The following is a 56936-nucleotide window of genomic DNA, read 5'->3' as shown; positions in this document are numbered from 1 at the left end:
AATGCAACATACGTCATATCTTTTGTTTTCATCGTAAACCTCCGCTATGTATGATAAAACATGACTATCGTATCTTATTAAACTTAAATTAGTCAACTTAATTTTTGTATAAGTTTACATTTTTGTTTTCTCAAACCTGCATTTACGGTACACTAAAAATAAAAGAAAAAGGGAGTTTAAGCAGTAATGAAACGAATCGAAGAACTAATTTTTTATCAGTGTCAACAAACGCCTGACAAACTGGCACTATCGGATTCTGTTAATAAACTAAGCTACGGTCAAGTGTGGGATCGTGTATGCAAAGCCGAAAATCAGCTGAAAGAAAAAGGGATGGAAAAAGGAGAGCTTGTTGCGTTAAGTATGCCAAACAATGCAGAAGCTGTTGTGTCATTTTTAGCGATTTTAAAAGCCGGTGGAATTGTGATGCTTTTACATAATGAGCTAACAGAGGCTGAAGTGGATACCTATTTTTCTATTCAACCCCCGAATTGGCTATGGAAAACGTCTTCTTTAACTAACATAACAAAAGAAAAACCAATCCTGCCTGTACGGCAAGTGAATGCACTGTCCGATCTATTTTTATTTGGATTTACCTCGGGGTCAACAGGGAGGCCTAAAGGATTTGTAAAATCGCATTATTCTTGGTCTTCATCATTTCAAGAGTGGTCAGATATATTTTCTTTAGAGCAACACGACAAAGTGCTTGTTCCTTTACATATCTCGTATTCTGCCCAGCTTTATCCAGTTTTGCATGGGCTTTGCAGCGGCATGCAAGCTATCATGCTAGAATCGTTTACACCTTCGGCTGTTTTTAACAAGGAAGCTAGCTGTATGTCTATTACACCCGCATTAATTTCTCCGTTGCTTCGTTATGTACAAAGCAGACCAAAAGAAAAACGACTTCTGCCAAACACCCTAATCTCAGTAGGCAATAAATTATCGCCTTCCGTTCGAAAGAAATTTTCACAAGCATTTCCTGATGCCTCTTTGTATGAATATTACGGATCTTCTGAAATGGGATTTGTTACGGTACTTTCATCAGATACAGCTGAAACGTTGCCTCATACAGTAGGCTATCCTGTTGACAGTGTAGACGTTTTAATCCTGAACGAACGTGGAAAAGAAGTAGAAAAAGGAGACAAAGGAACACTGTTTGTGAAAACAACTCAAGCATTTGAAGGGTTTGTTAAGGACAGCGAAGAAACGAACCGCTCATTTTTTAACGGATATGTTACATCGCATGATATTGCGGTTCAGCTTCCAGACGGAAGCATTACCATCGTAGGAAGAGATAAAAATGTGATTAAAAGCAGCGGAAGCTTAGTATATGCTGAAGAAATTGAAGAGCTGCTATTACAAATACCGGGCGTTAGCGAAGCAGCTGTCTTTAGCATAGTAGATGCTGAACGTTCAGAAGTTGTAGGTGCAGCAATTGTTTTAGAGAACATTTCTCTTTCTGAAGTAAGACAAGCGCTGACACAACGAGTATCTGCTTATAAAATCCCGCGCGTATGGAGAGTTTTAACGTCCTTTCCGCGAATGAAAAATGGTAAAATTGACAAAGCAACGATATACAGCTACTTTACAGAGAAAGAAGGGAAGACATATGATTTCATTTGAACCCGTCACAGCTGACACGATGTATATTCTGTCAGAGATTATCAATTCAAACGAAGCATACAATGCGTTGGAAAACGGCAAGAAAGAGCGGAGTGAAGAAGAGCTTTTTAAAGAATATATGAATGAAAAAACGGACAGTTATTTTATAAAAGCCGACGATACATACGTAGGGGTTATTGATTACATGAAACAAAATCCTAACGATGATCATCCGTGGATTGGAGCTTTTATTATTCATAGCGCCTATCACAATTTCAGTTTCGGAACGCAGGCGTATCTAGCGTTTGAAGAGAAGCTAAAGGAAGAGGGGCTTTCCGTTCTACGTCTTGGGGTTCTGTCTCAAAATCCTAGAGCTAAGCTGTTTTGGGAGCGCCTTGGTTTTACACAGTATTCCACTAAGCCGCTGCATCATAATCAAGTTAACTGCTTGGAAAAAGAACTGTAAGAAAATCCGTGGATTATATCCGCGGATTTTTTACTGTACTGGAATGCAAATGGAAGAGGTCCGTATTTTCACGTGGTAGATGGGTTAAATCCTTATAAAAAAGGTAGATATGATTAAAGAAGCATCCATTACCCAGAAAATCGTTCAGGATACAAAAAGCGAGGGAAGAACAATAGATAACTATTTAAGAAAAGAAAAAATAGCTGAATTAAAGAGAAAAAACTACTTAAAAAGAGCTGAAGAAGATTTCAAAAAATGCATTCCAGATATTTCATCGTTTGAGATAAATAACGAAAAAGTTTACCTGGACAAACTAGAGTTTATTTATTCGTCAGAGCTTAAACTTAAGGCATTCTTCAAACATGATGAACAAAGAATAAAAGTTGAATTAGAAGAATTTCAAAACAAAATAAAGGGTTATCTCAATCAAAAAGTTGTAATTTACAATGGTAGAAAACATGAACAACTGCCTAATTTAATAATTAAATTAAAAGATTTTTATGAAAACTTAGAAAGTGTATTATATTATACAGAAGCTAATAATTCTGAAGCTTATTTCTGGTTCATACTTACAAATGTTGATGAGAAATTTGGCATTTTCATCAGTGAAGATGAGTATGGAATGGACTCAATTTTCTATTGGGGAATTGAATAAAGAAGATTAAATTACAATGTTTAATAAAAACTGCACCTTCGATTATTTTAAATCTAGGTGCAGTTTTTTTGCACTTATTGGTTTCCACATGATTAAGGGTGTAAAACACCGTATGTAAATAAAGCTCTTTCAATATAAAGAAATAATGAGAGAAGATACTATTAATTAAATAAGGTGTGTTTTTTTAGATATGACTATAATCAATTATTTTTCATCTCAAGCTGGCCACATTTCTTTTTCAAAACTTATATTAAAAGTTTGATGTAGAATCCTACTATTTTTAAGCTATTCGTTCTAACACACTATCAAGATTCGATTTGAATCCATCATTTTTTTCTAATAAGAACGTTCGCAAAGTTTTATGTGTTTTAGAGAACGTTCGTATATTATTTCAAAACTTAAACGAACCGTGAAAATGATAGATTTTCTATATAAATCAAAAGTTCAAAAAAGTATACGTTTACGAACTTTTATTTTTTTAATACGAAAAACATGGTAAATTAATTCGGATAATAATATACCGAAATTAACAATAAATCATAAAAGTCATCCAGAATATCCCTTATGTTAAGTTTGGTGTTATATAATTGGAATATATGAAAATATATGGAACTTTTATATATGTGAATCGTATAAGCATATAGGAGGGGATTTGGATGTTTGGTTTATTTGGAAAAAAGAAAATTGTCATTGATTTTGAAGAGAGATACTACAACCTAACTGATTTAAAAAAAGCTGTCGTAAAACATTTTCAATACAAAGGAACGATCTGTGAAGTTATTGATACTCATACCTTATTAGTTGATCATCAGAAATATACGTTATCTGAAAAGACGATAAGCATGGGTGGTGTTCCTTTACAACGAGTCATTTTAAAAGAAGCATAGATAGCTAGATGTTTCTACATAATGTATTTGTCATTAAATCTATTGGAGGTGTAAATCTTACTTAGGTAAGATAACTAATTGGACATAATTAACTTGTTATTGGTAGCAGTATTAATTGGATTGACTGGTTTCTTTGTAGCCACAGAATTTGCGATTGTTAAAGTACGAAGCTCTAAGATTGATCAACTTGTAGCTGAAGGTAAAAAGGGTGCTGTGTCTGCGAAAAAGGTCATTACGCACTTAGACGAATATTTATCTGCTTGTCAACTAGGTATTACAGTAACAGCGATGGGGCTAGGTGTTCTTGGTGAACCTACGGTAGAAAGGTTGCTAAGTCCCATTTTTATGAAATTTGATTTAAATGAGTCCATTACACACCTTTTATCGTTTGGTATCGCCTTTATTGTGATGACTTATCTTCATGTTGTGGTAGGTGAATTAGCACCTAAGACATTTTCAATACAGAAAGCAGAAGCTGTCACGTTGTTATTTTCAGCGCCCATCATCTGGTTTTATAAAATCATGTATCCGTTTATCTGGATTTTAAATGGTTCTGCACGAATACTGGTTGGAATGTTTGGATTAAAACCTGCTTCAGAGCACGAATTGGCCCATTCAGAAGAGGAACTTCGTCTCCTGTTAGCTGAGAGCTATAAGAGTGGTGCTATTAATCAGAGTGAGCTAAAGTACGTAAACAATATTTTTGAATTTGATGAACGCCTGGCGAAAGAAATCATGATTCCACGAACTGAGATGATAACAATCTCTGAACATGACACAATTGGTGCATTTTTAGAAATGGCTACATTGGAGCAGTATACTCGTTACCCAGTAACAACCGATGGAGATAAAGATCAAATCATAGGGATGGTAAATATAAAAGAAATCTTAAGCGATGTTGCATTTGATGACACCTTACGAAACCAACTCATTAGCTGTTACATTAAACCCGTGATTCAAGTCATTGAATCGTACTCTATCAATAAGCTATTAAGAAAGATGCAAAAGGAACGTATCCACATAGCAATCTTACTTGATGAATATGGAGGGACAGCTGGTTTAGTAACCGTTGAAGATATTTTAGAAGAAATCGTAGGAGAAATCCATGACGAATTTGATTCTGATGAAGTGCTCGATAGGCAAAAAATTGGTGAATATCACTATGTTTTTAATGGGAAAGTATTAGTAAGAGACGTAAATACACTAATGGGAACGAACATTGAAACTAATGAGGTCGATACGATAGGTGGATGGATCTTATCTCAGAAAATAGACGTTAAGTTAAATGAAGTCCTTGTGTATAATGATTTTGAGTTTATTGTGAGAGAAGTTGATGGGCGAAATATTCAAACCATCGAGGTAGCAAATAAACAGCATTCTTTGAGCTTAGCTAAATAGTAAATAAAAAGCAACCTCATATCCCATGGCATTGGAAAGAGGTTGCTTTTTGTCATTCATACTCGTTGAAGAATGCATAGCACCGCAAGTGAATAATATCATATATTTACCATAAGTTCTATATTTTTCTTTTTTAAATATGAATAAAGTGTGCACTTTTTATACATCCTCCCACTTAGGTATCGAGTAAATGCCGTCATATCAAGGATGTATAAAAAGCTGCATAATCCATAAATATGAAAAGCGAACGAGCCCTTGTGTACCAAGAACTCGTTTTTTTGCTAGGTTCCGTTAAGAGTGTTTATGTAAACTAGCAATGCATATCATATACAACAATTCTTTAATCCATTTTCTTATAAAATAGTAATTAATAGTATTTTGAGGAAGGGAGCTAATTAATGTGACTGTGAATGTTATTTTCAACCCATTTTTTGCTTTAATGATTCTCGTTACCGGGGTGTGGATGGGAAGTACAGTTAATGAGTTGTTCGGATTGATAGCTATTTTAGGAGGTTTGTTATTAGGATTCTCTAACTTATTTAAAAACGGGATAACAATTAATAAAAAGGCAAAGGTTTTACTTTTTGCATCTTTTGTTTTCTTATTAAGCTTATTTTCATTAACTTATTTAGTTGCATCAGCGTTTATTTTTAATTTCTAAAAACCAATGAACAATAAAAAAGCTTTGATTATTCAAAATCAAAGCTTTTTTGGTACCTAGAAATTACATTATGCATTTTAATTTGTTTGTATTTTTACTTTTAAATGGAATAAAAGGTAAAAATTATGATTTAATAGATATTGGAAATGTTTATTAAAAACGAACGGGGATTATTTAAATGCATAATATAAAATTCAATTATTTAACCGACTTATGTTCAAGGTATCAACAAGACAAATTTTTCATTGGAGAAATTCCTCTCTCTATTTTATCCAAGGCAAATAAAAGGTTTAACATTTCAAATAATGAAGAAATGATTGCTTTTCTCGACTGTACGATATTTGGATCAGGGAAAATCGGTGTGTGTTTTACCGATAAGGGGTTAAGGTGGAAAAATCTAAGTGGTGAATTAGGCAATATTGAATGGACTGAATTTGGTAAAGTAAATCAGATTACAGTTCAAAATAATGTTGAAGTTCATTTTGACAATAGAAAAGCATGCTTAATAGGTGGAGGAAATACGTATCCAACCCCATTATTTATAGAACTTTTGACAAGTATAAGAGATTTCTTGAACGAATATTCGTACGAATTACTTGTAAAACCGCACAATGTATCTTCTTCTGTAACGTATAATGACTTAATGAATATAAGTACATTATTTGAGAAATATGAAGAAGCTTTTGAGCCTAATAATGGTCTGTTGGTAAATCAGCATATTCCTTCAGATTTGAAAAAGAAAATAATAAAGTATTTTAATTTACAAACTAATAAAGAGATTGTTGCTTTTTTATGTACGTTTCCTTTAAAGAAGACAGACGGTATTATTATTGGTGAAAATGGAATTTATTTTAGAGAAACATTCGTCTCTCTTTATTATCCCTGGTATGTATTCCGAACGTTGCCTTTATATTTATCAGAAGATGAGCTTAATATTGGGAAAGATAATATTTTTCATCTTACTCATGCCAAAATGGAAGGTACAGAGATTCTACTTTTTCTAAAAAAACTTCAGGAGTATGCTAATTCTGTTTATGAGAATGTTCCTGATGTAGTTGACCTCGACGCTGCTAACGCTAAAATTTAAAAGTTACGCTATATATTAATTAAAACCCACTTCGTAATAAGATGAGAATCTGAAGTGGGTTTTTGACGCTTCCTAGAATTTACATTATGTTAACTTGTTTTGTATATGATATTCATGTTGTAAAAGAGCATTTATGCTATTGTTTTCTATAAAGGGGGATTTGCATGAATGTTGAATTAACAAGGTTTAGAGTCAAAGAAGGAAAATCTGAAATTGTCGATGAATGGCTAAAGTTTCTCAATGATAATATGAAAGATGTACTACTAACACTTGAGGAAGAAAAGATGTACGTAGAGACTATATTCAGAGAGCAACTAAATGGCGATGAATATCTATACTGGTATTCGATTCAAGGCGAGAATGGGCGAGATGTTGAAGCTTCTAGTCACTGGATAGATAAAAAACATATAGAGTATTGGAAAGAATGTATCGATGAAAGATTTAAACCTGTTGATTTAAAAACAGAGGTAGTCATGATTCCCAATAATATAAGAAAAAGCCTTATGTAGTTAGTAAGGCTTTTTTGCTACCTATAATCTGGATTATGGTAACTAGAAATGAATATAGTATATAACGTAAATTAATCCATTTTCTGATAAAATAGTAATTAATAGTAATGTTATTGCATGATGGAGGAGTGGATTAGTATGTCTGATAAAGAGAAAAAGGAATCAGAAATTGAAAAGCCTAGCCTAGATAGAGCAGGGATGAGGTCTTATATGGGGAACCCAGAGAAATTCGAGTTCTCGCTTTATGGAATTTTAATGGCTTGTGTGCCTTTAATAATAGTCGGAATTTTCATTTGGTATAACTGGTAAAGAGCTTGGATCAATTGATCCAAGCTCTTTTTTGCTACCGGTAAGGTATATTATGGTAACTATCTTTTCATGTAGTGTTGAGCTCTTTATTAATAACGTTTAGATAATATAATCCAAGATGTCCACATTGTAATAACCATTAGTGAGATTAATACTGAAGCGATCTCAAGTGAAGTAAAAGCAATGATTCCAATCTTTATTAACGCTATAGCTATGAAAAGATAGATCATTAAAGCAAAAAATGAGTAATATAACCCTTTTTGTCTAATAAGATTCATTCTTTCATCTTTCTTTTGAAAGTGAGGAAATAAGTAACTTAAAGCAAAACACATATATGTAAATGCGCCCCATATCAACGCTTCAATATAAGATGCTGAGTTTGTAATTGCTGAAACTAATTTGAATCCAAAAATGAATGTAAACATAATCCCGATGAGAAAATATCCTTTTTTTAAAGCCATGTTATATTACCTCCTAAAAGTTCTATCCTTCTTCAGTGTCCAGAATAAAGATTGCTTCTACTGGAGTTTTAAAGATTTTTCCTATTTGTAAAGCTAAAGGAAGTGAGGGGTTATATCTTCCTTTTTCAATTGATATGATGGTCTGTCTCGATACACCTAGCTTTTCAGCTAGTTTATCTTGAGAATAACCATATTTCTGTCTATGTTCTGCCAAATGGTTTTTCACTCACATAAATCCTCCTCTGTTTTATTATTTAACCTTATTCTATAGTAAAGCGACCTTTACGTAAAGTGTACTTTACGTAAAGGTCGCTTTACTATCCATCTTCTGTTTTGTGCCGATAATACGTTTTATGTTAACAGTTATAAAATCAAAAAAGGGGTACCGTTGCCAAACGAATTGTCGAACTTCATCAAGGAGAAATATGGGCAGAAAGTGAGAAAGAAAAGATAACGATGTATGTTGCGTTGCCTTTTCCTCATGATAAAGAAGAGAAAGAGATTATTTATGAAGATTTATGAACTAATTAGATTAGCAGTAGAAATTATGTTTACACTAATTTCTGATGATGTTCTCATGCTAATTTTTTATGAAAAAACACCTTCAAGTGATTACCAGGTAATCACTCGAAGGTGTTTTCTATTATTTTATTAAAACCGTTGTATTAGCCGGAATTACAAGCTGATTTTTAACCTTTTTTGCACCTTTTTCACTAGAGAAAATCAATTTACCTTTCTCTGCTACAGATACTTTTACAGGTTGATTTGAAATATTATGATACACGCTAATCGATTTGCCTTTATACGTGCGGCTATAGGCAACGACTTCTTTACTGTCTACTGAAATGGATTGAAGCGTTCCTTTTACTAACTCTTCGTGCTGCTGGCGCACGCGAATCATTTCACGGTAATGATTTAACAAGGAATCCTTTTGTTTTGTTTGTGCTTCTACAGACACACCATTGCCGCCTTTGTTATATACAGGTGTTTCCCAGCTAGTTTGTCCAATTCCGTTGCCTTCGTACCAGCGGAACGGTTCACGGATTAATTCATCAGGCTTTTCACCGGTCATGCCAATTTCTTCACCGTAATAAATATACGGATTTCCAGGAAGCGTAAGTAAGATAGAAGCAGCTGATTTTGCTTTATTCACATCTCCGCTTAGCTCACTCATGACGCGGTTTTGATCATGGTTGGTTAAGAAAATGCCGTCAATTTTATTTGAATTGTATGATTTAAAAAGCTCATCCGTTGCCGCTGCTGCAGTGGCAATTCCTTGATCATTTCCTGCTTTTACAGAGTTGACAATTTTCCCTGCTAAATCAAAGTTAAATAAAGAATCAAGCGATTGATAGTAAGGGGCTACTACTTCCGGCTGATCCCATACTTCACCCGTTAGATATACGTTAGGGTTTTCTTTTTTCATTGCATCTCTAAACTCATTCCACCACAGGAGATTTTTCTTAGCGCCTTCAGGTGTTTGACCTTTAAAGATATGGAGGGCAGCATCTAAGCGGAACCCGTCAACGCCTTGCTTTAGCCAAAACTTTCCGACGTTAATCATTTCTTTTCTTACTTCAGGGTTATCGTAATTTAAGTCAGGCATTCCTTCCCAGAACGTTCCGTAAAAATACTCTCCGTTTGGAGCTTTATGCCATACTTGTTGTCCCCAAGATCCTTTTTCATTCAAGTCGGTATTTTTATCAGCCCAAATATAGTAATCTCTGTACTTGCTGTTTTTATCTTTCAACGCAGCTTGAAACCAAGGGTGTTCACTGCTCGTATGATTCACAACAAGGTCCATAATGACTTTTACGTCTCGTTTATCTGCTTCTTTCATCAGCTTGCGAAAATCTTGCAGATTTCCGTACTGCGGATCAATATTATAATAGTCCGTTACATCATATTTATGATAGCTAGGAGAAGGGTTGACCGGCATCATCCAAATCCCGTTTACTTGAAGATCATTCTTTGTATGAGAATTTCCGTCATTTAAATAGTCCAACTTTTGTGTAAGGCCTTTTAAATCACCATGTCCATCTTTATTTGCATCGTAAAAAGAGTTTACATACACCTCATAAAAGACACCGTTTTTATCTGCTGTTGGAGCTTTACCTTTATGTACGGTTTCGGCGTGAACACCTGTTGATAAGCTAGCAGCCAGCGGCAGTGTTAGAGCTAAAGCTGCCCATTTTTTCCCTTTCATCGTTTCATCCCCTTTTTTTGCAATCGTTTGCATAAATTGACTACAATTGAAATATAGCACCTATTTGAAAACGATTACAACGAAAATTTTATTTTGATTATTTAGAACTAGTAATTATTCTGACAACCTAGTTATTTACTGTGTCCAATGGCATTAAGCGGCTGCGTTATATTAAGGCTATAGATAGAAAACATCAATAAAATAAGGTATTATTATCCAAGTAAAAATAATGACTATGTCAAATATTCTGACAATGTTGTTGTTCAATTCATCATCTCGTGCTAAAATCCAAATATAACTGAAAAACGGTACTAAGATTCCGAAAAACGGAACTTGAAGTATTGATGCAGATAATAAAGCTTGCATTTTCCTTACTATCTGCAAATGGTTACGCTTACATTAAAGGGTTTAAGGGGGAAGAACGCATTGAGTAAAGTAGATTTAAACTGTGATTTAGGGGAAAGCTTTGGTGCTTATCGCATTGGCAATGATGAAGCAATCTTAGAGCATGTGACGTCTGTAAACGTAGCTTGTGGATTTCACGCAGGGGATCCGAGCGTCATGCGAAAAACGGTGAAATTGGCTGCTGAAAAAAAAGTGCAAATTGGTGCTCATCCTGGTTTGCAGGATCTTATAGGTTTTGGACGCAGAAACATGAATATTTCACCTCAGGAAGCCTACGATATCGTGGTTTATCAAATTGGGGCATTAAACGGCTTTTTGCAAGCGGAAGGGTTATCAATGCAGCATGTAAAACCTCACGGTGCACTATATAACATGGCTGCTAAAAATAAAGCCTTGTCTGAAGCAATAGCAAAAGCTGTTTATAACGTAAATCCTGAGCTGATTTTGTTTGGATTATCTGGAAGTGAGCTGATTCAAGCAGGTAACAGAATTGGTTTAAAAACGGCTAACGAAGTATTTGCAGACCGTACCTATCAGTTAGACGGTTCTCTCACTGCTCGCACAGAACCAAATGCTTTAATTGAAGATGATGACGAAGCTGTTTCTCAAGTTATTACAATGGTGAAAGAAGGGAAAGTCAAATCTCAGCAAGGTAAGGATGTAGAATTGCAGGCAGATACGATTTGCATCCATGGAGACGGGGCCCACGCACTTGAATTTGCTCGTCATGTCAACAGTTCTTTACGAGCATCAGAAGTGGTAGTTAAGGCTATTTCACAATAAAAACTACATACAATCAGGAGGAAGATGATATTGGAGCCAATAAAGAAATCAACACCTCAGCAAAAGCTTTCAGCTGCGCCTAAAGTAAACTGGACGTTAATGCTTGGAGCCGCTTTTTTAATGGCCACATCGGCTATTGGGCCAGGCTTTTTAACTCAAACTACCGTATTTACACAAAATTTAGCCGCAAGCTTCGGATTCGTTATTTTAATTTCAATTATTCTTGATATCTTTGCTCAAACCAACGTATGGAGAATTATTGCCGTTTCTGAAAAGCGCGGACAAGAAATCGCCAACATGGTATTTCCTGGATTAGGGTACGTGCTCGCTATTTTAATTGTTATTGGAGGACTTGCATTTAATATTGGAAATATTGCCGGTGCCGGGCTTGGATTAAATGCGATTACGGGTATTTCTCCAACAGCCGGAGCTGCAATTAGTGCAGTTATTGCTGTGCTAATCTTCGTTGTAAAAGAAGCTGGAAAAGCAATGGATCGCTTCACGCAAATTGCAGGTTTTGTCATGATTGGGCTAATGCTATATGTAGCGGCTACCACTTCACCTCCCGTGGGAGAAGCTGTGGTGAAAACTTTTGCTCCTGATAAAATTGACATTATAGCGATTGTTACGCTTGTTGGAGGAACCGTGGGTGGTTACATTACCTTTGCAGGTGGACATCGCCTTTTAGACGCTGGTGTAAAAGGCATCGATTCTTTACCTCAAGTGACCAAAAGTTCTGTAACAGGAATTCTTATCACTTCCGTTATGCGAATCGCTTTGTTTTTAGCAGTACTTGGCGTCGTATCTAAAGGATTACAAATTGACCCAGCCAATCCTCCGGCATCCGTGTTTCAGCTCGCAGCAGGGAACGTTGGCTATAAAATCTTTGGGATTGTCATGTGGTCTGCCGCTATTACGTCTGTAGTGGGAGCTGCTTATACATCTGTTTCATTTATTCAAACGTTTAGTGAAAAACTTAATAAAAACTCAAACTGGATTATTATTGGATTTATTATTATTTCGACTCTGTCGTTTGTCTTAATTGGAAAACCTGTAAAAGTTCTTCTTTTAGTTGGAGCAATCAATGGATTAATTTTGCCAATTGCTCTAGGAACATTACTGATCGCTGCGTACAAAAAAAGCATCGTTGGTGAGTATAAACATCCTTTATGGCTTACCATTTCTGGTGTACTTGTCGTTATTGTAATGGCTTTAATGGGCGGCTATACGTTAATGGATCAACTTCCTCAATTATTTAAATAAAACAAAGTGCCCGCACGTGAGTTGCGTGCGGGCACTGATGGGAGATAGAAATATGATAACCCTTTCACAGCTAACTCCAGCTGAACTTCGTCAACAAATCCGTAACAATCAGCTTATTCAACCAACAGCAGGCATGGCAAACGGCTATGCTCAAGCTAATTTAGCTATTTTACCAAAGCAACAAGCCTTTGACTTTCTATTGTTCTGTCAGCGTAACCCTAAATCTTGTCCGCTTTTAGATGTAACAGACGCTGGATCTCCGGTGCCAAAGTTTGCAGCTCCGTCTGGAGATATTCGTACAGACCTTCCCAAGTATCGAATCTATGAAAATGGGGAACTAGTAAAAGAAGTAACTGATATCACAGACTATTGGACAGAAGATATGGTAGCTTTTCTTATCGGATGTAGCTTTACATTTGAACACGCGCTTTTAAACAACGACATACCTGTTCGTCACATTGAAGAAAATTGTAATGTTCCTATGTATAAAACAAATATTTCATGCGCTGAAGCAGGAATATTTCACGGCTCAACGGTGGTTAGTATGCGTCCAATTCCCCAGCAAGACGTGGTGCGGGCAGCCCAAGTAACTTCACGTTTCCCGGCTGTGCACGGGGGGCCTGTTCACATTGGAGATCCGGCTGCAATAGGGATCCAAGACCTGCACTCTCCGGATTTTGGTGATGCTGTTTCCATTAAGGCAGGTGAGGTGCCCGTGTTTTGGGCTTGTGGTGTAACTCCTCAAGCAGTAGCGATGGAAACAAAACCTTCTATTATGATTACACATGCTCCGGGGCATATGTTTATCACAGATATTCGAGATGAAAAACTAGGTGTTTTATAAAAGAAAGAGGTGTAGATATGAATCAAACCGTAACAAAAGCGTCAGCTGTTATTTCTCCGCTTGGGGACTCAGCGCTTGTTATAACGTTTGGAGATAGCATTCAGTATGACATTCATAAACAAATTAAAACGTGCAAGGATTCTATAGAATTAAATCCGTTCCCTGGGTTTATCGAATGCGTGCCAGCATTTACAAATCTTACAATTTTCTATAACCCTCTTGAAGTTGTAGCAGCCGTGAAAAAGAAGGAGAAAAAAGAATTTGTGTCTCCTTTTGAAGCAGTGTCTTCTATCCTTCAAAGTAAATTAGAGAACGAACAGACAGAAAAAGAGTTAGACCATCGTACGGTTTCCATTCCAGTTTGCTACGGAGGCGAGTATGGACCTGACCTTGAATATGTGGCTCGTCACCATAACTTAACAACTGAAGAGGTAATTAGTATTCATTCTGAAGGTGAATACTTAGCGTACATGATTGGATTTGCTCCTGGATTTCCGTTTCTTGGAGGATTATCTGAAAAAATTGCTACGCCTCGTCGGTCGTCTCCTCGCACGTCTATTCCTGCCGGTTCGGTTGGTATTGCAGGAATGCAAACAGGAGTGTACCCTATTTCCACCCCCGGAGGATGGCAGTTAATTGGTCAAACGCCTATTAAGCTGTTTTTGCCGGAGCAAAATCCGCCAAGTTTGCTTCAAGCAGGAGATATTGTGAAATTCAAACCCATCTCTAAAGAAGAGTATCAAGAAATGCAGGCAAAGGAGGGTGAAAAATGAGTATAAGAGTTAGTAAAGCCGGATTATTAACGAGCATTCAAGATTTAGGAAGAAGAGGATTTCAGCAGCACGGTGTGATTGTAAGCGGAGCAATGGATTCTTATTCTCTTCGAATTGCTAATTTACTAGTTGGTAACGACGAAAAAGAAGCGGGACTTGAAGTTACGCTAATGGGGCCTACCCTTGAAATAGAAAGTGATTGTCTAGTAGCGATTACCGGAGGAGACTTAACTCCTTCCGTCAACGGAAAGCCAGTTCCGATGTGGAAACCTTTATTTATTCCAAAAGGAAGCACTTTAGCATTTGGTCCTTGTAGAACCGGTTGTCGTTCCTATCTATCTGTAGCTGGAGGATTTTCTATTGATGAAGTGTTAAATAGTAAAAGCACGTATTTGAGAGGTGAAATTGGTGGCTATAAAGGAAGAGCATTACAAACAGAGGACGTTTTACCTCTATCTGTTCCAGCTGCTTCAAAGCCTGCTTTTCTTTCCAATGAACTGATAAACGGAGTATATACTTCTTCATGGTCCGTAAATTATAAAGAATTTGTTCATTTTACAAAGAAACCAAGTGTCCGTGTTATGAATGGCAGTCAATTTGATTTATTTACAGCTGAAAGCAAAAGTCATTTTATGAAAGAGCCCTTTAAAGTATCAAATCAATCAGATCGAATGGGCTATCGAATGGACGGACCTTCTCTTCAGCTTCAAGAAAAAAAAGAGCTATTATCTGAAGCCGTCTCACAAGGTTCTGTTCAAGTCCCGCCAGATGGAAATCCCATTATCCTGTTAGCAGACCGTCAAACTACAGGAGGATATCCTAAAATCGCTCAAGTCATCACAGCAGATTTACCGCTTTTAGCTCAAGTAAAACCTGGAGAATCCATTTACTTTTCTCACATTTCGCTTCATGAAGCAGAAAAAATTTATTTAGTAAAAGAACAGATGCTTCAAGAATTGAAGATTGCTATTAACCTTGCGTCAACTAAATAAAAAAATGGGAGTGACAAGAAATGATAAACGTACGTGAATTGCAAGAAGTTGTTTCATTAATGAATGAATCTGGTATTCAAAAGCTCCATATTGAACATGAAGGAACAAAAGTTGTTATTGATAAAGCGGGGATTCCTTTAGAAGACATAGCTGTTACAAAAGTAAAAACGGAAGAAGTAAAAGCCGCTGCCGCTGAGCAAGTGCCTCAAGACTCTATGTCTGTAAACGCCGCAGAGAACAATGAAAAGCAAATTTTATCACCAATGGTCGGAACGTTTTACGCAAAGCCAGAAGCAGACGCGGATCCGTTTGTCCAATTAGGACAAACCATTGAACGTAAAGATGTTGTATGTGTAATTGAAGCGATGAAGCTGTTTAACGAAGTAGATGCAGGAATGGAAGGAGAAGTGCTTGAAATTCTTGTGAAAGACGGAGATGTTGTTGAGTTTGGCCAGCCTCTATTCACCGTAAAATCATACTAAAGTATACATACTGTCAGGAGGAGTCATTATGTTCAAAAAGGTATTAATCGCAAATCGCGGCGAGATTGCAGTTCGTATCATTCGGGCTTGTAAAGAGATGGGAATTGCAACCGTGGCCGTGTATTCAGAAGCAGACAGAGACGCACTTCACGTGAAGCTAGCAGATGAGTCATTTTGTATTGGAAAAACGTCTTCTAAAGAAAGTTACTTAAATATTCGTAATCTGCTTACCGTAGCACAAGTAACCAAGGCAGACGCTGTTCATCCCGGCTACGGATTTTTAGCTGAAAATGCTGATTTTGCTGAGATGTGTGAATCCTATGACGTTACCTTTATTGGTCCAAAAGCAGAAGCCATCCGCAAAATGGGAGCAAAAGCTGTAGCAAGAGAAACAATGAAACAAGCCGGCGTGCCTATTGTACCTGGCACGGAGGGACTGATTGAAGATAGCAGCTCAGCTATTCCAGTAGCAAGAGAAATAGGCTATCCAATCATCGTAAAAGCTACAGCGGGCGGCGGTGGAAAAGGAATGAGGCTTGCTCATAGCGAAGAGGAGCTAGAAAAAGCGATTCGTCAAGCTCAGCATGAAGCGGAAACAGCCTTTGGAAACGGCGGCGTATATCTTGAAAAGTATTTAGAAGAACCAAAACACATCGAAATTCAAATTATTGCTGATGAAGAAGGTAATGTAGTTCATTTAGGTGAACGAGATTGTTCGATTCAGCGACGTCATCAAAAGTTGGTAGAAGAAGCTCCGTCTCCTGCGGTAGATGAAAACCTTCGTGCTAAAATGGGCAAAGCGGCGGTCTCGGCAGCTAAAGCAGTTGATTATACAGGTGTGGGAACGGTGGAGTTTCTGTTAGATAAACACGGACATTTTTACTTTATGGAAATGAACACACGGATTCAAGTTGAACACCCTGTTACAGAACTTGTAACAAACATTGACTTAATTAAAGAACAAATTTCCGTAGCAGCGGGCTACCCGCTATCATTTTCTCAGCGGGATATTCAGTTAAAAGGATGGGCAATTGAATGTCGAATCAATGCAGAAAATCCGGCTAAAAACTTTATGCCTTCTCCTGGAAAAGTCGAGATGTATTTACCTCCCGGCGGCTACGGCGTTCGTGTAGACAGCGCGGTTTACCCAGGCTATGAAATTTCTCCATTTTATGATTCAATGGTGGCGAAATTAATCGTAACAGGGAAAGACCGAAATGAAGCGATTCAACGAATGAAACGTGCGCTCGAAGAATTTATCATTATAGGTATTCACACAACCATTCCTTTTCATTTAGAATTACTGAATCATCCTTCTTTTAAGGAAGGGGATTTTACAACCAAATTTCTAGAAAGTAACCCTATTTCAATTAAAGAACTAGAAACGGTGTAAGAAAGGAAAGTGCTCTTATAAGGGAGTGCTTTCCTTTTTTTCTTCATGTATAATAAAAAGAACATATAATTAGCTAGTAAGCTATACGTCTATCAAATACATGTATTCGCACAAATAAGGGAGAAGGTTTTATGCAAGCTAATAATAAAACAGTCGTTAAATCCATGCAGATTCTCACGCTTTTTATCAAGCACCCTAAGCTTACCTTCACAGAAATGATGGAATATTCAGGCGTTCCAAAAACTTCTTTGCACCGGATGGTTGGTTCGCTTGAAGAGATGGGATTTTTAACAAAAGATGAGCAAGGATACTATTCGCTAGGACTTTTATTCTTGCAATTTGGTCAGCTAGTGGCTAATCGCTTAGATATTAGACATATCGCAAAGCCTGTAATGGAAACGCTCCGAGACGAAGTAGAAGAAGCGGTTAATTTAATTGTACGAGATGGGAATGAAGCCATGTATATTGAAAAAGTAGATACGCTTCACCCAGTGCGTCTTTATACATCAATTGGAAGGCGTTCGCCTCTTTATGCAGGAGCTTGTTCACGCATTATTTTGGCGCATTTACCCGAAAAAGAACAAGAGGCATATATTAGTCAAACGGAGCTAGCTCCAATAGGTATTGGAACCATTACAGATAAAGAGAAGTTAAGAAATTTATTAAAAGAAGCAAAAGAAAAAGGGTATACCATTAGCACCTCTGAATTAGAAAACTATACAACATCCGTGAGCGCGCCGATTGTAAATCATCAAAATGAAGTGGTTGCAGGCATTAGCGTAGCGGGAATTGAAGCGAGATTTCAAGGAGACAGACTGCCGTTCATTATTCAAAAAGTAACAGAAGCGGCGAGCGTGATTTCTGAAAAACTCGGTTATCAAGGATCATTAAAGTAGCATACATAGAAAAATGGAGGTAGACCATTGAAACGATTAGAAGGAAAAACAGTCGCACTCGTAGGTCAGCGTAAAGTAGAAGAAATCAGCAAAATTGTTGAAAACCTTGGCGGGACCCCGCTTGTACGGCCTGCTCAAGGAACCATCTTTTTAGATGACACACACTTAGAGGCAGATATTAAAGAACTGGTAAAAGGAAATTATGATTGGTTTATTTTTACGACAGGAGTCGGGACAGAAATTCTGTATAAAACAGCAGATAAGCTAGGACTAGCTGACGAATTCCTCTCTTCTTTACAAGCAGCCAATATTGCTGCTCGCGGGTATAAAACCGTAAACATGTTAAAAAAGCTTGGCGTTACTCCAACCGTTCGAGATGATGATGGAAGTACAGCGGGACTAGTCAGAGCACTTCATTCGTTCTCTTTTGAAGAAAAGCATGTAGCGCTTCAGCTTCACGGAGATCCTGCACCAAAATTGATTGATTTTCTATCGAATCAAAAAGCCCAATTTAAAGAGATTTTACCGTATCAGCATATTCCGCCAAAAGCAGAAGTCATGGAACAGCTTATAAACGAATTAATAAGCGGAAAAATTGATGCTGTTAATTTCACAAGCGCTCCACAGGCCAGATTTTTGTTTTCATTTGCAAGAGAACACGGACAAGCTGATCACATTCGAGAACTCTTTAACAGCTCTGTAGTAGCTGTATCCGTAGGAAAAGTAACCGCTGCTGCTTTAAAAGAAGAAGGGGTAGATCGTATTGTTATTCCCGATCAAGAGCGAATGGGAAGCGCAATTGTAGCTTTAGAACATTATTATCAGCAGCGTGATTAAAAAAAACCTTCTCGCTATGAGGCGAGAAGGTTTTTTTTATGGCTTCATCCAAGCGTTGTCGAATATTGTTTGAAAATTGCCTATTGCCCTCTTTTTGAACTTCTTCAAACATCGAATAGAAATAAATTCATTGTTATTCCAGAAAATCATTTTCAAATATTGTAAAAATGGTAGATAAAGGGTAAAAATAGACGAATATGTTAAAGAGTTGTTACGTTTCTTTTAGAAATATCTTAAATCTAAACAGCTTAAACAATGATAATTATCTACTTCATAACGCTAAAAACATTGCTGCTTGAAGCTTAATAGATGTTTCACTTGCATGGGGAAATAAAGGTATATTTTTGCAGGCAAGAAGTGAATGTATACACAAGCTTTAAATGTTACATGACTGAAATACAATTGTAATATTGTTATTCTTTTTTTGAACGCTTATCGTGGTATAATTTTCGTAGATTTTCATTAGCATATTTAGCTATTTATCGACAAATACAGTGAACTTTACATAAATTTTCAGACTTTTATACATATTGATACATAATTAGAAATTACTAGTTTAACAGAGCGAGAAAGCGGAGGAATTCATATTGAAAAAGAAAATGCTTTTACTTAATACAACGGTTTTATTAGGTCTAGGAGGAGTTTTATCAACCCCAGCATATGCCTCTACCATTCAGGATATGGAATCACAAAAATCTCAAATTCAAAATCAGCGCCAAGATGTGCAATCTAACATCAAAGCAGCTTCTGATGAATTAACACGCCTTCAAGCAGAACAAGATCAAATGAAAGCACAGCTTGAGCGATTAACATTGGCAGAAGAAGAAAATAATAAAAAAGCCGAAAAAACAGAAGCGGATATTAAAGAAACGTCTAAACAAGTAGAGCAGCTTGAAAAAGAAATTAAGCTGCTTCAAGAAAAACTTGAAAAGCGAAATGATATTTTAAAGGATCGTGCACGTTCCATGCAAGAAAGCGGCGGTAACGTAGAGTATTTACAAGTTTTACTTGGTTCTTCAAGTTTTGGTGATTTTGTAGACCGCGCGCTAGCTGTTTCGACGATTGTAGATGCAGACCGCGGTATTTTAACAGAAACTAAAAATATGCAAGACGAACTAAAAACAAAACAAGCAGATGTTAAATCTAAGTTAGCTAGCTTAGAAGATATGAAGGCAGAACTGGATGAAATGACTGTCCAGCTAGCAGCTCAAAAGAAACAAAAAGATGCGTTAGCAAAAGAACTAAAAGATAAAGAAGCAAAAAATGAAGAACTAAAAGCTTCTCTACAATCAAAAGACAGCTCTCTTGCGAATGAACAGTCTACGCTTGAACAAAATATTAAAGATCAAAAAGCGGCGGAAGAAGCAGCAAGAAAAGCAGCTGAACAAGCGGCTAAAGAGGCAGCTAAGAAAGCAGCCGAACAAGCTCAAAAAGCAGCGGCGGCACCAGCTGAAAAAGCCGATTCATCTTCTGCTAAGGCAGAAGCACCAAAAGCAAGCAGCAATGATGTGGCACCTACAAGCGCTCCGGCTCCAAAAGCTAGCAATGTTGTAACGGTAGGAAACCGCTGGATTGGAAACTCTGCTTACGTATTTGGCGGAGGACGCAGCCAGTCTGATATTAACCACGGTTTATTTGACTGCTCGTCATTTGTACACTGGGCATATTCTCAAGTTGGTGTTAACCTTGGGCCTCTTGGATCTGTAAGTACAGAAACGTTAAAGCATGCTGGAACGCAAGTGTCTTCTAGTCAAATGCAGCCTGGAGATCTTGTTTTCTTCGATACATATAAAAAAGACGGACACGTTGGTATTTATGTAGGCGGAGGCAAGTTCATCGGTGCTCAAAGCTCAACAGGTGTTGCAATTGCAAACATGAGCAGCGGCTACTGGAAACAAAAATTCAACGGACGCGTAGTTCGTATTTAATAGGGTATAGTAAAGAGAAAACATCCAAATTGGATGTTTTCTTTTTACATTGTAAGGAGCGTATGCCTATGAACTCTATTTTTGATCATATACAGCCCAACTTAGATATTTTATTTGTCGGTTTTAATCCAAGCATCCGTTCCGGTGAAACGGGTCATCATTTTGCTAATCCAACCAATCGTTTCTGGACAATTCTTCACAAAGCAGGTTTGACAAATCGTAAATATCATCCAGAAGAAGATCACTCGCTGTTACAGCTAGGATACGGTTTAACAAATATTGTAGAGCGGCCTACAAAGGCAGCTGATGAGATTACAAAAGAAGAATATGCAGAAGGCAGAGAAATCTTAAAGAAAAAAATCGCTACATACACGCCTAAAATCGTTTGTTTTGTTGGAAAAGGCGTTTATCAGCAGTACAGCGGACGCAAGCAAGTAAAGTGGGGCAAACAAGAGGAATCGATGGTATCAGGAATAATGGATTTTGTTGCCCCGTCTTCAAGCGGACTCGTTCGGATGAAAGTAGATGAAGTAGTGGCTATTTACGCAGAGCTTCCGAAGCTGCTGCGTACATTAAAATAGAGAAAGCCCTAGGGCTTTCTCTATTTTGCAAATGTAATATCAATTTGAATAATTTCTGATCGGCTTCCGATTCGAAGCGGAGGACCCCAAAAGCCAAATCCTGAAGAGACAATGGTATGCAGTTGATTAGTTTGCTTGTAGCCCCAATCAATTTCAAATAACCGCTTTGTGATCAAATGATTAGGTGCCATTTGTCCTCTGTGAGTATGACCGCATAGAAGTAAATCTACGCCCGCTTGTTCCGCTTCTTTTAAAGAAAGGGGCTGATGATCCATCGCGATGACCGGAAGAGAACGATTCGTTTCACTGGCTAAATCGAAAAAGCTGTCTCGGTTTTTATCCGTCTTATCTTTTCTTCCGATTAAGTACAAGCTATCACCTATGTTTAAGACTTCATCCATTAAAATAGGAATGTTCATTTCTTTCATTCTTTCCACAAACTGAGGAATCTTCCCGCCGTAATACTCATGGTTTCCCAAAATTCCATATGTGCCTAAAGGCGCTTTGAGCTGCTTCATCATATAATCCATTTCTTTTTTAAAGAATACGTGGGGGTCATCGTCAATAATATCTCCAGGAAGTAAAATAAGATCTGGCTGTATCTTTTGTACATGAGTAATTAACCTCTGCAAATGTTTTTTGCCGGACAATGTGCCAAAGTGCATATCGGATGCTACGGCAATGCGGAGGTTTTTTCGATTCGTCTTTTTAGCAACTGATATCGTATATTTCCTTACCACAGGGCTGTAAGCATTATACGTACCGTAGGCGAAAATGAATAAAAAAGCGGCAATTATAAAAAGTCCGATTGAATCGATAGCTGTAGAAAGCGAAGCACCTAGAAAAGCGAGAATATATACGGCTAGATTGCCTATAGGAAGCAAAAGAACCGAATATTGAATAAATCCTAACCAGTACGATCCCACAATTTTAAATATGCTCACTTGTTGAAACGCACGACTGATGATAAAGGAATAAGCAAAAAAGACAACGATCACCGTAAGAATCCATTTGTTTTCCACTTCAAACATTGTGTGAAGCCACATCCAAGCGTTCCATCCGATGTACAGAACGAATAAATTATATAAAATAACAACTAAAATAGATCTTACTAACACACTTACTTTCATACGCTAACCTCTTTTCTTTCATCCGTAATTCCACTATAGCTCATTTTTATTGCTTCAACAAAATTTTATCTCTTCTTCTCATCAATAAAATTTTTGCTTGTCACACAAACGAAAAAACACACCTATAAAACAAGGTGTGTTTTTTGTATTAATGATGGTGATGCGCGTGGTGAAGGCTGCTAATCACAAATTCAGGCTCTGGAACGTGGAAATATTGAATCCATACGCCTTCTAAAAATTTCTCGCGTTTATCTAAAACGATATCGATATCTTTATCTGTTTTTACGATTTCATCATGTTCAGTCGGCGTATCGAATTTCCAATCATAATGCGCGTGATCACCGTGGTCGATAGTTACATATACACGAATCATTTTTCCTTGACCTTCTGGGCTAGCCAATGCATTTTTTAACACTTTTGCTGCGTTTCGATTAATTTTTACTTCCATTTCGAAAACTCCATTCTGTAACTTAGTATGTAAAGTATTTTCGCAAACTTAAACGAAAAAGAGAAATTTTTTGCCTGACGCTCCGTATAGAGTTGCTTCATTCCAACGTAATACGATACACTACACCATAATGAATAAACGAAAAAGGAGGGTATGATGAATGAAGATTGTTGTTTTGGGCGACACTCATATTCCAAAGAGAGCGAAACATTTTCCAAAAAAACTCCTAGCTGAACTGAAAACAGCTGATGCGATTATTCATACCGGAGATTTTCAAACGGTAGATGTATACAATGAACTGCGCGTTTTTGCTCCTGTACACGGTGTGAGTGGAAATGTAGACAGTGAAGAGCTTCAGCAAGTACTTCCAACTTCATTACTTCTTCCGTTTGATGATGTTACGATTGGCGTAACACACGGTCATGGAAAAGAAAAGACGACTGAAAAACGTGCACTTTTGGCATTTGAACATCAACAAGTGGACGCAGTAATTTTCGGTCATTCTCATATTCCTGTTCATAAACAAATTGGTGATATTACAATGTTTAATCCAGGTTCCGCTACTGACAAGCGGCGTCAGAAACAATTTTCGTTTGGACTGCTGTACATACAAAAAAACACGCTTCATTTTGAACATGTTTTTTATGATTCTAAAGACTAAAACAAGAGGGGAACTCTTGTTTTAGTCCGTTTACGTCGTGTGGTCTAAATGAGCAATATATTCGTGAAGCTTATTTTCTTCGTAATCGTTCAAGTCGTGCATCGGAATAACCTGCTGAGTTTGAGGATCCGTTCCTCTTACTTCTGCAATTTTTACTCCTTCTTTATAGATATTAAAAATATCTTTTTCTTCTCCGCGCTGAACCTTTTCTGTTTCAAACATTGAAAAAGACTTGCTGTTTTTACTTTCTTCCATTAAATTCACCTACTTTTTTTATCGTACTCTTATCTTTTCACTCCCATTGTTAATTATGTATACATTCGATGACTAAAGGAATATGAAGTCTTGCCGATAGAAAGGAAGTGCACGATCACTTTTAACTACAGAGAGAGAGGCTACATAGCATGGAGAGAGTAAGAAAAAAAAGGTCCCTTAATAACTTTAAGACAAAGCTGGTGCTAGCATTTGCAGCGATCTTATTAGTGCCATCTGTTACGATAGGTGTATCAGCTTACATAACAGCGAAACATGAAATTGAAAACCAAATTATTAACACAGCACAGCAAAATGTACAGTCCATTAATTCAGTAATTGACGATACCATTGGACCAAAAATTCATGATGTAGAGTTTTTTGCATCAGTGGTAAGCAACGAGCGCTACAATGAAAAAGATATGGCTACTTTAAGCAAAGATTTTAACTTATATGCTTCGCTTCATCCAGAAGCCATTAGCATTTTTACAGGAAATCAGCAGGGAAAGTTTATTCAATCGCCTAAAAAAGTGATGCAAGCAGGCTATGATCCTAGAAAACGAGATTGGTACAAGCTAGCCATGCAAAACAAAGGGAAAACAGTTGTCACTGAACCTTATCCCTCAGCCTCTACAGGTCAAACCGTTATTACTGTAGCAAAAACAACGGCGGATGGCACAGGGGTTATTGCTTTAAATTTAGATATAAGCCGCATCAATAAAGCTGTCAGCAAAGTAAAAATCGGAGAAAAAGGATATCCATTTCTTTTAGATGGAGAAAGAAAATATATTGTTCATCCTACGGAAAAAGCAGGTACAAAAGCGACAGATTCTCTTTTTGAAAAGCTTTATGCAAAGAGCTCCGGATCTTTTGAATATACCTTTAACGGGGATGAAAAAAAGATGGTCTTTACGACAAATAAAACAACGAGTTGGAAAGTTGCAGGTACGATGTATTCATCAGAAGTAAGTGAAGCAGCACAGCCTATCTTTTACAAAACGCTCTTTATTATCGTAGCTTGTCTGATAATCGGGAGTCTTACTATTTTAGTGGTGCTGCAATCGATTATTAAACCGCTCAAACAGCTTAAGAATCAGGCTCTGAGCGTTAGTGAAGGAGATCTAACAACAGCGATTACCGTCAATTCAAAGGATGAAATCGGCGAGTTAGGGTATGCTTTTAGTCAGATGCAAAACAATCTTCGCACATTAATTCAAAATGTTGAAATGAGTGCAGAACAAGTGGCTGCTTCTTCAGAAGAGCTAACGGCCAGCTCACAGCAAACGAGCGCTGCGACTGAACAAGTATCAGTTGCGGTTCAAGAAGTGGCTTCTAGCGCGGAAAAACAAACGGCTGTTATTGACCAAAATGCAGCTTCTTTAGATGAGATTGTACAAGGAGTTTATACAATTGCCAAGCGTACAGAAACTGTTTCTCAGCTATCAAATCACACAACGTCTGAAGCCATAGAAGGCGGAAAAGCCGTGAGAGAAACGGTCGAACAAATGGAATCCATTTCTCAATCCGTCGAGCTGTCTAATACAACAATTCGTACTTTGTTTCAACGTTCAAAAGAAGTTGGAACTATTTTAGAAGTAATCAGCGGCATTGCTGCTCAAACAAATTTACTAGCCTTAAATGCTGCAATCGAAGCGGCACGAGCTGGGGAACATGGAAAAGGGTTTTCTGTTGTAGCAGCGGAAGTGAGAAAGCTGGCAGAACAATCACAAGTGTCCGCATCTCAAATTTCTGAGCTTATTCAAGCTATTCAACAAGATACTCAGGAGTCTGTACATACAATGGAGCAAGTAACAAATAAAGTGGAAGAAGGACGAACAATTTCACAAACGGCTATTCAAAAGTTTGAACAAATTCTAAGCAGTATGAATGAAACGGCTCCGCAAGTAGAAGAAGTTGCTGCGACTGCTCAGCAAATTTCAGCAGCCGTTGAAGAAGTAGCGCGCACAGCGGGTGAAATGGCGATCCTTGCTAAAGGAAATGCAGCTACATCTGAAGAAGTGGCTGCATCTACTGAAGAACAGCTCGCTTCAATGGAAGAAATCGCTGTTTCTGCACAATCTTTGTCTCAAATGGCAGAACAATTAACAGCGCTCATCAGCAAATTTAATTTGTAAACTTTCGTCAAATCGTCATAGACCTCTTTTATATTGGAAAAAGTAGAACATACACACATGAAAGAGGTGACAGTATCTGATGGAGCAAACAAAAATGACCTTTGAGCCAGCTTCAATTAACGACGATATGTATGCGAAGCTTAAACAGTTAGAAGAGCAGTTTCAACAAACGTTGGGAAAAAGAGTGGCTTTAGTTGCATACGAAGCTGAAAAATAAAGAAACAAAAAAAGAAAAGACCTGGTGTCTTTTCTTTTTTTTATTTCAATAAGGTTAACATACATTAAATTACAAGTTTTTTTCATATGCTTTCTCAAAATAACACTAATATAGTGTAAAATTACACTATATTAGTGTTATTTCACTTTTTATATGGTATAATTTCACAGAAGTAAAGAAAGGAGCTTACAGTTTAGAATGAGGAAAAACGTGTTGTTAGGAACTTTTTTATCTTTTTATCTAGTAGGTTCATATGCCTCCTATCATATTTATAAACAGCAGCAAACCCGTCCTGTAACGGAGGATGTTGCACAGCTTCTTCCTACAAAAGTTAAAGAAATAAAGCATGGGACCACTGAAAAGCAGCTTAAAAATTGGGTGAAAACTGCTTCACAGCATCATGAAAAAATAGCGATTTCAGGGATGCAGCACAGCCAAGGAGGGCAGACGTACTATCCTAATGCTATTTTACTTGATATGAAGCAGTACAATAAAATTATAGATTACAAGCCTCGTCAAAAAGAAATTACAGTTCAAAGCGGGACAACATGGAATGACATTCAGCAATATATACATAAAGACGGTCTTGCTCTTCAGGTTATGCAGTCACAAAATATTTTTACCGTTGGAGGTTCTATTAGCGTGAACGTACACGGCAGAGATATTCGATACGGCTCTTTAATGGATACGGTCAAATCTATGCGTCTCCTGCAGGCGGACGGATCTATTATCGAAATTAGCCGGACAAAACACCCTGAGCTGTTTTCTTTAGTAAACGGAGGCTACGGGTTATTTGGGGTCATTTTAGATGTTACGCTTCGTTTAACGGACGATGAATGGTACGAAGATGAAATTATTCGCTTAAATTATAGACAGTATACAGCTTATTTTAAAAACTACGTACAGCATAACCCTGACGTTCGTATGCATATGGCGCGTATTTCTGTTTCTCCTAATCAATTGCTAACAGATATGTACGTTACAAACTATCGCTTATCTTCTCAGAACACTTCTACTGTAAACGAACCGCTCAAAACAGAAAAAATAGTGGCGCTTCCTAAATTTATGCTAGGGCTGTCTCGGTATAGCGACTGGGGCAAAGATATGCTGTGGGAAACACAAAAGGCTTATTTCTTAAAACAAAATGGAAGGCTTGAAACAAGAAATAATGTTATGCGTTCTGAAAGTGATTTTATGGAATATGAAAGTGCTAGCCGGACGGAAATTTTACAAGAATACTTTGTTCCAGTTGATGAATTTGCTTCTTACATCGATGATTTACGTCAAGTGTTAGCAACTGAGGAATTAAATTTATTGAACATTACTGTTCGCTATGTAGAAAAAGACAATAAAGCAGTCATGTCTTATGCAAAAGGCGATATGTTTGCTCTCGTTTTACTTATTAACCAAAAAAAGGATCACCAAGGCATCTCTGATACACAAAGAGTTGTCCGGAAAATGGTGGATGTGACGCTGCAGCATCAGGGAAGCTATTATTTGCCTTACTACGGCTACCCAAGCAAGAAGCAGTTAGAAGAGGCTTACCCTCATACAACCGCCTTTTTTAATTTGAAAAGAAAATATGATCGGAACGAAACGTTTGTTAATTTATTTTATAAGGAGTATGGAAAATGACGTACAAACAACTCTTACATTCACAAAGCCTTATGATTACCGCAAGCAGTATTGTGTTTCCTTTTTACCTTTTACTGCTTCGGAATCTTGGCGATAGCTATTCACAATTTGGCTTAGCTTACGGAATTTTTGCTTTAACCGCAGCTTTGAGTCATCCGTTGATCGGTTCATGGAGTGACAGAGTAGGAGAAAAGCGCTTGCTTCTTTTATATACGTTTGGGATGGCCGTTGTTATGCTTGTGATTCCCGTTTTAACAACGATCACGCAGGTGTATATCATTCAAATTATAATGGGTCTGCTTGGAGCTCTTCAAAAAACAGCAGAAAAAATAGCGTTATCTAGGCAGACAGATCGTGCTCACACAGGAAAACAAGTAGGACACTATCATTTATGGACCTCTATATGGGCAGCCTTGGCCGTTATTGCAACAGGGTATATCATTGATTTTCTGACAATCGGAAGCCTTTTTTACATCACTTCGTTTATGTACGTAGCAGCAGGGGTATTAATATGGCAAAAACCAAAAACAATCGAGCTTGAACGCCACCATTCGCTGTAAAGCATATATGGACAGGTCACCTGAATTTTTTAGTTCGTACAGTAAGATACTATAAAAAATTTATGTTCTCCCGATATAAGTACTGAAAGGAGAAACGTTTATGCAAGGTATAAGTATATCAGGGCAAGATGCATGGTCTTCTATTATAGTATCGTTCGCTATTTTCATCATTATATGGGGTCTGATTCCAGGCTTGACTATAAAGTATGTATGTAAAAGTCAAACACTAGGTATAGCAAGTTTTTTTGTTGGTATTGCCTATGGGGTTAAAGCAGGTCATTTCCTTATTTAAATACGAATTGGTGTAAGTAAGGAAGCTTGGACCACTATTAGCTAAGTGGTAATGCCTTTTGTTTCCTGTTATTTTTTTAGAGCAATTCTCCATAATAACAGTTAAAGAGGTGAATCCGATGACCGATAACAACGTTGGGTTTGGAGTTAGCGGAGGCGAAGAGACTAGAAAAAAATCTACTGTTTCTAGTGAAGCTCCTATATCTAGTGATGTACAACAAAACCAAAAACAAGATAACTACGAAAAGCTTAGCCATCAACTAAATTCATTATCTGATGATGAATTTAGAGCAGATCGTGATGAAGATTAAGGGTTACCTATCAAAAAAGACTATTTAAATTAAATAAAGTATTATGAAAGTAAACTAAGTGGATTCCATGACTTTAACGTGATAGCATTAACTACTGGTACAAACATACCACTTGACTATTTTGACATGCTATTTTGTCAAAGTTCTTAGTTATTTCTTTGATAACTGAGAATTCATTTGTAACCTTTGAGTAGAGATATAAAGGTAATCCTTCACTTTAATAAGTGGAGGATTTTTTTTATCATTTCGTAATGATTTTGCGATTGTTTGGATTAACGGGGATAAAACAGATACATTGTATACAATGTAAACGTCGTCATGTATAATGTAACTTATTCTTAGTTGAAAACTTGAATGAGCAGGATAGACATAGTCGAGATAAGCGGAGGCATACACCAGTGTCTAAGAAAATACATGATTTTAATGATATTATCCGAAAGCTGCGCAAAAAACTTTTTGGAAAAGGTCCAGAACGAATTCATACTGTATTTGTTCAAAATATGGCTATTTCAACTTTGTACGGCAACTTAACGCCAGCTGAAAAATTTATCGCGAGAACAACCGAAGGTAAAGAGACGGTACATATGGCAAGAACAAAGCTTATTCAAAACCTTTATGCTTCATCTCCTCCAGAGGGGCTTGAAGACTTGTTAGGAGCTAAGCTGGAGTACTTATTTTCTGATATCAAAGTGGAAGAAGATATTGCTGTTTCTGTGTTTGTGTTTGAAACTAATATTCAGTAGAACAACGCAAAATACATAATTTAATTAAATGAAAGAGAAGTAGGATCTGCTTGTTTTTTATTTGATTTTATTATAAATAATGATGACTGATATACTGTAAAGAAAGTGCAGGATTATTAGGCAGCATTCAAAAACCTTGTGTAAAAGGTGTTTTTGAGTGCTGCCTTTTTTAGTTAAGGAGGAGTTTTATGGCATTTCACAAGCCCGATAAAATGTTAAACATCGCTTTAGAAGCGGGGGTTTCAAAGACGAAGTTATCCCTTTCTTCTATTCTTATGCTTGGGTTTCTAGGAGGCGCGTTTATTGCGCTTGGTTTTTTACTAGATGTGCGCGTCATTGGTAATTTACCAGCTGAATGGGGAAGTTTATCAAATCTTTTAGGAGGGGCCGTCTTTCCTGTAGGTCTTATGCTGGTCGTACTTGGGGGAGCAGAGCTCATTACGGGGAATATGATGTCTGTCTCCATTGCCCTGTATGCAAGAAAAGTTTCGCTTCGCCACTTGCTTCATAACTGGTTTTGGGTCACGCTTGCTAACTTTTTAGGAGCCGTATTTATTGCGTATTTCTTTGGACATATTGTCGGCTTAACAGAAACGGGGCCTTTTTTAGATAAAACGGTAGCAATTGCTCAAGCTAAAATTGATGACTCATTTTTTAAAACGCTTATTTCTGCTGTGGGCTGTAACTGGCTTGTATGTTTAGCTATTTGGCTTTCATACGGCGCTGATGACGTTACGGGTAAAATTCTTGGTATTTGGTTTCCGATTATGGCTTTTGTTGCGATTGGCTTTCAGCACGTTGTAGCGAATATGTTTATTATTCCCGCCGCTATTTTTGCAGGTCACTTTACATGGATTGATTTTATTGCAAATATTATCCCTACCTTTATTGGAAATATGATAGGAGGAGCTGTATTTGTAGGCCTTATTTATTTTTCTTCTTATCAACAGAAACAAAAAGAACAATTAAAAAAAGCTTCTTAAGCGGTTTTATCAGTCGTCATTAATAAAAGCAGTCTCTTAGTAAAGAGGCTGCTTTTTTGATAGCAAAAGGTGAAAAAATGTATTTTTAACAATTTATGTATGATAACATATAAAACAATTAGAATATGGTGCCATGAACATTTGAATTCGCACTATTATTTTCATAATAATATTATAGTTAACTAGATGTTGATTAATACATTCGGAAGGTAGAGAAAGAACTATTGAATATCTAGTATTACTTACTGGTTTATATGATCCGTATGCAAATCATATTTAATAACGTATTAAAGGAGAGTGAAGAAATTGAAGTTCGTGTTTGCTGTTTTATTGATTATATTTGGCAGCATTTTAGTTGGATTGACTAGTAACAGTCTAGGCGCGACAAGTAATAACATCATGCATTTAGCTGGAATTGGGTGCCTTATAGCAGCTATTTTCATAGCCAAAGGCAAAAAAGATACTAAACGCCGTACAAAAAGGGAATGCGATGTTTAATCACGCATTCTTTTTTGATGTGAGCAGTTCTAGGCCTTTGTCGTCCACTTTTTCTTACGATTATTATAAAATAGAAAGTAACAGCTATACATACAGCAGTAAGGTGGTATTTAACAATGAAACAATCTAACAAAACCATCGGCATCGTAGCGCATGTCGATGCAGGAAAGACAACGTTTTCCGAACAGCTTCTTTATCATACCAAAAGTATTAAACAGCGAGGAAGAGTTGACCACAAAGACTCCTTTCTTGATACCCATGCGATTGAAAAAGAACGAGGAATTACGGTATTTGCCGACCAAGGAACTTTTTCATATAACGGTTCTACTTACTATTTAATTGATACGCCGGGCCACGTCGATTTCTCACCTGAAATGGAACGTTCTATTCAAGTGATGGACTATGCGATTGTTATCTTAAGCGCAGTCGAGGGAGTGGAAGGGCATACAGAAACGGTTTGGCAGCTGCTTCAAAAACATCGTGTGCCCGTATTCTTTTTCATCAATAAAATCGATCGTGTAGGAGCAGATCCTGAACGTGTTATAAATGATATTAAACATAACTTAACCCCTGATGTTTTTGACATAACTTCAGAGCTTATAGACGGCTCGTTAAGTGAGGAACTTATTGAATTTACAGCTGAAAAAGATGAAGAACTTCTAAATGCATTTATGGAAGGCAAGAATGATCAAGCTTATTGGAAAGCGGCTATACAAAAGCTTATTCAAGCCAATCAGATTTTCCCGTGTGCTTGTGGCTCAGCTTTGCAAGACATCGGTATTGAAAGTTTTTTAGAAAAGCTCGATTTGCTAACAGAAACTCACTACTCGCAGGAAGAAGCATTTTCAGGGCGTGTATATAAAATTCGGCACGATGAAAACGGCATGCGCATCACGTTTATCAAAGCTCTAAGCGGGACACTGCAAGTGCGTGATGAAGTGGCTTATGAAAAAAACGGAGAGCTATACGAAGAAAAAATCACTCAAATTCGTGCTTATAACGGAAGCACATTCAAAAACGTAAATGAAGGTTCAGCCGGCGAACTTTTTGCAGTTACAGGATTGACTTCCGCATCCGTTGGAGACGGTCTTGGAACGTTAAAAGAAATCCGCTCCTATGAACTTTTGCCTACGTTAAAATCAAAAGTTGTTTTTGAGCCTTCTGTTCATCCAAAAGAAGGAATTAAACTTTTTCAACTATTAGATGCCGAAGATCCTTCTTTACATATGACGTGGGAAGAAAGGACTCAAGAGCTTCATATTCATGTGATGGGAGCTATTCAGCTTGAAGTTCTCGAAAAACTGATAAAGGAACGTTTTAATATAAACGTACAGTTTGAAGAACCAGAAATTTTGTACAAAGAATCCATTGAAAATACAGTGATGGGCTACGGACATTTTGAACCGTTGAAACACTATGCAGAAGTTCATTTGAAAATAGAAGCAGCGGAACGAAACAGCGGAATTACCTTTGAAAATGCTTGTCACACCGATGATTTATCTGTTGGGTATCAAAATCTAGTCCGTCAGCATATATTTGAAAAGCCGCATCACGGTTTGCTGACAGGTTCGCCTATTACTGATCTAAAAGTAACGTTATGTACTGGACGAGCTCACAACAAGCATACAAGCGGAGGTGATTTTAGAGAAGCAACGTACCGTGCACTGCGACAAGGATTAGAAAAAGCCAAAAATATTGTGCTAGAACCGTATTATGATTTCAAAATTAAAGTAGATATTGATCAAATGGGGCGGGTATTAGCTGATGTTCAAAGCGCACACGGCCGTTTTGATTCTCCTCAAACAACCGAAAACAAAGCGATTATTACAGGAAAAGTTCCTGTTGCTACTTTTATGAACTACGGTTCGACGTTAGCATCTTTTACGCACGGAAAAGGGTCGATGTCTCTATTATTCGGAGGGTATGAACACTGTCATAATGAAGAAGAAGTTATTGAACGAATCCGCTACAATAAAGATGCGGATTCAGAATACAGCTCATCGTCCGTCTTTTGCGCAAAAGGACAAGGCTATACGGTTTCTTGGAAAGAAGCAGAGGAAAAAATGCACTGTTTATAACAAGCACTGTAGCAATCGCTACAGTGCTTTCTTCAGCTGTTTTCTCCATACCTTTACAATAAAAACCACATTATAGTATAGTTTACTTATATTTCTATAAATGAGGTGATAGAAGCATGGATACTACTGTTAAAACAACTAAAAGCGGGATAATAGGTGGAATTCTCGGAGGAATTTCACTTTTATATGTCATTATTAATACTTTATTGATCCTTAACTTTTTTACAGGACTTATTGCGGCTGAAAAACTTCAAGGACTGCCTATTGTAGCTCCTATCTTTTTAGTTCCGCTCATGATTGTTCCTGCAATTATTGGTTTCTTTATAAAAAAAGACAAGCTCTGTCTATGGGCGATTATTTTAAATATCATCTTGTTTCTTGTACCAATTGGCTACCATGTCATCGGTACGTTAGTATTCGGTCCTTAATCAAAAAACGAACAAACTTCAATATAAAGTTTGTTCGTTTTTTTATATCACATAACCACTATTGAGCCGGAGCAGTAGCTGTACTGCTGTTTTCGTCTTTCACCATCATCCTTACGCCTTGTACAACCGCAATTCCTTCCCATTTATCAAGATCAGGTTCAAGAAATTCTAAAGCAAACGTGTGAGGACGTAATGACAGAAACGAAGAAAGTGTGCGGACTTGAATGACAGGGACACCGGAACACAAAACGTCGAATTTGCGATCTGTTATATTCCCCGTAATTTCGTATGTATCGCCATCGTTTCTGATATAAAGATACTTCTTTTTAAAAAAAGTGAATTTCCGCTGAATCACGCCAACTTCATTTCCGTGGTGATCTGAAATGATCAGCTTTGGCATAAGGGCAAACATTTTAGATTTACCTGTAAATACAATCTCTTCGTCCTTTAAAATCTCAAATTTATTAGCAATAGATAACTTATATGCGACATTTCCGATAACGTCTTGTGATTCATTATAAATAGGAGATTCGCCTAACTCGAAAAACTTATCTTGCAAGATAATCCCTTGTTTCTCCATTTAAAAAACCTCCTTTTACAATATATTACCATATTTTACACCTTTTGAGTTTGGTAAGACCATTTTCATGGGTATTATTAAATAAAGTTCGTCCTTACGTGCTACAGATAATGAAAAGAATGAAAATAGTCTTCAAAGCTCATAATGTGTAAAGGAGACCCTGCTTCTTATAGCACCAGGTAAACGTAAAGTAATTTTTAGATATTCAAAGTGCACCATACATAAGGAGATGATATTTTATGCCTCAATGGCATCCGCATCGTGAACAAAAAAATTTACCTGATGAATTTCCTGTTAATCCGCTTTTTTCTCGACAAGGAGAAGTGACAATTCCAAGGCTGCGTATTGGTGATCAAGGTATGCTTCCCGAAACAGCTTATCAAATCATTCATGATGAAATTGCTTTAGACGGAAATGCCCGCTTAAATTTAGCTACGTTTGTTACTACTTGGATGGAGCCTGATGCAAAGCGGTTGTACGGCGAGTCTTTTGATAAAAATATGGTTGATAAAGACGAGTATCCGCAGACAGCAGCTATTGAAGAGAGATGTGTACGTATTTTAGCGGACCTTTGGAATTCACCTAATCCTGATACAACGATGGGTGTTTCTACTACAGGTTCATCTGAAGCTTGTATGCTTGGTGGACTGGCGTTAAAAAGACGGTGGCAGAAACTGCGTAAAAGTAAAGGGCTATCAACAGACCGGCCGAACATTGTATTTAGTTCATCCGTTCAAGTGGTGTGGGAGAAGTTCGCAAACTATTGGGACGTAGAGCCTCGTTATGTGAACATTAATGCAGATCATCCTTATTTAGATCCAGAAGGCGTCATTAGTGCGGTTGACGAAAATACAATTGGTGTCGTACCGATTCTTGGAGTGACGTATACAGGAGTTTACGAACCAATTGCTGCTATTGCAAAAGCATTGGATGAGTTACAGGAAAAGACAGGATTAGATATTCCTATCCACGTAGACGCTGCTTCTGGAGGTTTTATCGCTCCGTTTCTTCAACCAGACCTTATCTGGGATTTCCGCTTGCCGCGAGTAAAGTCCATTAACGTATCGGGACACAAGTACGGTTTAGTCTACCCTGGTTTAGGGTGGGTGATTTGGAGAGAAAAAGAGGACTTGCCTGAAGATCTTATTTTCCGCGTTTCTTATTTAGGGGGCAACATGCCAACATTTGCGCTTAACTTCTCTAGACCAGGAGCACAAGTCCTTTTACAGTACTACAATTTCTTACGTTTAGGTAAAGAGGGCTATTATGCCGTGCAAAAAACCTCCCAAGAAAACGCGCTGTTTCTCAGCAAAGAAATTGGAGAAATGGAAGCATTCGAAATTATCGCCGATGGTTCAGATATCCCGGTTCTTGCTTGGAAACTAAAAGAAGGATACACGCCAAACTGGACTCTTTATGACTTGTCTAGACAATTACGCACGTATGGATGGCAAGTGCCTGCTTATCCACTCCCAGCAGACATGGAAGAAATCACAATCATGCGCATTGTTGTTAGAAATGGATTTTCAAGAGACCTTGCTCATTTATTTATGGTTAATTTCAAACAAGCCGTTGAATTTCTTAACTCATTGGATAGACCTGTTCTTAAAGACACGAAATACGACAATGGATTTCATCATTAACATCGATTACAAAAACACAAAGCCGTGTTATGAAAAATACATGGCTTTGTGTTTTTTATGCATAAAAAGATAATCTTTTCAAAAAAATACCATAAATTAAACAAGAAAATATTCTTATATTTTCTTAATTTTGGTATAATAACCCCTAAGGTTTTATAGTCCTTTAGAATTATATAAAACCTAAAAAAAGATAAAAAAAGGGGATAATAGTCTATGAAAATGTTGAAACTTGCTTTTGGTATTCCACTGTTAGCTATATTGCTAGCAGCCTGTAGCGAGGAGTCCAGTGAGACTGTATCGCAAAAAGAAGAGCCTACAGAGAAATCAACAGCGGTTCATACGAAAGAAAATGGCAATAAAACGGCTGTAAAAGAATCATCGCCGAATACATTACAAACAAAAGCATCAACCATTAAAAAAGCAGTTAATTCTAAAGAAGCTGATCGCGATTACTTATTAAACGTAATGAATGGTTATCAGTATATCCAAGTAGGTGACAATCAGTATATTTACTACGGGATTAATCAAGAGCAAAATGTTTTTTGTATGATGGAAGTTAATTTTGACGCCAGTGGTGATTATGTAGAAAACATCAATTTTGTTGATAATGCTTCAGAAGAACAAATTGCTTTGCTTCAAAACCAAATCCAAGAACAACAAAAGCAATTATCAGACCTTGAACAGCAACAAATGGAAAAAGAATTAGATGATTACTACGCGCAGCTAGAAGATGACCGACAAAAAGAAGAAGAGGCGCAGGCCAAGGCTGATGCAGAAGCTGAAGCTCAGGCAGAAGCAGATCGCAAAGCGGAAGAAGAACGTTTAGCAGAAGAAGAGAAGAAACAGCAGGAGGAAGAGGAAGCTCAGGCAAAAGCGGATGAGGAAGAAGCTGATGCTGAAGCTTCTTTAGAAGATGAGGTGCAAACAGAATCGGAATCAGAGCAAGAAGAAGATACAGAAGCCCTTGAGGAAGAGGAACCAGCCGAACAAACAGTTTCCCAAGAGCAAGCTATCCAGCTAGTTCGTGACCAACAAGGCATATCTGAAGATTCACCTTTCTTTGTAGCATATGATCACCTTGACGACTCAGGAAACTATATTATCCATGTTTATGAAAATGTTGTGGATAATGAAGAAACAGGAGAAGAACATACAGCTACACAAGGTTGGTATCAAGTAAGTCCTAGTGATGGGTCCATTACTGATGTTACGCTAGATGGTTACTAAATAAAAAGTCTTTATTAAAAGAAGCGTTCCTAACTAAAAGGGAGTTGCTTCTTTTTTAAGGTATAATTTTATAGAATATATTTCTAAATTATGCAAAAAAGGAGAAATCAGATGAAAAAACGTTATATATTCGCACTACTTGCTCTCTTTCTACTCACGACCGCTTGCCAAAATCCCTCTCCACCTGTGGATAAAACGAGCGGACTAAGTAAAAAAGAGGCTCGCGAGTTAGGAAATCACCTTGAACTTGTGAAAGTGGATGTATCGATTGTTACGGATAAACGTTTAGTTGGTTCAACCATTATCACAGAAGGAAAAGACAAAGGAAAAGAGCTCGTGCCTACTAGTTTATATTACGAAATCGACTTAAAAAACACAGGTAAAAAACGCGTTGGGAAAGAACATCCGGACAAAGGAATTGAAATGGAAATTCAGCCTCATATACCATTAAAAAATGCACTAGAAGAGAGCGTTGGCTTCAATGTATTTAATCCTGATGATAATCAAGATAGGTCTGGACTGGGATATGGTTTTTCTTCTCCTAGCATTCTCGAATATAATGAACAAGGAAATTTTACTTTGAATTATGATTTAGGGTTTAAAGGTTCAACTAATAAAGAGCAAGCTTCTCCTTTGAAAGCATCTGACCAACAGTTAAAAAAGCTAGAACTACAACTTTTAGATGGAGTTTTAGTTGTCAAGCAAGAAAAACAGGTGTTAGCCAAATTTGATATGAAAACTAAAAAGAGAATTGAAAAATAATAAACAAGGGTAACATGGTAAAAGCCTACTTAACTAAGTAGGCTTTTTTAGAACCACATTTTTTTACATACGTTTTTACGATGAATGTCATATATTTGGCTGATGCCGTGTTTATCAAATTTATCAAGTAGCTTATCAGTTCCACGCTTCATTTTATAGTTCATTTCACTTTCGTAAAGAGGAAGTACATTATAGAACTCAACATCTTTTCCTTCACGGATATGAACTCTCCAGGCTTCTTCTTCAGTTAGTGGAGGGAGTAAAAGAGAAGCACAAAGCTTTGTGTTAGAGCTAAATGGTTTGATTGGGTTGTCATTTTGAATCGTGTGACCAAACCCTACCCATGTATCCAATTCATGCGGGAAGCGAGCTAAAAACTTTAAATTTTCAATTGGCCAATATATTTCTTCTTGCTTAAATCCTTCTTCTGAAAGGTCCCATTCAGGTGGTAAAAAACAAAGGAGTTCAGTATAGCGACCACCTTCGACTTCTGGCGGAGTGTTCATTGCCTTATCACTCATTCCTTGAGTAATGAGCGTATGGTAAGGACGTTCTTCACTAGGTGCAATATGATAGACATCTACATGTACAAGATGAGACATAATTTCATGATAGACCATGTAAATAGGTCCAAAATAACGTTCAATATGAGCTTCCATAATCTCTCTTGCTTCTTCGTCTATATCGACATTTGGATCAAAATCCTTACCTGAACCTTTATGAGTGAACAAAACATCCCCTGATTCTGTGTATTCATATTTATCTTCATTGTTTGACATGCTTTTAATTCCTTTCTATCTAGTAATTAGATAAATCAGCTATTTTAAAAGGTAAATTATCTATTTAGGTGATAACTTATGATAGACTTATATTACCATAATCACCCAAATAAAGTTAGTTAGGCTTATTTAGTTAAAGCAGGCGGGGGAGTGAAAGCAGAGATTAATTAAAACCATTAGGGATATTTTATTGCATAAAAACATACCAAGAAAACGAGGAGATTAGCAATGGAACTTGATCTAACTGCAAATTCGAAGAGACGCTACGCAAATTTTGTTAAAAGAGTTTCAGAAAGCACTGTGGTCTGGGGGTTAAAAAGTGAAGATGGCTGGTGCGTATGTGAATCGAATGAATATGAAGAGACAGTCGTTATGCTTTTTTGGTCGAATGAAGCATATGCAAATCAATGTGCAGTAGAAGAATGGTCACATTATAAATCAACATCTATACCGTTGGAGGAATTTATGAATAATTGGCTATACGGAATGAATGACGACGATTTGTTAGTTGGTGTTAACTGGAATGCCAAGTTAATTGGGTTAGAAGTCGAGCCGTATGATTTATTGAAAGAATTAGAAGACTTGTTAGAAAAACAGTAGATTTACTTTTCTTTTTTATAATATAAGGGGTGACCAAGTTTGAACATTGAAGCGGCGACTATTTTTAGTATTGAACCTGATGACACTTATTTAACTATTATTGATGCAGATTATAGAGATGAATATGGACTGGTCTTAGTTCAAAAACGCCATAATAAATTCGAACTGTCTGTAAACGGTACTACACTTTATCCACGTTTAAAAATAAACTATCCTTTTGTCAGATGGATTGATCATAAGCATTTTTTGATAATGAATCCCAGAACCAAGGGAGAAAAGCACAATTTGTTTATTATGAATATTGAGGGAGAAGTCATGCGGTCATTCTATTGTGGAAATGCTGTACAAGACATAGCTGTTAATAAAGAAGGAATATGGTGCAGCTATTTTGACGAAGGCGTTTTTGGTGAAGGGATATCAACAGAAGGGTTAGTATTATTTGATCATACAGGTTTACCAACTTTTCAATATCACTCTCATTTACCAGATGCTCCGTCCATTGAAGATTGTTATGCAATTTGCAGAGGTGAAAATACAACACTTTGGTTATATCCATATACAGATTTTGAGTTAATTCAAGTAAATCCCGAGAAAAATTCCTTCATTTCACATCAAACTCCTGAAACGTTACATGGATCACAAGCGATAAGTATTAGAGGAAAATATAGTTATTTTTACAGCCCATACAACAAGGGAGGAACTTTATACAGTTGGAAAACAGGAGAGAGCAGTGTTAAAAAAATAGGTAAGTTAAGCGGAACCCTTAGAGGGCTAGATGCAAGGCAAAATGCTCATTTTATAGGGATTGAGGAAAAGAACATAAAAGTTTACACCATCATGAACCCGAAAGAGTATTAAAACATAAATAAAGTATTTTAAATTATATAATTCAAAGAGGTAATGTATTTTATGAAAAGTTGGTTCAAAAAATATTCTAGTAATAAAAAACATGAGGATAGCAATCCATATTGGCAATTAGATAATATTTATGAAAGAAACAAAGAATCTCCTTATACATTTTACAAGCCAAGCAAAGCGGTGACGGATAAATTAAAAGCGGGAGACCTAGTGAAGTTAATTTTCTTTAGTGATTCAGATCAAGCTGGTTACAAAGGAGAAAGAATGTGGGTGGAAATTACGGATAGAAACAAAGAGAACTTTGTTGGAAAGCTTGATAATGAACCTTATCATTTAAAGAGCTTAAAACTTGGTCAAACCCTGCATTTCGATACTGAACATATTTGTGATACTGAATATGAAGACGATGATGCTGCAAAGATGGACTATTACTTTGATACCCTCGTAACAGTTAGCAATGATGTTTTAGAAAGAAACGAGTTTAATTTTTTGTTAAAAGATAAACCAAACGAACCGAATGATTCAGGATGGGGTATCTTTAGCGGACACGAAGAAGATGAGTTCAACAGTAATACAGATAATTTTCAAATTGTAGCTCTAGGAGTCGTTTTAAATGTTGATGACTCAATTTTAGCTTTTATAAATGAATCACCGCTATGTGCTTACGAAAGAAATGAGTTTGGGCAATTTGATAAAATTCATGACTACGATTGGGAAACATACCTTAGTGAGTGAAGCCTTGAAACTAGTAACTTGAAAAGTTTGTATGACAAGCGGATGGAGGGGAAGAAGTTATTCTTTTTCCTTTTTTTTGCGCTTCTACATTAAATCAACTACTATCACACTGATTCATAGCTACTGTAAACTTGTGATGCAAAATTGTAAAGTTCTAGGATAAACCATAAGGAAATTACTTAATTACATATAAAATGATACGTACTGGCGTATTCAGGCAATTGCGATTAAGTGAGCGGCCATTTTAACCATTTCTAAGATATAATCCATAGCTTGTACATAATTTAATTCATTTGACTTAAAGTTCGTCATTTAGGCGATTTTTAAGAGTTCTGTTTACAGCCAGCAAATTAAACTTATAAAAGCAAAAACTAGCTGACTTGAAAGAGAACTTACACACTTTAAGGAAAAAGTAAAAGATGATAGGTATTCTAAGGATCTAAGAGTAAGGGAGACCTCAATGATTTTATTTCTTTTTCTAGTTTACATAATATATATTCTAGGAACCAATAGATAAAACACAAATTCTGTCTCATTTATAAAGTATACTTATGATAGTGAGACAGAATTTAAAAAATGAGATAAGGTTTATATTTATATCAATCGACTCACTAAACTAATTATCAACAAGATTTGTTCTAATTGAACAATTGTAGATATGATTTTATAGAAATACATATGAATTTCACCAGTTTATTTTCAGGATTGATCAGTTCGATTGATGTTTAGATTATATTTAGAGAGTTTGAAAAATGAATGAGTTTACTTATAGAAATTAAGTTTTACACTCATTCGTTTTTTCTCATCGTATTCTCAATGAACGCTTTGCAAAACGATGAAATCTGTTTGCATTTAATATCTTAAGGATTTATTTGCTACTGAACGTATATTTTTCATTTAGTACATATGTTTGCATTAAATGGATTTTTATTCATTGACGAAAGTAAAAACCTCGTATTTTCTGTAATAAAATACACTTGTTAGTATTTTTATTCTATAAGATTCTATGTTAAAATTACAACAACCCCCTTTCCTATCAGCTTTTTAGTGATTTTAGTTGTAGTTTCCTTTTTCATCGGGTATAATATTAAACAAATAGATGACGGTATAAATTGGATGTCATTATCCAGTTTTAAAGGAGCGATACTCATGAACATTACAATTTATTATGGAAATCATGAAGATAAAACAATTCATACAATGGATTGTCACGTAGATATCGATTTAGATGATGAAGATATGGTAGCTTTAACAGAAGCTCGTTAATGAATATATAAAAGGCTGTGGATGTTTTTCATCTGCAGCCTTTTATTTTTTTGCTCACCCTCTTCTTTTCCATCTTTTAATGACCGCTACGTTTTAAGATCATTAGCTACTTTTATTATAAAATTTCAAATTCTCCGTTAACTTCTCTTTACTTTTCGACACATTTTTTGTATCATTAGATAAGAACATATGTTCGATTTATTTTTTATCGTATTGATGATCACAAGGAGTGTTTTTGAATGACGGTACGAAAAAGAAAAAGAAAGAAGCTCCCTCCTACCCTATCCAATACAGGCTTTATTGGAGCAACGTTTGCTGATACAGATGAATTAGCACGCAACGAATATCACTTTCCTCGTAAACAAATGAAAATTACCCATCATGTCTTAGATGCCTTGCTTCAAGGGGCAACGCACTTATTTCAACAGCATAAAGTTGAAGCCGCTATCTCATGCGTGTATCTGCCTAAGTACAAAAAGATCGGTTTGGTTCTTTCTAAACAGCCTTTTGGCCGCGATGAAGGCATTGGGTATTTTATTAATTACTTAAAGGAAATCGGACATATTGAATGGGATGAAAAAACGAAAGACTACGAAATACATAATACGAGTTTTATCGGCGTGGTATTTGCAGATCTAGAAAAAATTGCTAAGTTCACCTTCGACTTTGAGTTAGAATTACTGTCAAAGTTCGTCAAGGACTTAATTATTCCCGCTAAAGAGCTATTCTTGCAGCATAATGTAAAAGCGTATCTCTCAGGCGTTGAAAATGAAGATCAGCATAAAGTAGGGTTTGTTTTATCGATTAAGCCTTATGATGAACGTAAGGAAGCAGACTTATATTTTGTGGAGTATTTAAAAGAACGTGGTTTATACGAAGAGGACGAGTCTGAAGAAGAGCTAGTACCTATTCATACAAAATGGAGCTTATTTAAATAACATACGTTATACCCGCTGTCGTAATAAGACAAGCGGGTCTTTTTTTGCTTTTTTACTAAAACCCAAAACAAATTAGTAGCAAGTACTAATAGTTAGTAATATAATAATAGTAATGATAAAAAATCATTGATATCTATAATATAAGGAGTCGTTTTTATGATTCAACTAAAAGATTTAGTTCCAAGTGAACATTACAACTTAACAGAGGAAATTGAAAAACATGCATCCGATCAGCTTGCGCTAAAGTGGCAGGACGATGACGGTGTGCGTGAAGAAATTACATATAACCAGCTGTTAGCAAAAGCAAACAAAGTAGCAAACGGGCTAACGGATCTAGGCTTAACAAAAGGTGATCACGTGTTGGTTATCGCACCTCGCCTTATTGAATCGTATGCTATTTACTTAGCATGCTTAAAAGCAGGTATTATTGTAATTCCTTCTTCAGAACTATTACGCGCAAAAGATATCCAATATCGTTTACATCACGCTGAAGCAAAAGCGATTATTTCTTACCATCCTTTCTGCAATGAGATCGATAAGATTGAAAACTTCCCTACTTCTCTACAACATAAAATTACATTTGGTGCTGATGTTACGTCGTGGACGCGCTTAGAGTCACTTACAGCGGATGCATCAGAACAGTTCCAAGCAGCTAAAACAACTAAGGATGATACGGCATTCCTTCCTTATACATCTGGTACAACAGGACAGCCAAAAGGCGTTGTTCATACTCATGGATGGGCTTATGCTCACCTTCGTATCGCTGCTGCTGAATGGTTAGATATTAAAAAAGGCGATACGGTCTGGGCAACAGCAGGTCCTGGTTGGCAAAAATGGATTTGGACTCCGTTTTTATCTGTACTTGGACAAGGTGCAACGGGCATTATCTATAACGGACGTTTTGAACCTAAAAAGTTTTTAGAAATTTTACAGGATGAAAAAGTAAACGTACTGTGCTGCACGCCAACAGAGTATCGCTTTATGGCTAAAATTGATGAGCTTGAACGTTTTGACTTGTCTCACCTTCATAGCGCTGTCTCTGCCGGAGAACCGCTAAACGAAGAAGTGATTAATGTGTTTAAAAAATATTTTAATATCCAAGTTCGTGATGGATACGGCCAAACGGAGAATACTCTTTTAATCGGTACCTTAAAAGGTGTAAAAACGAAGATTGGTTCAATGGGTAAACCGATGCTTGAAGGGTTTGTAGAAATCATTAATGAAGACGGCGAGCCTTGTAAGCCTGGAGAAGTTGGAGACATTGCCGTTCGTAGAGACCTCCCTTCTCTTTTCAAGCACTACTATAAAGACATGGAGCGCACTGAGAAAACGTATAAAGGAAACTACTATTTAACAGGCGACCGCGCTTCTAAAGATGAAGATAACTATTACTGGTTCCAAGGACGCGGAGATGATATCATTATCAGTTCCGGCTATACAATTGGGCCATTTGAAGTTGAAGATGCATTAATTAAGCATCCAGCGGTGAAAGAATGTGCCGTTATAGCTAGCCCAGATGCTGATCGCGGCCATGTTGTAAAAGCGTATGTGGTTCTTGTCGATCATGCAAAAACAACAGATGCAGGGTTTATTAAAGAGCTGCAAAATCACGTAAAGACTTTAACTGCACCTTACAAATATCCTCGCGTAATTGAATTTATTGATGAATTGCCAAAAACTAATTCAGGTAAAATTCGACGTGTGGAACTTCGTGAACGCGAGCAACAAAAAGCATAATAAATGAAAAAAAGACGTATCTGTTAGGATACGTCTTTTTTTATTAGATAGCACGCTGTGAAGTACGAACATCTACCGTTAAAATACCGGTATTTACGTTTGCATATGCTTTAATGATGACAGGGTAATCTTTGTTGTTTGTGAACTTAAAATCAGGTCCTCCCCACGATACGGTTGCATCTCTTCCTGCAGGTACATAACCTACATGTTTTGAATGGTGAGACCTAGCTGTCACTTGAAGACCAGCGCCGTCAATCGCATTAAATAGCGTAGAAGATGTTTGGCAGATTCCTCCGCCAATTCCCATCACCAGCTGTTTGTTGATAATTTCAGGAGCAGGCTGATAGCCTCTTTCTGCTGTGCGCTCCCCAACTGTTTGATTATAAGAAAATGAATCTCCTGGACCTAATACAACGTTATTAATTGCTTCTGCTGATAGCTGAACATTTCTGTTTCGACTTGTATCACTTGGACGAAAACGTGTAGAATACGAAGCTAGCGATACATCAGCGATCCCTTGAGCAGACGCTGCCGTTACATTTGGAGCGGTTTCGTAAACCGGAACCTTCACATCCAATTGTTTCGTATTTAAGTTCTGCAGATTTTCAACAAGCTCTGCTTCTTTTAAAATGATTTGTTTGGACCCGCCGGTTAACGATCCATTTGCATCCATTTTTATGTTTTGCATAGGCGTATCGATCCCTTTTGCCAGCTCAGACGCTAATTGCTTAATTTCTTGGTCGTATACGTCTTTATCCTTGTAATGAACCGGCTTGAATTCTTTCATTACTTGTCCTGTGCGGGAATCTTTCAACTGATACGTCAGGTCTTCGATTTTAAGGACTGGTTTTTTCTTTTTCTCAGTCTTTTTTTCTGCTTTTTTCGCTGCTTGTTTTTGTTCTATCGCGGCTGTTTGCTTTGCAGAATGATTGGTATACATGCTGTACGCAATAAACGCACTAACAATTGTCGCGCCAAGCAAAAGCGCCCCTAAGACTTTCTTCATGTAATTGAATCCCCCCATATCTCGGCTTTACCTCAATATGTTTTTTCTATAAAAATATGTATACATTCATTTTATACAAACATCTTATAAAAGACGATATGTCAAAGTGAATAATCACCATTTTTTATATTTTTTTCTTTGTTCAACACATGAGGTAAAGCGGAATGATGTTCATAGACCCCATTTTTTCTTATGAACTCAATAGAAAACAAATGCTGTATGCGTTTCCTATTATTACTATTCTTATATATAATAGCACGAAAACAAGGATTTTTTAACGAATTATGGTAATTATTTTAAAATTTTTCTGACAATTTTCGCGGTGTTGTTCATTTTTCTATGGGCATTATACATGGTATAATGGTAAAAATGGAATTTGTTTTATGAGGAGGATTTACGCTTGACTGAACGTTATAGCAAAGAAGAGATTAGTCATCAGCTAGAAAGTATAGATCATGTAAAAGAAGCTCTTTTAAAATATAAAAACACCGTAATCGGTGAGAAATATGATTTGCTTCCCTACCATTTAACTTCAACAAAAGAGGCAATCTTAAAGACGATTCACGATAAAAAAAGCTGTATTGTTAGCGATATCACAAAAGTACTTGGGCTCTCACCTGGTGCTATCACCATTGTATTAAATCAATTAGAAGATGATGAGCTTGTGAATCGTATATATAAAAAGCAAAACCGCCGAAGTGTGTGGGTAGAGTTGACGGAAAAAGGCGAAAAAGTTGTCGAAATATTGCAAGCTACTCGTGTCGATTTTTGGTCAGATTTACTTTCACACTTATCAGAAGAAGAAAGAGATCAATACTTTCACATTATGAAAAAAATATCTCAAAAATTACAGCAATAAATATAAAAAAAGCGGCTATAAAGGCCGCTTTTTTTATTATGCGTGTGCTAAGGCTTGTCTTTTCACTTCGTTTTTCAAAACTTTTCCTACGCTGTTTTTAGGAAGTGATGAAACAAATACAACAGTTGGCACTTTATATGGTGCTAATCGTTCTTTACAGAAGTTCACTACATCTTCTTCAGTTAAAGCAGATACTTCTTGTTTAACAACAAATGCATATGGAACTTCGCCGTACACATCATCAGGCATGCCGACAACTGTCGATTCTAACACACCATCTGCTGCTAGGACAACTTCTTCTACTTGATCTGGGTAGATATTGTCTCCTCCATATACAATTACATCTTTATAGCGTCCTTCAATGTAAAGAAATCCGTCTTCATCTAATCGACCTGCATCGCCCATCGCTAACCAGCCATCTTGTAAGACAGCGTTTGTTGCTTCTTCGTTTTGCCAGTAGCCTTTAAATAGATAAGGGCTTCGTACAAGTACTTCACCTTTTTCTCCAGTTGGAACTTCTTGACGTGTTTCGGGATTTACAATTTTAACTTCCACATGTGGAGCAGGTTTTCCAGCAGAGCTTACTTTCTTCCATCCCATTTGAGGATGCCATGAACTGATAATCCAAGCTTCTGTGCTTCCGTATCCTTGAGCTAAAATCATACCGTTACGGTCATATTGTTCGATTAAAGACTCTGATACTTTTGTTCCGCCTGACACAGCAAGTTTTAGAGGGAAATCATAGTGATCTCCTTTTTCAAGCTCTTCTACGATGTATTTTAATGCTGGTGGTAGTGCAAACAGCATTTTAATGTTTTCTTTTTCGATTACCTCAATTACTTTAGCTGGATCTGTTTCTTCAGAACATACCATTGTGTTTCCTGTGTTAATGCACATAAATAAAATGCTCATCGAACTCATGTGGAAGAATGGATGAACAAATAAATAGCGCATGCTTTTATCAATATTTGCACGTTCTTCCTGTCCACCAGAGTTTAAAAAGGCACTTACCGATCCGTGTGCAATCATACATCCTTTTGATTTACCTGTTGTACCTGATGTAAACATCATTAATGCTAAATCTTCAGGAAGTACTTCAGGAAGTGCTTCTGGTGTGTTTATGTTATACGCTGAGAATTGAGTTGTAAATTCTTTTGCATCCTCAATTTTTAACGTAAAGCTAAGTCCAGCCGTTTGTTCCGCTTTTTCTAATACAGACGTAAATTCATTATGGTGGATAATCGCTTTTAACTGTCCGCTTGTAATAATGCTATCAAGCTCATAAGGTGTCATGCTCTTACTTAATGGAACAACGACTGCTCCCACTTGTAAAATCCCCATTGTAACGACTGGGTAAGCAATACTTGTATGAGCTAAAATACCAATACGATCTCCTTTTTGAATTCCTTTCTCTAAGAAGTAATGAGACAATTGATTTACTTTTTCATGAAATTCATTAAATGTATAACGTTCATTATGTTCAACTAGTGCTTCATGTTGAGGAGAAATCTCTGCACGTTCTGCGACTAAGTATTGTAATGTGTTCATTTTATCCTCTCCTTTGTCCGCTCGGACTAAATATTTCGTTCGTGAATATTTTAATGACTAAAACATAATAACAAAAAATTTTTCCGAAGTAAAAGTTTAAAATTATCAAAATGCGTTTATATAGGTTGTATCGGGAAATGTTAAAAGAGATACTGTTTTTAAGAAATGTTGTATTACCAAGGGTTTGATAAAATTTTACAAAATTTAAATAGTTCAGACACTGGGTTTAACGAACTATTTTTTTCCTTTTTTTGTTTGTAAATTAGTTTTTATTTCTTGTTTTTCATTTTTTTAATATATTTTCTTACTTTCCCCTTATTCACCGGATTTTGAGCTCATTTATTGAATGAAAACGGTGAATATGAAACAATAATATATAAGTATTTGGATTTGAAAGGAGCAAATTTAGACATGAAAGTTCTTGTAATTGGTGCGAATGGTCAAGTAGGCAAACATATTGTAAACATTTTGAATGAAAGTGATGTGCACACTGTACGTGCGATGGTTCGTAAAGAAGAACAAGCAAAAGAACTTGAGGCAAGAGGTATCGAAACGGCTTTTGCAAGCTTAGAAGGCACTGTGCATGAAATTAAGGAAGTGATGAAAGGCTGTGACGCCGTTATCTTTAGCGCAGGATCAGGCGGAAATACAGGCCATGATAAGACACTTTTAATTGATTTAGACGGTGCGGTAAAAGCGATGGAAGCTGCAGAAGATTTAGGGATTAAACGATTTGTGATGGTAAGCGCACTTCAAGCACATCACCGTGAAAACTGGAATACTTCACTAATTCCTTACTATGTAGCCAAACATTATGCAGATAAAATCTTAGAAGCAAGCGGATTAACATATACAATTGTTCGACCAGGCGGATTGTTAAATGAACCAGGAACAGGACGTGTAGATGCTGGGGAGAACAAAGAGCGTGGGTCCATTCCTCGTGAAGATGTCGCGCGTGTTGTAGTGGAAACGTTAAGTGAAGATCATACATTCGGACGTTCTTTTGATTTAGTTTCAGGTGATACGCCCATCACAGAAGCTATTCAATCTATTTAATATAATAAAAAGCAGCGAATGCGTATTCGCTGCTTTTTATTTATCATTTAATACATGTATTAAATGATAAATCACTTTTGCTGTCAGTCCCCATATAACTCTATCTTCATAGTAATAAAAATGTTCTTCCATCTCTCTTGTTTGCCAATTATAATTTTCACCGCCAATAATCGCGTCATAAGGAAAATTATGTTCGGGTTCTACTCTGAAATGAATATTGTGTATATCAGGTTCGGTACGCTGAAAAAAAGAAAGAGGCACGGTAAATACTTCTGCTACTTCCGAAGGATTCGGTCGAAGTTCAAGCGACTCATCAATGAAACCTACATAAGGATAAATGATTGTTCCAAATTGAGAAACAATATAATCTAAAGCTTGTACTTGCTGGATAGATTTGGGCGTAATCCCTAACTCTTCAGAGGTTTCACGGATAGCCGTTTCTTTTTCGTCTGCATCCGTCTTTTCAACACGCCCTCCTGGAAAACAAATTTCTCCGGGCTGTCTACGTAAATCGAGCGCTCTTACTTCAAATAAAACATGTAGTTCCCCTTGTTTTTCAATAAGCGGAACAAGAATGCCGAAGCGGGAGAACTGCTCCATCCCAAGGATTGTCGGCATCCGTTTTTCTAACTTAGCTATAATGCGGGATGCATCCATACGTCCACTTCCTTTCACAAAATGAATTATCAAAAGAATAGCGAGTTATAAGCTGCGATGTCAACTAACCTGCAAAAGAAAGCTGTTATCTTTATTATATGAAGAGATGTATCGAATTGACACTACAATTGATAAAAATATATAACATGAATATAAATAAAAACAGATAGCACAGGCTACCTGTCTTTTTGTCTTGTTTTTAACAAACCATAAATAAGTAGAAAGAATGCCACCACACTGATAAGCAATCCTCCTACTTGCTTATCAGTGAGTCCAAAACGAAGCTGAAGCCAAAAGATAACCAAGCAAATCAAAATGACGCTGGTAGCTAAATAAAAGTAAATGCTGTAGAAAAACGGATTCGTTCTTTTCCGTTTGTAGACAAGTAGTGAGATGCCTATATACGTACCCAATAGTGTGAGTAATACAACAACTTCCGTTAATGTTCTCACTGCATTCTCCCCTCTCCCTTTTTTCTTCTATACCCCGTTTCTTCTTTTATCAAAAGGTAAAAAGGTATTCATAAAAAACCGCTCTTACGACATAAGGCGGTTTTCTCGATACGCTTTATCTTGAATTATTTGCTTTTTTACATTGGTCGTTTTCCTGTTGCTAACATCAGCTGTTTTTTTACAAAGGTGTTTGTACTATACATCAAGAGCAAAGGTAATGACCGCTTCACAAGCTAATTCCCTGCCTACAAATGCTTTTCCTTTTCCTTTTACAATCTTTCCGCGCTGCTTAAGAATCTCAAATTCTAAGCGAAGTGTATCTCCTGGCCTTACTTGACGCTTAAAGCGGCATTCATCTATCCCTGCCAAAAAAGCAAGTCTTCCTTTTTGTTGGTCATCCGCAACCATAGCAAATCCACCAAGCTGAGCAAGAGCCTCGACAATAAGTACCCCTGGCATCACCATATAGTCCGGAAAGTGACCTTGGAAAAAAGGTTCATTTGCTGTTACTTGTTTAATTCCTACAGCAAGCTTTCCTTCTTCTTGCTCTAAGATGCGATCAACAAGTAAAAAAGGATAGCGGTGCTGAAGGGTATGTTTTATTTGTTTTATATCTTTCATATGTATCGCTCCTTTTTCTTATAATAAGGGGTCCTTTCCGTCAAATGCAGGAAACGTATCTGGATGAAGAAGCGGTGCGAGTTTTTTTAACCCTAACAGCAACCTAGGTGAAGGACGACAATACAGCCATTCTTCTAGTACATATACACGATGTTCTTTTATGGCAGACATGTCAGACCAGTTCGGTCTCTTGTGTAAAATCGTTGGATTCACTTTGTTTGTCTGTACGCCCACCCAAGCCAAACACACATGAAGTGGATTTCGTTTGAGCACTTCTTCCCAATCACTCTGTACATTTGCTTCTTTATGATCAGCAAATATATTTTCTCCTCCCGCTAACTCACTAATTTCAGTCAGCCAATTTGCTTTGCCAGGAGTAAAGACAGGTTTTGGCCACCATTCCCAGTATACAGTGGCTTTTTCGTCAATTTGATTTGCAATCCCTTTATATGTAGAAAGAAACTGATCATAACGCTTTAACAGTTCAGCTGCTTTTGTTTCAATGTTTAATCGCTGACCTAAATCCTGTAGATTTTGACGGATATCTTCTAGCGAATTAGGATTATATACGACGTAAGGAAGCTTTCGTTTTTTTAGTTCTTCAATATTTCGCTCCATTCCAGGAACGCTTAGTGATGCTAGGACTAAATCTGGTTTAGCTTCTTCCACCGCATCCATATTAATAGATAAATCGGGACCTAAACGCGGCAGACCTCCAATAGACTGCGGCCAATCGGAATAATCATCTATTGCTACGAGCAAATGCTCACATTTTAAATACGCTATTAGTTCTGTATTGCTTGGACAAAGCGAAACAATTCGCATAGTTTCCCTCCTGCATTCATTTCTTTTTTTCTATTATACAATAGATCCAAATATAAAAAGCAGAGACTTTCACTGAAGTCCCTGCTTGTGGTGCTCTCTTTTATCCGCCCATCGCGTGATAAAAGAAGTAAAAAAAACCTAAACAGCCAAGTGAACTAATGCTTGTAGTTAAAATGCCGATTGAAAGCAACACCTGTCCGTCTTTTTTTTGTTTGTATCGCAGCATATAATAAAAAGCTAAACAGGTGCCAAGAAGTAAATAAATAGCCCATATGTACGGTAGATTCTGTAGCTGAAAGATGTATCCTTGATTAAATAATAAACAGTAAATAAAAAAAAGATTTACGATAAAAAATATAGGAAGTACACTTTTCTTCATCTATTAAACCCTCTTCTATTCTTTATTTTCTGCTATAGTTGCTCTGTTTTGATTTCTCAGCTCATCCCGTATTTCACGTAAATATTGATTTCTCTCTTTCATTCGCTTTAACACTATAACGATAACAGCTATAATACCAGCAATGATTCCTATATAAAGAACTCCAAACACTAAGATAGGTACTACACCCCAAAGCTCCATCTCATCCCTCCTTTTTTTTGGTTATTACCTTATTTTACCGTATTTTGTAAGGATGTCACGTCTTTTATCCATGAAAAAGGGAGTTTGAATATACATTCAAACTCCCTAAAGAGATAATAAAAAATAATATTTATTATAGCGCTTTGCTTTTGACACTTGCTCCTGTTCCGAAGAACTTATCAAAAATTTGATAAAGAGCAGACAGACCAACTAACCAATAAATCGTTGTTACTAACCAATCCCAAGAGCCAAATAGCTCTTCTACTACATTCACGCCTAATGCTACAGCTAACCAATTTAAACCGCCTAAAATCACAAGAAGAGTCGTTAAACCTGAAAGAAATTTCACGTTGTCACCTCCTTGCGAACTGCATTAGGAAAAGCAGCTCATGTTACATCTTATGCGCTGTGTAGATCAGTATATGCATAGGCGCTATGTAAAATAGTTATAAAGAATATGTGATTTATTCTTTTTTATTTCCTTATTATTGTGCAGCTGCAGCTTTCCCAATTTGCTTAATCGTTTCTACATGCATCGCTTCATGATAGAAGCTGAATAAAAACGTTTCGCCAACTGTTGTAAAGTTGATACCCGCTTTATTTGTAAAAGGTGTGATTAACTGCTTATCAAACTGCCCGGGCATGAACTCTTTAATACGATGTGCTTGATCTTTCAACACATTCGCAATTTCTTCAAGAGAAGGAGCAGCCTCCGTCCAATCGGCAGGTTTTGTTCCTGCGCCGAAAAAGCTTTCATAACTCTCTGGCGTTTGCATCGGTTCACCAGCTAAGCCAAACACAAGTTTTTCTTGAATAAAGGCAATGTGTCCGAGATTCCAGCGGATATTGTTATTGAATCCTTTTGGTGTGATGTCCGCTACCTCTTCTGTTGTTTTTTCGAGGATACTAATCGTAATCCCTCTTACAACGTCCATATGTTTTAAAATCATGTTTTCCATCGTCTAATCTCTCCTTACGTTGTCGTATTAGATAAACTATTCAATGTCTATTGTGCACAAATTAATCTTTAAATGCCACTCATAACATTTAAACCTTAAAATAAAAGAAAATTCAAAAGAAAATCCCCCTATATAAAAACTAGGGGGATGTTTTAAGCAGAAGACTTTAAATTTGAGACAGGTCCTTTGTTTGGCTTCGGTTTTAGTTGACCAAGCTTATTTTTCAGATAATCTTTTAATGCGCCGCGTTTTCTCTTGCGTCTTTTATCACGATTTTTAATAGTAATCTCCTCCTTTCCTTTTAGTTTTAAGACCTGCGTATTAAATGGATTCTGCTTTTATACATAAAATCCTTTTGAATTCTCAAATTTACCTTCATGTAATTCTTTCCTTTTTATAAAAAAAGACCAAAGTAATAATACTTTGATCATTCAAGCTACATACGTAATCGATCCAATAGTGGAAATAATAGCGCTGTTTCTGTCGTACCAAACAACAGGTTCGTATCTAACCGCAAAATAACTGAGGTGAGCGGTCTGAAGCCTCACAATTTCATCTGACAGGTAAGCCGAGCGTTTTGGATCGTCTTTTCGCTTTAAATTTAACACTTCAATAATTCTTTCACGCGTCGTAATCCCAATTCCATGACCAAAATATAAAGTCTCATCTAATACAATGGTATTTTCACCTTTCCACTGAGGAGTATCAGGATTATAGTCAGGGTTTTTAAAGTATGCACAGTCTCCGGGCAAGTAGTCAGATCCTTTATAACCATGGAGCTCAAGATCTTCATCGTATTGCCAATCGTGTAAGTAAAGGTCAGCAAAAAGCCGGTTAAAGTTTGCTTTTCCAATATTATTTAATACCGCTTTATAAAAGATGATGATAACAGCCGTCGCGCATTCAAATGCATATTCGTGTCCGTTGTAGAAAATATCATCGATGGCCTGATGAGGAGAAACGGTAGGAAGTAGCTGAAATCCTCCATCATCGGTTCGTTTCCAATACTTTTCGTTACATCTAGAACGTGCAAATGTAGCAAACCTGGCGCCGCTTTTACGCAATAATACAGATGATTCAATGATTTGCAATTTAACAGATACATCAAAATCAAGATGGTCAAATGTAGCATACTCATACACTTCCCTATAGGCATCCATTTGTTTTAAAATGTCTGCTTTTTCTTTTGTTAACGAACTATTATTTAAATCGCTTATTTTCACAATTTGTTGATTAACTTTAATCATAGACGTTCTCTCCTTTACAGAAAATGATATCAATCACCTTCTCTAACAGGATATTGATAAAAAATTATTTTGTGTATCTTCATTTATTTAAAATCGTGAAGATTAGAAAAAACGATAAAAAAAGTAAGTTAACCGCTAATCTTTTCATTTGTTCCTTTTTGTCCTTTTGTAACCTTTTTAAATATAAAGCGAGCAACTAACACGTACAGTGGTAACACAATAATGACGGCAATAACATTTAAAATCCAAGGTATTGTCCCCATAAAAACATTTGAAGATGCTTTATCATACCAGCTCACAATCAGTAGTAAAAAGACCACGCTGGATATAAAAGTACTTATATATCCCTTCTTATAGTTGGTACTTCTCACAGCAATAACAAAGCCAATTACCAAGGAAATGCCTGCTGCAATTAAGACAAAAATCAAAAATAAGTTTGCTACCTTTTGAACGTCCATTACTTCCCTCTTTCTTATAAAATTTTCACTCCAGAATCTTCGTTACGTCACTTATAAAAGAAAGTAAATTTAAGTAATTTGAACTCCCTAAAACAATTAACCCCCTTTTCTAGATACAATTCCTACAGTTAAAATTAAAGTCATACCTACAACATATAGTGCTATAAAAGTATAAAGTGATTTTATGTAGCCAGCTGGATAAAGCGTAGCGCTCATTATTAATAAAATTCCTAATATGTTTAATAACTTTGTTTTTTTAATTTTTGTTTCAACCTCTTCCTTTCTATCTCAATATCCCTTTGACTTATGTAAAATCTGGAAGCTGAAATTTCTTGGCAATCCACTCGGTAAATGCTTATACTTCTTTTCTTAGGTCTTAATATAAATTCGTAGATAGACCAATAAGTTAAAGGAAACAAAACGATAACGAGAAACCCGTTTTCAGCTGATATATATTTTTAGATTAATAGCATAATATTTAATGTTTTTTTGTACGGTCGTGTAAATAAAAGCTTAAATTAAAGAAACTTCACTTCTTACCAAGCTTTTTAAATAAAATTATAAAGGCTGTAAAAGTTACCAGTGCACCTATAGCGATCCAGGCATTTAAAATATTTAGCCAAATACATATACCCATTATTAAGATAAGCAATAATACATTAACAACAATAGGGATCTTCTTACGAGTATCGATGGCTGTGTAAAATAGACTAAAAGCAAAGAAAATTATTATAAGTCCTAGAGTTATGTTGATGCTGATCTTCATCACTCCTCATTCTTATATGTACTTATTTTATTTACATTTACAACTACATTTGGGCCCTTTAAAAGAAATAAACAGACTAAACCGATAACGCCTACAAGTACTGAAGCAAACCCATACTTATTCACTACTTCCCCCCCCTTTATTAAATGACTTTACCCCTACCATACTCTATTTGATTAAAATTGTAAATTTATAGATTAATTGTATTTTAATTTCCTTATCATAAGTCTTATTTATATACATACTTGGTTAAACAGTATGTTTTTTGTTACTAAGATGTTAGCAAGAAAGGTTAAGTTTAAAAATCTCATCTCTTTTATAATTGGTATGTAGTCTATATTAAAAAGGTGGGATTTACCGTGGAATTTAAAGAGGTTATAAAAGAAGATTTTGTAATGGTTGGATTTAGCGGCGCCGGTAAGTGGACTAAGGAGGTTGTATACCCTATTCCTGAACTTTGGGATAAAGCATACAAGTCTTTCTTAACTAAAAACCCAAAACAAATTATCGGTGTATGTTTGCCGGCAAGGAGTGATCATTATTTCTATACGTGTGGAATTGAAATATCTTCTGTACTCTATAGTGAAATTGGAGAAGGAACGACTGTACATACTTTCCCTGCGCAAAGATATGTCGTTTTCAAGCACACTGGTCCTGCTACAATGATTCCTAATACATACGGCAAGCTATGGGATACATTTGATTCAAATGGCTATAAAATAAAACCAGGGGCTCCTGAAATTGAAATAGTAAATAGTGATATGGCTGGACAAGAACAATCTCCATTATATGAAATGGAAATATGGATTCCTGTAGAAAGCTCTTTAAACGCTAAATAAGTAAAGTAAGTCTTTAATATCATTATTTTGGAGCGGAACACATAATAACCTAATTTGTTATGTCAACGTAAAAAAGAGCATCAATGGATGCTCTTTTTTTATTAGATGTATTTATTATGGAAAGATGAACGTAATAAATAAGCAAAAACTGCC

Annotated in this window: 65 protein-coding genes (1 of these 65 only partly in view); 43 read left to right on the top strand and 22 right to left on the bottom strand. The window is 36.6% G+C overall.

What is annotated here, in order from left to right:
• Window positions 1-32 carry the start of a biotin transporter BioY gene (locus tag U9R83_RS12350; RefSeq protein WP_014459940.1) on the bottom strand. It extends 526 nt beyond the left edge of the window, so only the first 32 of its 558 coding nucleotides appear in the window; the start codon lies at window positions 30-32; its stop codon lies off the left edge, out of view.
• A 154-nt stretch (window positions 33-186) separates the two neighbouring features.
• On the opposite strand from U9R83_RS12350, the gene U9R83_RS12345 reads away from it, so the two are divergent.
• The 9 genes from U9R83_RS12345 to U9R83_RS12305 all read left to right on the top strand — a co-directional run bounded on the left by U9R83_RS12345 (window position 187) and on the right by U9R83_RS12305 (window position 7571).
• Window positions 187-1620: a class I adenylate-forming enzyme family protein gene (locus tag U9R83_RS12345; RefSeq protein ID WP_328575260.1), complete on the top strand. Its 1434-nt coding sequence runs from the start codon at window positions 187-189 to the stop codon at window positions 1618-1620.
• On the top strand, window positions 1607-2065 hold the full coding sequence (locus U9R83_RS12340) for a GNAT family N-acetyltransferase (protein WP_154972950.1): 459 nt from the start codon (window positions 1607-1609) through the stop codon (window positions 2063-2065). The genes U9R83_RS12345 and U9R83_RS12340 overlap by 14 nt, the downstream gene beginning before the upstream one ends.
• A gap of 109 nt (window positions 2066-2174) precedes the next feature.
• Window positions 2175-2720 (top strand): YxiF family protein, encoded by a 546-nt coding sequence (locus U9R83_RS12335; protein WP_226701268.1) that lies wholly within the window; start codon window positions 2175-2177, stop codon window positions 2718-2720.
• A gap of 656 nt (window positions 2721-3376) precedes the next feature.
• A complete protein-coding gene (locus U9R83_RS12330; RefSeq protein WP_328575259.1) occupies window positions 3377-3607 on the top strand; it encodes a hypothetical protein in 231 nt (76 codons plus the stop codon).
• Between the two features lie 78 nt (window positions 3608-3685).
• Complete coding sequence (locus U9R83_RS12325) at window positions 3686-5005, top strand: hemolysin family protein (RefSeq protein ID WP_277549493.1); 1320 nt, start codon at window positions 3686-3688, stop codon at window positions 5003-5005.
• 400 nt (window positions 5006-5405) lie between these two features.
• Window positions 5406-5666: a hypothetical protein gene (locus U9R83_RS12320; RefSeq protein ID WP_098598856.1), complete on the top strand. Its 261-nt coding sequence runs from the start codon at window positions 5406-5408 to the stop codon at window positions 5664-5666.
• A 178-nt stretch (window positions 5667-5844) separates the two neighbouring features.
• On the top strand, window positions 5845-6753 hold the full coding sequence (locus U9R83_RS12315; protein ID WP_328575258.1) for a hypothetical protein: 909 nt from the start codon (window positions 5845-5847) through the stop codon (window positions 6751-6753).
• Window positions 6754-6917: 164 nt separating this feature from the next.
• A complete protein-coding gene (locus tag U9R83_RS12310; protein WP_328575257.1) occupies window positions 6918-7262 on the top strand; it encodes a DUF6176 family protein in 345 nt (114 codons plus the stop codon).
• A 138-nt stretch (window positions 7263-7400) separates the two neighbouring features.
• Complete coding sequence (locus U9R83_RS12305; RefSeq protein WP_155404454.1) at window positions 7401-7571, top strand: hypothetical protein; 171 nt, start codon at window positions 7401-7403, stop codon at window positions 7569-7571.
• 89 nt (window positions 7572-7660) lie between these two features.
• Here the strand turns inward: U9R83_RS12305 and U9R83_RS12300 are convergent, their stop codons facing one another.
• The 3 genes from U9R83_RS12300 to U9R83_RS12290 all read right to left on the bottom strand — a co-directional run bounded on the left by U9R83_RS12300 (window position 7661) and on the right by U9R83_RS12290 (window position 10271).
• On the bottom strand, window positions 7661-8032 hold the full coding sequence (locus U9R83_RS12300) for a hypothetical protein (protein ID WP_328575256.1): 372 nt from the start codon (window positions 8030-8032) through the stop codon (window positions 7661-7663).
• A gap of 22 nt (window positions 8033-8054) precedes the next feature.
• Complete coding sequence (locus U9R83_RS12295) at window positions 8055-8258, bottom strand: helix-turn-helix transcriptional regulator (protein ID WP_328575255.1); 204 nt, start codon at window positions 8256-8258, stop codon at window positions 8055-8057.
• 417 nt (window positions 8259-8675) lie between these two features.
• The gene (locus U9R83_RS12290; RefSeq protein WP_328575254.1) at window positions 8676-10271 is read right to left on the bottom strand and encodes an alpha-amylase family glycosyl hydrolase; all 1596 of its coding nucleotides are present in this window, start codon (window positions 10269-10271) and stop codon (window positions 8676-8678) included.
• 393 nt (window positions 10272-10664) lie between these two features.
• Here U9R83_RS12290 and pxpA point away from each other — a divergent pair, with 393 nt between their 5' ends.
• The 11 genes from pxpA to mug all read left to right on the top strand — a co-directional run bounded on the left by pxpA (window position 10665) and on the right by mug (window position 21415).
• The gene (gene pxpA, locus U9R83_RS12285; RefSeq protein WP_328575253.1) at window positions 10665-11426 is read left to right on the top strand and encodes a 5-oxoprolinase subunit PxpA; all 762 of its coding nucleotides are present in this window, start codon (window positions 10665-10667) and stop codon (window positions 11424-11426) included.
• Between the two features lie 24 nt (window positions 11427-11450).
• Window positions 11451-12689, top strand: coding sequence for an NRAMP family divalent metal transporter (locus tag U9R83_RS12280; protein WP_042992114.1), 1239 nt, complete (start codon window positions 11451-11453; stop codon window positions 12687-12689).
• Window positions 12690-12741: 52 nt separating this feature from the next.
• A complete protein-coding gene (locus U9R83_RS12275) occupies window positions 12742-13533 on the top strand; it encodes a putative hydro-lyase (protein WP_028413250.1) in 792 nt (263 codons plus the stop codon).
• A 17-nt stretch (window positions 13534-13550) separates the two neighbouring features.
• Window positions 13551-14306, top strand: a complete 756-nt coding sequence (pxpB, locus tag U9R83_RS12270; RefSeq protein ID WP_116741271.1) for a 5-oxoprolinase subunit PxpB — start codon at window positions 13551-13553, stop codon at window positions 14304-14306.
• On the top strand, window positions 14303-15298 hold the full coding sequence (locus U9R83_RS12265; protein ID WP_328575252.1) for a biotin-dependent carboxyltransferase family protein: 996 nt from the start codon (window positions 14303-14305) through the stop codon (window positions 15296-15298). The genes pxpB and U9R83_RS12265 overlap by 4 nt, the downstream gene beginning before the upstream one ends.
• 20 nt (window positions 15299-15318) lie before the next feature.
• Window positions 15319-15780 carry an acetyl-CoA carboxylase biotin carboxyl carrier protein gene (gene accB, locus U9R83_RS12260; RefSeq protein WP_328575251.1) on the top strand — a complete coding sequence of 154 codons (462 nt, stop codon included), beginning with the start codon at window positions 15319-15321 and terminating at the stop codon, window positions 15778-15780.
• Window positions 15781-15808: 28 nt separating this feature from the next.
• Window positions 15809-17173 (top strand): acetyl-CoA carboxylase biotin carboxylase subunit, encoded by a 1365-nt coding sequence (gene accC, locus U9R83_RS12255; protein WP_328575250.1) that lies wholly within the window; start codon window positions 15809-15811, stop codon window positions 17171-17173.
• Between the two features lie 131 nt (window positions 17174-17304).
• A complete protein-coding gene (locus tag U9R83_RS12250) occupies window positions 17305-18069 on the top strand; it encodes an IclR family transcriptional regulator (RefSeq protein ID WP_115654011.1) in 765 nt (254 codons plus the stop codon).
• A 27-nt stretch (window positions 18070-18096) separates the two neighbouring features.
• Window positions 18097-18906: a uroporphyrinogen-III synthase gene (locus U9R83_RS12245; protein ID WP_115654010.1), complete on the top strand. Its 810-nt coding sequence runs from the start codon at window positions 18097-18099 to the stop codon at window positions 18904-18906.
• Between the two features lie 587 nt (window positions 18907-19493).
• Window positions 19494-20834, top strand: coding sequence for a coiled-coil domain-containing protein (locus U9R83_RS12240; RefSeq protein WP_182420541.1), 1341 nt, complete (start codon window positions 19494-19496; stop codon window positions 20832-20834).
• 68 nt (window positions 20835-20902) lie between these two features.
• Window positions 20903-21415 (top strand): G/U mismatch-specific DNA glycosylase, encoded by a 513-nt coding sequence (gene mug, locus U9R83_RS12235; RefSeq protein WP_028413256.1) that lies wholly within the window; start codon window positions 20903-20905, stop codon window positions 21413-21415.
• Window positions 21416-21435: 20 nt separating this feature from the next.
• Here the strand turns inward: mug and U9R83_RS12230 are convergent, their stop codons facing one another.
• Both U9R83_RS12230 and U9R83_RS12225 read right to left on the bottom strand, forming a co-directional pair.
• Entirely contained in the window at window positions 21436-22545 is a 1110-nt protein-coding gene (locus tag U9R83_RS12230; RefSeq protein WP_328575249.1) for a metallophosphoesterase, read from the bottom strand.
• 148 nt (window positions 22546-22693) lie between these two features.
• A complete protein-coding gene (locus U9R83_RS12225; RefSeq protein WP_013083290.1) occupies window positions 22694-22993 on the bottom strand; it encodes a hypothetical protein in 300 nt (99 codons plus the stop codon).
• A 160-nt stretch (window positions 22994-23153) separates the two neighbouring features.
• Here U9R83_RS12225 and U9R83_RS12220 point away from each other — a divergent pair, with 160 nt between their 5' ends.
• A complete protein-coding gene (locus U9R83_RS12220; RefSeq protein WP_115654008.1) occupies window positions 23154-23654 on the top strand; it encodes a metallophosphoesterase family protein in 501 nt (166 codons plus the stop codon).
• 30 nt (window positions 23655-23684) lie between these two features.
• On the opposite strand, the gene U9R83_RS12215 is transcribed toward U9R83_RS12220, so the two are convergent.
• A complete protein-coding gene (locus U9R83_RS12215; RefSeq protein WP_014459961.1) occupies window positions 23685-23909 on the bottom strand; it encodes a hypothetical protein in 225 nt (74 codons plus the stop codon).
• A gap of 149 nt (window positions 23910-24058) precedes the next feature.
• On the opposite strand from U9R83_RS12215, the gene U9R83_RS12210 reads away from it, so the two are divergent.
• From U9R83_RS12210 to U9R83_RS12160, 11 genes are all read left to right on the top strand, one after another.
• Window positions 24059-26041: a methyl-accepting chemotaxis protein gene (locus U9R83_RS12210; protein WP_328575248.1), complete on the top strand. Its 1983-nt coding sequence runs from the start codon at window positions 24059-24061 to the stop codon at window positions 26039-26041.
• Window positions 26042-26120: 79 nt separating this feature from the next.
• Complete coding sequence (locus U9R83_RS12205; protein ID WP_208732275.1) at window positions 26121-26258, top strand: hypothetical protein; 138 nt, start codon at window positions 26121-26123, stop codon at window positions 26256-26258.
• Between the two features lie 198 nt (window positions 26259-26456).
• Window positions 26457-27893 carry an FAD-binding oxidoreductase gene (locus tag U9R83_RS12200; protein ID WP_208732276.1) on the top strand — a complete coding sequence of 479 codons (1437 nt, stop codon included), beginning with the start codon at window positions 26457-26459 and terminating at the stop codon, window positions 27891-27893.
• Window positions 27890-28453 (top strand): MFS transporter, encoded by a 564-nt coding sequence (locus U9R83_RS12195; RefSeq protein ID WP_014459965.1) that lies wholly within the window; start codon window positions 27890-27892, stop codon window positions 28451-28453. Before U9R83_RS12200 ends, U9R83_RS12195 begins: the two co-directional genes overlap by 4 nt.
• Window positions 28454-28553: 100 nt before the next feature.
• Complete coding sequence (locus tag U9R83_RS12190) at window positions 28554-28745, top strand: hypothetical protein (protein ID WP_025751820.1); 192 nt, start codon at window positions 28554-28556, stop codon at window positions 28743-28745.
• Window positions 28746-28863: 118 nt separating this feature from the next.
• Window positions 28864-29055, top strand: coding sequence for a hypothetical protein (locus tag U9R83_RS12185; RefSeq protein WP_014459966.1), 192 nt, complete (start codon window positions 28864-28866; stop codon window positions 29053-29055).
• Between the two features lie 398 nt (window positions 29056-29453).
• A complete protein-coding gene (locus U9R83_RS12180; protein ID WP_182420546.1) occupies window positions 29454-29798 on the top strand; it encodes a DUF2294 domain-containing protein in 345 nt (114 codons plus the stop codon).
• 188 nt (window positions 29799-29986) lie between these two features.
• Window positions 29987-30781 carry a formate/nitrite transporter family protein gene (locus U9R83_RS12175; protein WP_208732277.1) on the top strand — a complete coding sequence of 265 codons (795 nt, stop codon included), beginning with the start codon at window positions 29987-29989 and terminating at the stop codon, window positions 30779-30781.
• Between the two features lie 315 nt (window positions 30782-31096).
• Window positions 31097-31279 carry a hypothetical protein gene (locus U9R83_RS12170; protein WP_223260272.1) on the top strand — a complete coding sequence of 61 codons (183 nt, stop codon included), beginning with the start codon at window positions 31097-31099 and terminating at the stop codon, window positions 31277-31279.
• A 116-nt stretch (window positions 31280-31395) separates the two neighbouring features.
• Entirely contained in the window at window positions 31396-33357 is a 1962-nt protein-coding gene (locus tag U9R83_RS12165) for a translation factor GTPase family protein (protein WP_328575247.1), read from the top strand.
• A 116-nt stretch (window positions 33358-33473) separates the two neighbouring features.
• Window positions 33474-33785, top strand: coding sequence for a hypothetical protein (locus U9R83_RS12160; protein ID WP_115654000.1), 312 nt, complete (start codon window positions 33474-33476; stop codon window positions 33783-33785).
• Window positions 33786-33843: 58 nt separating this feature from the next.
• Here U9R83_RS12160 and U9R83_RS12155 read toward each other — a convergent pair whose 3' ends face one another.
• Window positions 33844-34365: a hypothetical protein gene (locus U9R83_RS12155; RefSeq protein WP_014459972.1), complete on the bottom strand. Its 522-nt coding sequence runs from the start codon at window positions 34363-34365 to the stop codon at window positions 33844-33846.
• Between the two features lie 239 nt (window positions 34366-34604).
• On the opposite strand from U9R83_RS12155, the gene U9R83_RS12150 reads away from it, so the two are divergent.
• The 3 genes from U9R83_RS12150 (at window position 34605) to U9R83_RS12140 (ending at window position 37997) form a co-directional block, all read left to right on the top strand.
• Entirely contained in the window at window positions 34605-36008 is a 1404-nt protein-coding gene (locus tag U9R83_RS12150; RefSeq protein WP_182420549.1) for a glutamate decarboxylase, read from the top strand.
• Window positions 36009-36221: 213 nt separating this feature from the next.
• Window positions 36222-37235 (top strand): hypothetical protein, encoded by a 1014-nt coding sequence (locus tag U9R83_RS12145; RefSeq protein WP_226556318.1) that lies wholly within the window; start codon window positions 36222-36224, stop codon window positions 37233-37235.
• 111 nt (window positions 37236-37346) lie between these two features.
• Window positions 37347-37997 (top strand): hypothetical protein, encoded by a 651-nt coding sequence (locus tag U9R83_RS12140; protein WP_226556317.1) that lies wholly within the window; start codon window positions 37347-37349, stop codon window positions 37995-37997.
• A gap of 47 nt (window positions 37998-38044) precedes the next feature.
• On the opposite strand, the gene U9R83_RS12135 is transcribed toward U9R83_RS12140, so the two are convergent.
• Entirely contained in the window at window positions 38045-38776 is a 732-nt protein-coding gene (locus U9R83_RS12135; RefSeq protein ID WP_014459977.1) for a suppressor of fused domain protein, read from the bottom strand.
• Window positions 38777-39004: 228 nt separating this feature from the next.
• On the opposite strand from U9R83_RS12135, the gene U9R83_RS12130 reads away from it, so the two are divergent.
• From U9R83_RS12130 to mbcS, 5 genes are all read left to right on the top strand, one after another.
• Window positions 39005-39376, top strand: a complete 372-nt coding sequence (locus U9R83_RS12130) for a DUF2750 domain-containing protein (protein ID WP_014459978.1) — start codon at window positions 39005-39007, stop codon at window positions 39374-39376.
• Window positions 39377-39415: 39 nt separating this feature from the next.
• Complete coding sequence (locus tag U9R83_RS12125) at window positions 39416-40234, top strand: hypothetical protein (RefSeq protein ID WP_014459979.1); 819 nt, start codon at window positions 39416-39418, stop codon at window positions 40232-40234.
• 51 nt (window positions 40235-40285) lie between these two features.
• Window positions 40286-40969, top strand: a complete 684-nt coding sequence (locus U9R83_RS12120) for an immunity protein Imm33 domain-containing protein (protein ID WP_328575246.1) — start codon at window positions 40286-40288, stop codon at window positions 40967-40969.
• A gap of 1505 nt (window positions 40970-42474) precedes the next feature.
• Window positions 42475-43173 carry a hypothetical protein gene (locus tag U9R83_RS12115; RefSeq protein WP_014459981.1) on the top strand — a complete coding sequence of 233 codons (699 nt, stop codon included), beginning with the start codon at window positions 42475-42477 and terminating at the stop codon, window positions 43171-43173.
• 156 nt (window positions 43174-43329) lie between these two features.
• Complete coding sequence (gene mbcS / locus U9R83_RS12110) at window positions 43330-44910, top strand: acyl-CoA synthetase MbcS (RefSeq protein WP_208732280.1); 1581 nt, start codon at window positions 43330-43332, stop codon at window positions 44908-44910.
• A gap of 43 nt (window positions 44911-44953) precedes the next feature.
• Here mbcS and U9R83_RS12105 read toward each other — a convergent pair whose 3' ends face one another.
• On the bottom strand, window positions 44954-45916 hold the full coding sequence (locus U9R83_RS12105) for a VanW family protein (RefSeq protein ID WP_226556316.1): 963 nt from the start codon (window positions 45914-45916) through the stop codon (window positions 44954-44956).
• Between the two features lie 400 nt (window positions 45917-46316).
• On the opposite strand from U9R83_RS12105, the gene U9R83_RS12100 reads away from it, so the two are divergent.
• Window positions 46317-46775, top strand: coding sequence for a MarR family winged helix-turn-helix transcriptional regulator (locus U9R83_RS12100; RefSeq protein ID WP_013057155.1), 459 nt, complete (start codon window positions 46317-46319; stop codon window positions 46773-46775).
• Window positions 46776-46811: 36 nt separating this feature from the next.
• Here U9R83_RS12100 and U9R83_RS12095 read toward each other — a convergent pair whose 3' ends face one another.
• Window positions 46812-48323 carry a class I adenylate-forming enzyme family protein gene (locus U9R83_RS12095; RefSeq protein WP_243549364.1) on the bottom strand — a complete coding sequence of 504 codons (1512 nt, stop codon included), beginning with the start codon at window positions 48321-48323 and terminating at the stop codon, window positions 46812-46814.
• Between the two features lie 411 nt (window positions 48324-48734).
• Here U9R83_RS12095 and U9R83_RS12090 point away from each other — a divergent pair, with 411 nt between their 5' ends.
• Window positions 48735-49379, top strand: coding sequence for an SDR family oxidoreductase (locus U9R83_RS12090; RefSeq protein ID WP_014459986.1), 645 nt, complete (start codon window positions 48735-48737; stop codon window positions 49377-49379).
• Between the two features lie 36 nt (window positions 49380-49415).
• On the opposite strand, the gene U9R83_RS12085 is transcribed toward U9R83_RS12090, so the two are convergent.
• The 11 genes from U9R83_RS12085 to U9R83_RS12035 form a co-directional block, all read right to left on the bottom strand.
• Window positions 49416-50036 carry an NUDIX hydrolase gene (locus U9R83_RS12085; protein WP_014459987.1) on the bottom strand — a complete coding sequence of 207 codons (621 nt, stop codon included), beginning with the start codon at window positions 50034-50036 and terminating at the stop codon, window positions 49416-49418.
• 176 nt (window positions 50037-50212) lie between these two features.
• Window positions 50213-50488 carry a hypothetical protein gene (locus U9R83_RS12080; RefSeq protein ID WP_014459988.1) on the bottom strand — a complete coding sequence of 92 codons (276 nt, stop codon included), beginning with the start codon at window positions 50486-50488 and terminating at the stop codon, window positions 50213-50215.
• Between the two features lie 195 nt (window positions 50489-50683).
• Complete coding sequence (gene fabZ / locus U9R83_RS12075) at window positions 50684-51109, bottom strand: 3-hydroxyacyl-ACP dehydratase FabZ (RefSeq protein ID WP_208732283.1); 426 nt, start codon at window positions 51107-51109, stop codon at window positions 50684-50686.
• An 18-nt stretch (window positions 51110-51127) separates the two neighbouring features.
• Window positions 51128-51934 (bottom strand): cobalamin-binding protein, encoded by an 807-nt coding sequence (locus U9R83_RS12070; RefSeq protein WP_115653987.1) that lies wholly within the window; start codon window positions 51932-51934, stop codon window positions 51128-51130.
• Between the two features lie 100 nt (window positions 51935-52034).
• The gene (locus U9R83_RS12065) at window positions 52035-52313 is read right to left on the bottom strand and encodes a hypothetical protein (RefSeq protein ID WP_153252673.1); all 279 of its coding nucleotides are present in this window, start codon (window positions 52311-52313) and stop codon (window positions 52035-52037) included.
• Window positions 52314-52328: 15 nt separating this feature from the next.
• Window positions 52329-52514, bottom strand: a complete 186-nt coding sequence (locus tag U9R83_RS12060) for a hypothetical protein (RefSeq protein WP_013083262.1) — start codon at window positions 52512-52514, stop codon at window positions 52329-52331.
• A gap of 133 nt (window positions 52515-52647) precedes the next feature.
• The gene (locus U9R83_RS12055; protein ID WP_013057146.1) at window positions 52648-52863 is read right to left on the bottom strand and encodes a DUF378 domain-containing protein; all 216 of its coding nucleotides are present in this window, start codon (window positions 52861-52863) and stop codon (window positions 52648-52650) included.
• 136 nt (window positions 52864-52999) lie between these two features.
• Window positions 53000-53473 carry a DinB family protein gene (locus U9R83_RS12050; RefSeq protein ID WP_014459993.1) on the bottom strand — a complete coding sequence of 158 codons (474 nt, stop codon included), beginning with the start codon at window positions 53471-53473 and terminating at the stop codon, window positions 53000-53002.
• Between the two features lie 431 nt (window positions 53474-53904).
• Window positions 53905-54720 (bottom strand): protein-glutamine gamma-glutamyltransferase, encoded by an 816-nt coding sequence (locus tag U9R83_RS12045; protein ID WP_014459994.1) that lies wholly within the window; start codon window positions 54718-54720, stop codon window positions 53905-53907.
• 128 nt (window positions 54721-54848) lie between these two features.
• The gene (locus U9R83_RS12040; RefSeq protein WP_014459995.1) at window positions 54849-55178 is read right to left on the bottom strand and encodes a hypothetical protein; all 330 of its coding nucleotides are present in this window, start codon (window positions 55176-55178) and stop codon (window positions 54849-54851) included.
• Window positions 55179-55943: 765 nt separating this feature from the next.
• The gene (locus U9R83_RS12035) at window positions 55944-56069 is read right to left on the bottom strand and encodes a hypothetical protein (protein ID WP_014459997.1); all 126 of its coding nucleotides are present in this window, start codon (window positions 56067-56069) and stop codon (window positions 55944-55946) included.
• Between the two features lie 234 nt (window positions 56070-56303).
• Between U9R83_RS12035 and U9R83_RS12030 the strand changes: the two genes are divergently transcribed.
• On the top strand, window positions 56304-56783 hold the full coding sequence (locus U9R83_RS12030) for a GyrI-like domain-containing protein (protein ID WP_014459998.1): 480 nt from the start codon (window positions 56304-56306) through the stop codon (window positions 56781-56783).
• The last annotated feature ends 153 nt before the right edge of the window (window positions 56784-56936 follow it).

Source organism: Priestia sp. LL-8 (assembly GCF_036227845.1).
Taxonomy (GTDB): domain Bacteria; phylum Bacillota; class Bacilli; order Bacillales; family Bacillaceae_H; genus Priestia; species Priestia zanthoxyli.
This window is presented reverse-complemented; position numbering and strand designations above follow the sequence as displayed.

Excerpts from the sequence above, each read along its gene's own strand:
- U9R83_RS12345 (WP_328575260.1), top strand. The coding sequence starts at position 187 with ATGAAACGAATCGAAGAACTAATTTTTTATCAGTGTCAACAAACGCCT.
- U9R83_RS12340 (WP_154972950.1), top strand. The coding sequence starts at position 1,607 with ATGATTTCATTTGAACCCGTCACAGCTGACACGATGTATATTCTGTCA.
- U9R83_RS12335 (WP_226701268.1), top strand. The coding sequence starts at position 2,175 with ATGATTAAAGAAGCATCCATTACCCAGAAAATCGTTCAGGATACAAAA.
- U9R83_RS12330 (WP_328575259.1), top strand. The coding sequence starts at position 3,377 with ATGTTTGGTTTATTTGGAAAAAAGAAAATTGTCATTGATTTTGAAGAG.
- U9R83_RS12315 (WP_328575258.1), top strand. The coding sequence starts at position 5,845 with ATGCATAATATAAAATTCAATTATTTAACCGACTTATGTTCAAGGTAT.
- U9R83_RS12310 (WP_328575257.1), top strand. The coding sequence starts at position 6,918 with ATGAATGTTGAATTAACAAGGTTTAGAGTCAAAGAAGGAAAATCTGAA.
- U9R83_RS12305 (WP_155404454.1), top strand. The coding sequence starts at position 7,401 with ATGTCTGATAAAGAGAAAAAGGAATCAGAAATTGAAAAGCCTAGCCTA.
- U9R83_RS12300 (WP_328575256.1), bottom strand. The coding sequence starts at position 8,032 with ATGGCTTTAAAAAAAGGATATTTTCTCATCGGGATTATGTTTACATTC.
- U9R83_RS12290 (WP_328575254.1), bottom strand. The coding sequence starts at position 10,271 with ATGCAAACGATTGCAAAAAAAGGGGATGAAACGATGAAAGGGAAAAAA.
- U9R83_RS12280 (WP_042992114.1), top strand. The coding sequence starts at position 11,451 with ATGATATTGGAGCCAATAAAGAAATCAACACCTCAGCAAAAGCTTTCA.
- U9R83_RS12275 (WP_028413250.1), top strand. The coding sequence starts at position 12,742 with ATGATAACCCTTTCACAGCTAACTCCAGCTGAACTTCGTCAACAAATC.
- pxpB (WP_116741271.1), top strand. The coding sequence starts at position 13,551 with ATGAATCAAACCGTAACAAAAGCGTCAGCTGTTATTTCTCCGCTTGGG.
- U9R83_RS12265 (WP_328575252.1), top strand. The coding sequence starts at position 14,303 with ATGAGTATAAGAGTTAGTAAAGCCGGATTATTAACGAGCATTCAAGAT.
- accB (WP_328575251.1), top strand. The coding sequence starts at position 15,319 with ATGATAAACGTACGTGAATTGCAAGAAGTTGTTTCATTAATGAATGAA.
- accC (WP_328575250.1), top strand. The coding sequence starts at position 15,809 with ATGTTCAAAAAGGTATTAATCGCAAATCGCGGCGAGATTGCAGTTCGT.
- U9R83_RS12250 (WP_115654011.1), top strand. The coding sequence starts at position 17,305 with ATGCAAGCTAATAATAAAACAGTCGTTAAATCCATGCAGATTCTCACG.
- mug (WP_028413256.1), top strand. The coding sequence starts at position 20,903 with ATGAACTCTATTTTTGATCATATACAGCCCAACTTAGATATTTTATTT.
- U9R83_RS12230 (WP_328575249.1), bottom strand. The coding sequence starts at position 22,545 with ATGAAAGTAAGTGTGTTAGTAAGATCTATTTTAGTTGTTATTTTATAT.
- U9R83_RS12225 (WP_013083290.1), bottom strand. The coding sequence starts at position 22,993 with ATGGAAGTAAAAATTAATCGAAACGCAGCAAAAGTGTTAAAAAATGCA.
- U9R83_RS12220 (WP_115654008.1), top strand. The coding sequence starts at position 23,154 with ATGAAGATTGTTGTTTTGGGCGACACTCATATTCCAAAGAGAGCGAAA.
- U9R83_RS12215 (WP_014459961.1), bottom strand. The coding sequence starts at position 23,909 with ATGGAAGAAAGTAAAAACAGCAAGTCTTTTTCAATGTTTGAAACAGAA.
- U9R83_RS12210 (WP_328575248.1), top strand. The coding sequence starts at position 24,059 with ATGGAGAGAGTAAGAAAAAAAAGGTCCCTTAATAACTTTAAGACAAAG.
- U9R83_RS12205 (WP_208732275.1), top strand. The coding sequence starts at position 26,121 with ATGGAGCAAACAAAAATGACCTTTGAGCCAGCTTCAATTAACGACGAT.
- U9R83_RS12200 (WP_208732276.1), top strand. The coding sequence starts at position 26,457 with ATGAGGAAAAACGTGTTGTTAGGAACTTTTTTATCTTTTTATCTAGTA.
- U9R83_RS12195 (WP_014459965.1), top strand. The coding sequence starts at position 27,890 with ATGACGTACAAACAACTCTTACATTCACAAAGCCTTATGATTACCGCA.
- U9R83_RS12190 (WP_025751820.1), top strand. The coding sequence starts at position 28,554 with ATGCAAGGTATAAGTATATCAGGGCAAGATGCATGGTCTTCTATTATA.
- U9R83_RS12185 (WP_014459966.1), top strand. The coding sequence starts at position 28,864 with ATGACCGATAACAACGTTGGGTTTGGAGTTAGCGGAGGCGAAGAGACT.
- U9R83_RS12175 (WP_208732277.1), top strand. The coding sequence starts at position 29,987 with ATGGCATTTCACAAGCCCGATAAAATGTTAAACATCGCTTTAGAAGCG.
- U9R83_RS12165 (WP_328575247.1), top strand. The coding sequence starts at position 31,396 with ATGAAACAATCTAACAAAACCATCGGCATCGTAGCGCATGTCGATGCA.
- U9R83_RS12160 (WP_115654000.1), top strand. The coding sequence starts at position 33,474 with ATGGATACTACTGTTAAAACAACTAAAAGCGGGATAATAGGTGGAATT.
- U9R83_RS12155 (WP_014459972.1), bottom strand. The coding sequence starts at position 34,365 with ATGGAGAAACAAGGGATTATCTTGCAAGATAAGTTTTTCGAGTTAGGC.
- U9R83_RS12150 (WP_182420549.1), top strand. The coding sequence starts at position 34,605 with ATGCCTCAATGGCATCCGCATCGTGAACAAAAAAATTTACCTGATGAA.
- U9R83_RS12145 (WP_226556318.1), top strand. The coding sequence starts at position 36,222 with ATGAAAATGTTGAAACTTGCTTTTGGTATTCCACTGTTAGCTATATTG.
- U9R83_RS12140 (WP_226556317.1), top strand. The coding sequence starts at position 37,347 with ATGAAAAAACGTTATATATTCGCACTACTTGCTCTCTTTCTACTCACG.
- U9R83_RS12135 (WP_014459977.1), bottom strand. The coding sequence starts at position 38,776 with ATGTCAAACAATGAAGATAAATATGAATACACAGAATCAGGGGATGTT.
- U9R83_RS12130 (WP_014459978.1), top strand. The coding sequence starts at position 39,005 with ATGGAACTTGATCTAACTGCAAATTCGAAGAGACGCTACGCAAATTTT.
- U9R83_RS12120 (WP_328575246.1), top strand. The coding sequence starts at position 40,286 with ATGAAAAGTTGGTTCAAAAAATATTCTAGTAATAAAAAACATGAGGAT.
- U9R83_RS12115 (WP_014459981.1), top strand. The coding sequence starts at position 42,475 with ATGACGGTACGAAAAAGAAAAAGAAAGAAGCTCCCTCCTACCCTATCC.
- mbcS (WP_208732280.1), top strand. The coding sequence starts at position 43,330 with ATGATTCAACTAAAAGATTTAGTTCCAAGTGAACATTACAACTTAACA.
- U9R83_RS12105 (WP_226556316.1), bottom strand. The coding sequence starts at position 45,916 with ATGAAGAAAGTCTTAGGGGCGCTTTTGCTTGGCGCGACAATTGTTAGT.
- U9R83_RS12095 (WP_243549364.1), bottom strand. The coding sequence starts at position 48,323 with ATGAACACATTACAATACTTAGTCGCAGAACGTGCAGAGATTTCTCCT.
- U9R83_RS12090 (WP_014459986.1), top strand. The coding sequence starts at position 48,735 with ATGAAAGTTCTTGTAATTGGTGCGAATGGTCAAGTAGGCAAACATATT.
- U9R83_RS12085 (WP_014459987.1), bottom strand. The coding sequence starts at position 50,036 with ATGGATGCATCCCGCATTATAGCTAAGTTAGAAAAACGGATGCCGACA.
- fabZ (WP_208732283.1), bottom strand. The coding sequence starts at position 51,109 with ATGAAAGATATAAAACAAATAAAACATACCCTTCAGCACCGCTATCCT.
- U9R83_RS12070 (WP_115653987.1), bottom strand. The coding sequence starts at position 51,934 with ATGCGAATTGTTTCGCTTTGTCCAAGCAATACAGAACTAATAGCGTAT.
- U9R83_RS12065 (WP_153252673.1), bottom strand. The coding sequence starts at position 52,313 with ATGAAGAAAAGTGTACTTCCTATATTTTTTATCGTAAATCTTTTTTTT.
- U9R83_RS12060 (WP_013083262.1), bottom strand. The coding sequence starts at position 52,514 with ATGGAGCTTTGGGGTGTAGTACCTATCTTAGTGTTTGGAGTTCTTTAT.
- U9R83_RS12050 (WP_014459993.1), bottom strand. The coding sequence starts at position 53,473 with ATGGAAAACATGATTTTAAAACATATGGACGTTGTAAGAGGGATTACG.
- U9R83_RS12045 (WP_014459994.1), bottom strand. The coding sequence starts at position 54,720 with ATGATTAAAGTTAATCAACAAATTGTGAAAATAAGCGATTTAAATAAT.
- U9R83_RS12040 (WP_014459995.1), bottom strand. The coding sequence starts at position 55,178 with ATGGACGTTCAAAAGGTAGCAAACTTATTTTTGATTTTTGTCTTAATT.